This is a genomic window from Candidatus Kryptonium thompsonii (assembly GCF_001535985.1).
GTDB classification, from domain to species: Bacteria; Bacteroidota; Ignavibacteria; order Kryptoniales; family Kryptoniaceae; genus Kryptonium; species Kryptonium thompsonii.
The window spans coordinates 240-42,508 of sequence record NZ_CZVS01000007.1 but is presented as its reverse complement, the minus strand read 5'-3'; the positions used below and the strand labels follow the sequence as shown (position 1 = coordinate 42,508).

39 protein-coding genes (1 of these 39 only partly in view) are annotated in these 42,269 nt (G+C 37.8%); 32 read left to right on the top strand and 7 right to left on the bottom strand.

Annotated features, from left to right (window positions below; all coding sequences use genetic code 11):
• Positions 1–118: 118 nt before the first annotated feature.
• Entirely contained in the window at positions 119–937 is an 819-nt protein-coding gene (locus AWW78_RS01385; RefSeq protein ID WP_075426011.1) for an RsmB/NOP family class I SAM-dependent RNA methyltransferase, read from the bottom strand.
• Between the two features lie 8 nt (positions 938–945).
• On the opposite strand from AWW78_RS01385, the gene AWW78_RS01380 reads away from it, so the two are divergent.
• Genes AWW78_RS01380 through AWW78_RS01370 form a run of 3 tightly spaced genes read left to right on the top strand, consistent with a single transcriptional unit; the run spans position 946 to position 4,780 of the window.
• Positions 946–2,160, top strand: coding sequence for an HAL/PAL/TAL family ammonia-lyase (locus AWW78_RS01380; protein WP_082359532.1), 1,215 nt, complete (start codon positions 946–948; stop codon positions 2,158–2,160).
• Between the two features lie 3 nt (positions 2,161–2,163).
• A complete protein-coding gene (gene recG / locus AWW78_RS01375) occupies positions 2,164–4,356 on the top strand; it encodes an ATP-dependent DNA helicase RecG (RefSeq protein WP_047133907.1) in 2,193 nt (730 codons plus the stop codon).
• Positions 4,357–4,363: 7 nt separating this feature from the next.
• Entirely contained in the window at positions 4,364–4,780 is a 417-nt protein-coding gene (locus AWW78_RS01370) for a CoA-binding protein (protein WP_047133906.1), read from the top strand.
• Here the strand turns inward: AWW78_RS01370 and AWW78_RS01365 are convergent.
• The 4 genes from AWW78_RS01365 to AWW78_RS01350 all read right to left on the bottom strand — a co-directional run bounded on the left by AWW78_RS01365 (position 4,777) and on the right by AWW78_RS01350 (position 8,757).
• Positions 4,777–5,907, bottom strand: coding sequence for a lytic transglycosylase domain-containing protein (locus tag AWW78_RS01365; protein ID WP_075426009.1), 1,131 nt, complete (start codon positions 5,905–5,907; stop codon positions 4,777–4,779). The genes AWW78_RS01370 and AWW78_RS01365 overlap by 4 nt on opposite strands.
• On the bottom strand, positions 5,900–7,120 hold the full coding sequence (locus tag AWW78_RS01360) for a hemolysin family protein (RefSeq protein ID WP_047133905.1): 1,221 nt from the start codon (positions 7,118–7,120) through the stop codon (positions 5,900–5,902). Before AWW78_RS01360 ends, AWW78_RS01365 begins: the two co-directional genes overlap by 8 nt.
• Before the next feature lie 89 nt (positions 7,121–7,209).
• Positions 7,210–7,884, bottom strand: a complete 675-nt coding sequence (locus AWW78_RS01355) for an energy transducer TonB (protein ID WP_047133904.1) — start codon at positions 7,882–7,884, stop codon at positions 7,210–7,212.
• 198 nt (positions 7,885–8,082) lie between these two features.
• Entirely contained in the window at positions 8,083–8,757 is a 675-nt protein-coding gene (locus AWW78_RS01350; RefSeq protein WP_047133903.1) for an energy transducer TonB, read from the bottom strand.
• Positions 8,758–8,986: 229 nt separating this feature from the next.
• On the opposite strand from AWW78_RS01350, the gene AWW78_RS01345 reads away from it, so the two are divergent.
• Both AWW78_RS01345 and AWW78_RS01340 read left to right on the top strand, forming a co-directional pair.
• Positions 8,987–10,294, top strand: a complete 1,308-nt coding sequence (locus tag AWW78_RS01345; protein WP_047133902.1) for a c-type cytochrome — start codon at positions 8,987–8,989, stop codon at positions 10,292–10,294.
• A 12-nt stretch (positions 10,295–10,306) separates the two neighbouring features.
• The gene (locus AWW78_RS01340; RefSeq protein ID WP_047133913.1) at positions 10,307–11,422 is read left to right on the top strand and encodes a hypothetical protein; all 1,116 of its coding nucleotides are present in this window, start codon (positions 10,307–10,309) and stop codon (positions 11,420–11,422) included.
• A gap of 46 nt (positions 11,423–11,468) precedes the next feature.
• On the opposite strand, the gene AWW78_RS01335 is transcribed toward AWW78_RS01340, so the two are convergent.
• The gene (locus AWW78_RS01335) at positions 11,469–14,540 is read right to left on the bottom strand and encodes a M1 family aminopeptidase (RefSeq protein ID WP_141653873.1); all 3,072 of its coding nucleotides are present in this window, start codon (positions 14,538–14,540) and stop codon (positions 11,469–11,471) included.
• A 209-nt stretch (positions 14,541–14,749) separates the two neighbouring features.
• Between AWW78_RS01335 and AWW78_RS01330 the strand changes: the two genes are divergently transcribed.
• The 18 genes from AWW78_RS01330 (at position 14,750) to AWW78_RS01245 (ending at position 32,517) form a co-directional block, all read left to right on the top strand.
• Positions 14,750–15,217 carry a ribosome maturation factor RimP gene (locus AWW78_RS01330; protein WP_047133900.1) on the top strand — a complete coding sequence of 156 codons (468 nt, stop codon included), beginning with the start codon at positions 14,750–14,752 and terminating at the stop codon, positions 15,215–15,217.
• 23 nt (positions 15,218–15,240) lie between these two features.
• Positions 15,241–16,524, top strand: a complete 1,284-nt coding sequence (nusA, locus tag AWW78_RS01325) for a transcription termination factor NusA (RefSeq protein WP_047133899.1) — start codon at positions 15,241–15,243, stop codon at positions 16,522–16,524.
• A 22-nt stretch (positions 16,525–16,546) separates the two neighbouring features.
• Positions 16,547–19,390, top strand: a complete 2,844-nt coding sequence (infB, locus tag AWW78_RS01320; RefSeq protein WP_047133898.1) for a translation initiation factor IF-2 — start codon at positions 16,547–16,549, stop codon at positions 19,388–19,390.
• Positions 19,391–19,418: 28 nt separating this feature from the next.
• Positions 19,419–19,811, top strand: a complete 393-nt coding sequence (gene rbfA, locus AWW78_RS01315) for a 30S ribosome-binding factor RbfA (protein ID WP_047133897.1) — start codon at positions 19,419–19,421, stop codon at positions 19,809–19,811.
• Complete coding sequence (gene truB / locus AWW78_RS01310; protein WP_047133896.1) at positions 19,777–20,484, top strand: tRNA pseudouridine(55) synthase TruB; 708 nt, start codon at positions 19,777–19,779, stop codon at positions 20,482–20,484. Before rbfA ends, truB begins: the two co-directional genes overlap by 35 nt.
• Positions 20,459–21,406 (top strand): bifunctional riboflavin kinase/FAD synthetase, encoded by a 948-nt coding sequence (locus tag AWW78_RS01305; RefSeq protein WP_047133895.1) that lies wholly within the window; start codon positions 20,459–20,461, stop codon positions 21,404–21,406. The genes truB and AWW78_RS01305 overlap by 26 nt, the downstream gene beginning before the upstream one ends.
• Before the next feature lie 33 nt (positions 21,407–21,439).
• Complete coding sequence (gene rpsO, locus AWW78_RS01300; RefSeq protein ID WP_047133894.1) at positions 21,440–21,709, top strand: 30S ribosomal protein S15; 270 nt, start codon at positions 21,440–21,442, stop codon at positions 21,707–21,709.
• Between the two features lie 27 nt (positions 21,710–21,736).
• Complete coding sequence (locus tag AWW78_RS01295) at positions 21,737–23,932, top strand: polyribonucleotide nucleotidyltransferase (protein ID WP_047133893.1); 2,196 nt, start codon at positions 21,737–21,739, stop codon at positions 23,930–23,932.
• 154 nt (positions 23,933–24,086) lie between these two features.
• Positions 24,087–24,944, top strand: coding sequence for a transketolase (locus tag AWW78_RS01290; protein ID WP_102134769.1), 858 nt, complete (start codon positions 24,087–24,089; stop codon positions 24,942–24,944).
• A complete protein-coding gene (locus AWW78_RS01285; RefSeq protein ID WP_047133892.1) occupies positions 24,944–25,867 on the top strand; it encodes a transketolase family protein in 924 nt (307 codons plus the stop codon). The genes AWW78_RS01290 and AWW78_RS01285 overlap by 1 nt, the downstream gene beginning before the upstream one ends.
• A 26-nt stretch (positions 25,868–25,893) precedes the next feature.
• A complete protein-coding gene (locus AWW78_RS01280; RefSeq protein WP_234697334.1) occupies positions 25,894–28,032 on the top strand; it encodes an ATP-dependent helicase in 2,139 nt (712 codons plus the stop codon).
• A 22-nt stretch (positions 28,033–28,054) separates the two neighbouring features.
• Positions 28,055–28,783 (top strand): class I SAM-dependent methyltransferase, encoded by a 729-nt coding sequence (locus AWW78_RS01275; protein ID WP_047133890.1) that lies wholly within the window; start codon positions 28,055–28,057, stop codon positions 28,781–28,783.
• 46 nt (positions 28,784–28,829) lie between these two features.
• Positions 28,830–29,117 carry a 2Fe-2S iron-sulfur cluster-binding protein gene (locus AWW78_RS01270; RefSeq protein WP_047133889.1) on the top strand — a complete coding sequence of 96 codons (288 nt, stop codon included), beginning with the start codon at positions 28,830–28,832 and terminating at the stop codon, positions 29,115–29,117.
• A 1-nt stretch (position 29,118) separates the two neighbouring features.
• Entirely contained in the window at positions 29,119–29,373 is a 255-nt protein-coding gene (locus AWW78_RS01265) for a hypothetical protein (RefSeq protein WP_047133888.1), read from the top strand.
• Between the two features lie 19 nt (positions 29,374–29,392).
• Complete coding sequence (locus AWW78_RS01260) at positions 29,393–29,764, top strand: (2Fe-2S) ferredoxin domain-containing protein (RefSeq protein WP_047133887.1); 372 nt, start codon at positions 29,393–29,395, stop codon at positions 29,762–29,764.
• A 20-nt stretch (positions 29,765–29,784) separates the two neighbouring features.
• A complete protein-coding gene (nth, locus tag AWW78_RS01255; protein ID WP_047133886.1) occupies positions 29,785–30,450 on the top strand; it encodes an endonuclease III in 666 nt (221 codons plus the stop codon).
• Positions 30,451–30,478: 28 nt separating this feature from the next.
• Entirely contained in the window at positions 30,479–31,312 is an 834-nt protein-coding gene (locus tag AWW78_RS01250) for a menaquinone biosynthesis family protein (RefSeq protein ID WP_047133885.1), read from the top strand.
• A gap of 32 nt (positions 31,313–31,344) precedes the next feature.
• On the top strand, positions 31,345–32,517 hold the full coding sequence (locus tag AWW78_RS01245; protein ID WP_141653872.1) for an anhydro-N-acetylmuramic acid kinase: 1,173 nt from the start codon (positions 31,345–31,347) through the stop codon (positions 32,515–32,517).
• Here AWW78_RS01245 and AWW78_RS01240 read toward each other — a convergent pair.
• The gene (locus AWW78_RS01240) at positions 32,514–33,545 is read right to left on the bottom strand and encodes a glycosyltransferase family 2 protein (RefSeq protein ID WP_047133884.1); all 1,032 of its coding nucleotides are present in this window, start codon (positions 33,543–33,545) and stop codon (positions 32,514–32,516) included. The two genes, AWW78_RS01245 and AWW78_RS01240, sit on opposite strands and share 4 nt — an antisense overlap.
• 123 nt (positions 33,546–33,668) lie before the next feature.
• Between AWW78_RS01240 and AWW78_RS01235 the strand changes: the two genes are divergently transcribed.
• The 9 genes from AWW78_RS01235 to AWW78_RS01205 all read left to right on the top strand — a co-directional run.
• Positions 33,669–34,124 (top strand): HIT family protein, encoded by a 456-nt coding sequence (locus tag AWW78_RS01235; RefSeq protein ID WP_047133883.1) that lies wholly within the window; start codon positions 33,669–33,671, stop codon positions 34,122–34,124.
• A gap of 16 nt (positions 34,125–34,140) precedes the next feature.
• Positions 34,141–35,424 carry an isocitrate dehydrogenase (NADP(+)) gene (icd, locus tag AWW78_RS01230; RefSeq protein WP_047133882.1) on the top strand — a complete coding sequence of 428 codons (1,284 nt, stop codon included), beginning with the start codon at positions 34,141–34,143 and terminating at the stop codon, positions 35,422–35,424.
• A 28-nt stretch (positions 35,425–35,452) separates the two neighbouring features.
• Complete coding sequence (locus AWW78_RS01225; RefSeq protein ID WP_047133910.1) at positions 35,453–36,148, top strand: ABC transporter ATP-binding protein; 696 nt, start codon at positions 35,453–35,455, stop codon at positions 36,146–36,148.
• A gap of 21 nt (positions 36,149–36,169) precedes the next feature.
• Positions 36,170–36,346 carry a hypothetical protein gene (locus tag AWW78_RS10490; RefSeq protein ID WP_159420993.1) on the top strand — a complete coding sequence of 59 codons (177 nt, stop codon included), beginning with the start codon at positions 36,170–36,172 and terminating at the stop codon, positions 36,344–36,346.
• Between the two features lie 21 nt (positions 36,347–36,367).
• A complete protein-coding gene (tgt, locus tag AWW78_RS01220; protein ID WP_047133881.1) occupies positions 36,368–37,513 on the top strand; it encodes a tRNA guanosine(34) transglycosylase Tgt in 1,146 nt (381 codons plus the stop codon).
• A gap of 153 nt (positions 37,514–37,666) precedes the next feature.
• Positions 37,667–39,745, top strand: coding sequence for a multiheme c-type cytochrome (locus AWW78_RS01215; RefSeq protein WP_075458659.1), 2,079 nt, complete (start codon positions 37,667–37,669; stop codon positions 39,743–39,745).
• Positions 39,746–39,966: 221 nt separating this feature from the next.
• Positions 39,967–40,098, top strand: a complete 132-nt coding sequence (locus tag AWW78_RS10830; protein ID WP_255301270.1) for a hypothetical protein — start codon at positions 39,967–39,969, stop codon at positions 40,096–40,098.
• Between the two features lie 106 nt (positions 40,099–40,204).
• The gene (locus AWW78_RS01210; protein ID WP_047133880.1) at positions 40,205–41,053 is read left to right on the top strand and encodes a hypothetical protein; all 849 of its coding nucleotides are present in this window, start codon (positions 40,205–40,207) and stop codon (positions 41,051–41,053) included.
• 145 nt (positions 41,054–41,198) lie between these two features.
• Positions 41,199–42,269 carry the 5' portion of a TonB-dependent receptor gene (locus AWW78_RS01205; RefSeq protein ID WP_176696216.1) on the top strand. 42 nt of this gene lie beyond the right edge of the window, so only the first 1,071 of its 1,113 coding nucleotides appear in the window; its start codon is at positions 41,199–41,201; its stop codon lies off the right edge, out of view.

The window sequence follows — 42,269 nt, the reverse complement described above, 5'->3', positions numbered from 1 at the left end:
TTGCCTTTTGCGAAAGTTTAACGGGAGCAAAGTTAACTGCAACATCAAAAACTTTTTCAGGGGTTAATGTTTCACCATCAACTATGACAAGATGCGAGCCTTTCTCTCTTTCCATGGCTTATTTTGTTTTGATTAACCTTACCGCAAACCCACCATCCATATCATGCTTATGAGGAAATGTCTCCATATAACCACCATTGGTTACAACTTCAGATGGGAGATAATTTCTTGCATCCTCGATTTCAAACTCGGGATGTTTATCAAGGAACGATTTAACGACCTCAATATTTTCTTCCGGTTCAATGGTGCATGTGCTATAAACAATCACACCACCATTTCGGACAAGTTTACTTGCAGTTTCAAGCAACTCAAGTTGTGTTTTAGCAAGATTTTTTATATCTGAAAGTTCTCTTTGCCATTTTATGTCAGGCTTTTTCTGGATCACTCCAAAACCTGAACATGGTGCATCAACCAAAACTTTATCCGCCACCCCAAAGTTAGCTGCAGTGGCGTCCTCAGCGATAAAATCAACATTCGTAAGTCCAAGTCGTTCACAGCTTTGCTTTACAAGATTTAATCTATGCTCATACTTATCAACGGCGATTATCTTCCCTTCGTTTTTCATCAACTCCCCAATATATGTTGTTTTCCCACCGGGGGCTGAACAAAGATCTATCACTGTCTCCCCAGGCTTTGGATCAAGCAATTTAACCACAAGCCCAGCGCTTTCATCTTGAATTGAGAAATAACCCTGACTAAAAAGATCTATATTGTAAATCCCGGAAAGATGCCCAACCTTTAAAAAGTTTTCAAGATATTTTGAGCGAACATATTTTATGCCACGCTCATCAAAAAGTTTTGCAAGCTCATCAGCATTTGTCTTTAAAGAGTTAGCTCTTACGACGATGGTTGGACGTTCATTATTCGCAGCAAGCAATTGTTGAAATGTTGATCAATTTTTTGAATCATTATATAACTCCAATCATTCCATCTCAGGGTTCAGTTGGTTCAAGTGGTGACCTTGTTCAGCTTGCTCACCTTGCTCTTGCAATGATGGGTGAAGGAGATGTTTGGGTTGGAAAGGATGTTGACCCGTCAAATTTGAAAAGGATGAAATCCACAACCGCTCTTAAAAAATTCGGGTTAAAACCACTTAAACTTTCAGCAAAGGAAGGGCTTGCTCTCATCAATGGCACACAAATGATGACAGCTTATGCATGTCTTATCGTTAAGCAAGCTAAAGAATTATGCAAAATTGCTGATATAGCTGCCTCGCTTAGTATTGAAGCTCTGAAAGGAACGGATAGAGCGTTTGATGAAAGGATTCATAAATTAAGACCTTATCCAGGACAGCAAAAAGTTGCACGAAATATTTTGAGGATGATGAAGAACAGCGAAATACGGCTTTCGCATCTTTACGATGACCCAAGGGTTCAAGATGCTTACTCTTTGAGATGTGTTCCCCAGATTCACGGTGCATCGAGGGATGCAATAGATTATGTTTACAATGTTGTTTCAATTGAAATAAATTCTGCAACTGACAATCCCCTGATTTTTCCAGAAGATAAAATTCATCTTGAGGGTGGAAACTTTCATGGCCAGCCAATTGCTCTTGCAATGGATTTTATAGCTATTGCTTTATCTGAAATTGCTAATGTGTCTGAGAGAAGAATTGAAAGGCTTGTAAATGCACAGTTAAGTGGATTGCCAAAGTTTTTGACAACTCAAGGCGGATTAAATTCTGGTTTGATGATCGCTCAATACACCGCTGCATCGCTTGTCTCAGAGAATAAAGTTTTATCTCACCCAGCGAGTGTCGATTCTATTCCGACATCGGCAAATCAGGAAGATCATAATAGCATGGGATCAATCGCAGCACAAAAAGCTTATAGGGTTTTGAAAAATGTTCAAACAGTTCTTGCGATTGAAATAATGTGCGCTGCTCAAGGGATTGATTTTGCGAGGGTTGATTCGAAGACTGGAAAATTGATGAAGTGCGGGGTTGGAACACAAGCGGCTTATGAGTTTGTGAGGGAGAAGATTAAACATCTTGATGAGGATAGAATTTTATACAACGATATTTTGAAAGCACTTGAAATTGTTAAAAGCGGAGAAATTATAAAAGTTGTTGAGAAAGCAATCGGAGAGGAGCTTGAATAACTTATGATTGATGGTTCGGTGAAAAAGGCATCTATCACACTTGAAAGTGACATAAGATATCTCAAAGGAATTGGGGGGAAAAGATCCGCAGCGCTTCGTGATGTCGGCGTTGAGAAGCTCATCGATTTGCTTTATTACGCTCCTGCTAAATATATCGATAGAAGTATGGTTGTAAGTGTTGCGAAGTTGAGAAAAAACTGGTGGGAGTTCCAACGCATTAATGCTGTTACATTTATAGGTAGAGTTGTTGATAAAAAAATCTTAGTTAGTTCAGGAGGGCGACAAATTCTTGAAATTGTGATTGATGATGGGACGGGGAGATTAAGTTGTACTTGGTTCAACAAAATTGAGTATTTCAAAAGACAGTTCGAGATTGGGGATCTCGTCGCAGTATTTGGAAAGCCAAGTGTTTTCAGGGGTAGAATAAATATCGTTCATCCCGAATTTGATTTCTTAACTGAGGCGGACAGTGTAAATATACATACTGGTAGAATTGTTCCAGTTTATCCTTTAACTTCAAAATTAAAATCGCTTGGGCTTAACACACTTAAACTTCGTGAGCTTATAAACTTTGTCATAGATAACTATATTGACTATGTGGAGGAAACTTTACCCGAAAAAATTCTCGCTAAATATGGGCTTGTTCCGTTAAAATTTGCCATAAGATCAATTCATTTCCCCGAGACGCATGAGGGATTACAACTTGCGTTAAAGAGGTTGAAGTTTGAAGAGATGTTTTTGCTTCAACTTCTCCTTGCGAGGAAGCATTACGAGTTGAAACATTTTGAGAAAGGCATTTCTTTCAAAAAGATAGGTGAGCTTGTTCACGGTTTCAGCAGGATCTTACCATTTAAACTAACGGAAGCCCAGCGGAGGGTCGTCCGCGAGATATGGAACGATATGAAATCTGACAAACCGATGAATCGTTTACTTCAGGGAGATGTTGGAAGTGGTAAAACGATCGTTGCTTTAATTTCAATGTTGATAGCGGTTGATAACGGCTATCAGGCTGCGTTCATGGCTCCGACTGAAATTCTTGCGGAACAGCATTACGCCACTTTTTTGAATTTCCTTGATTCCCTCCCTGTAAAAGTTCGGCTCCTTATAGGGAGCCTAAAGTCAAAGGAAAAGAAGGAGATATTGAGCGAAATTGAAAATGGGGAAGCGCAGATAATTATTGGAACGCACGCTTTAATTCAAGAAAGGGTAAATTTCAAGAATCTCGGTTTGGTTGTGATTGACGAACAACATCGTTTCGGTGTGATGCAAAGGGCAATGCTTATAGGAAAGGGTTATAATCCAGATGTTTTGATAATGACCGCAACTCCAATTCCAAGAACTTTGGCTCTTACAGTTTATGGTGATCTTGATGTATCTATAATAGATGAAATGCCAAGAAAAAGAAAAGTTAAAACAGAGATCGTCCCTGATACTGAAAGGGAAAGGGTTTACGAATTTCTTCGTTCAAAGGTTAGGGAAGGCCATCAGGCATATATTGTTTATCCTTTGATTGAAGAATCTGAAAAGCTTGATCTTGAATCAGCGATTGAAAACTATGTTCGCCTAAAAAATGAAGTTTTCCCGGAGTTTAACCTTGGTTTGGTTCACGGTAGGATGCCCGGGACGGAAAGGCAGGAGGTAATGCTTGCCTTCAAAGAAGGGAAAATTCAAATACTTATTGCAACGACGGTAATCGAAGTTGGAATTGATATACCCAATGCTACTATAATGGTCATAGAGAGCGCCGAAAGATTTGGGTTATCTCAACTTCATCAGTTGCGCGGTAGAATTGGTCGAGGGGAGAAGCAGTCATACTGCTTTTTAATAGCGAAGTCAAGTTTATTTAGAAAATCCTCTGATGATGCTTTATTTGAATTTGAAGATGAGGCTACCGAAGAAAGCAAGGCGATGGAAAGGTTGAAAATCATTGCATCAACAATGGATGGTTTTAAAATTGCTGAGAAAGATCTTGAGCTTCGAGGTCCTGGGGAATTTTTCGGCACAAAGCAAAGTGGTTTTATAAAGTTTAAATTCGCTGACATCGCAGCTGATAAAGAAATCCTTGAAATAGCGCGTCAGGAAGCATTTGAACTTATAAAGCAAGATCCGAATCTCTCAAAGCCTGAGCATGCGGGTCTTAAAAAGGAATTTTTAAAACGGTATTCAGATGAAGTTAACCTTGCAAAAATAAGTTAAAAGTAAAATGGAGCCACAAATGAATGATGAAATAAAGGAAATTCTGACAAAATATAACACAATTGCTATCGTTGGTATCTCAAATAAACCCGACCGCGATAGTTATATTGTCGCTGAATATCTTTTGAACCATGGCTATAAAATTATTCCAGTCAATCCAAATATCGATTCGATTTTCGGGCTGAAGGCATATCCTGACCTTTTAAGCATACCGGACGAAATTGATATAGTTGACATATTCAGAAGACCTGAGTTTGTTGATGAAGTTGTTGAGCAAGCAATTCAAAAGAAGGCAAAGGTCGTATGGATGCAACTCGGTGTAGTAAATGAAAGAGCAGCAAAGAGAGCTCAGGATGCGGGATTAAAGGTTGTGATGAATAAGTGTATAAAAGTTGAGCATATGTATAGATTTGGAAATTTTTAATAAACCGGAATTTTGATTATCTGTCCCGGCTTTAACTTTTTACCTTCAAGTTTGTTCAGTTCTACAATATCTTCAACGGTTATATTATACTTTTTAGCTATCGATTCGATTGTTTCATTGGGTTTAACCCGGTGGTTTATTGTTTTTTCCGGTATTACTATTATCTCGCCATTTTGAAATATAATCTTTGAGCCTCGATATTTATATTCTGCTAAGTTTAGTTCTTGTGGTTGAGCCTCAGCTGGTAAGGCGATTTGAAATTCTCCATCTGGAAGTGATGATTTTAAAATCCATGGGTTAAGATATTTTAAGGTTTTATAATTTGTTCCCTGTAATTTTGCCCACAAAGCAAGGTTTTGTATGGGACCTTTGACAGTGACATATTTAACTTTGGGTGGTTTAAAAAGTTTTGTTGTGTCAAGAACGAAACCATATCTATGGGCATTTGAGATTAGTTCTTTTATTGCTGCAACCCTAAAAACAAATCTCGATGTTTCTCTGTTAAGATGTAAATCAAAATAATTATCAACCCATTGAAAATCCAACGCATCTTTTATGCGAGCATCGCCAGCGTTGTATGCAGCAAGGGCAAGGGTCCAACTGTTAAATTTTTTATATAAATCTTGTAAATACGAAAGAGCAGCCTCAGTTGCTTTTTGTATATGAAGGCGTTCATCGATATACTCGTCGACTCTTAACCCATATTTTTTAGCTGTTTCAGGCATAAGTTGCCATAATCCTGCAGCTCCCTTACTTGAATATGCGTTTTCCAACAAACGGCTCTCAGCAATGGCTAAGTATTTTAAATCTGGATGTAAGCCTTTTTCTTTTATCTTGCTTTCAATGTATGGCATATACTTGCCACATCTCTTTAAATCAAGGACAAGTTGATTTTCATTAAACTCAATGTAGAATTCTCTCTCGAACCTTTCTCTTACATCTGGAATTTCGAGCGGTATTCTCTCCCCACATAGGAAGACTATATCCGGTGGATGAGTAATTGAAAGGTAATTTATAAAAGCCTCATTAGTTGACTTGGATTTATCTATTTCCTTTGAATCTTTCATTGAGATTAAAAGGACAAAAATGAAGGCGCCGACAGAAAAAATATGTAAAATTTTATTCATGATGTTTCAAAAGAGTTAGTTTTAGGGAGTTTATCCTCGTTCGCGTTGCATTTAAAATCGTTATCTTAAAGTCGTTAATTATAAACTCTTCACCTTTAGATGGAATTCTACCAATGTTATTTATTACGAAACCAGAAATTGTTTCGTAATCTCCTTTTGGAATGTTGAGATTATATTCCTCATTTAATCGATCGATCTCAACTAATCCATTCAGAATAAACGTATTTGAATCAACTTTTTGAATAAGATTTTTCCCTGTGTCAAATTCATCTTCTATCTCTCCTACAAGTTCTTCAATCACATCTTCAAGTGTTATCAAGCCCGATACCCCGCCAAATTCATCAACGACGATTGCCATACTTATGTTTTTCTCTTTGAAGTCCCTTAAAAGCTCAATACAGCGTTTTTTCTCAGGAACAAAGTATGGTTCCTTTAGGATTTCGTTGATATTTTTAGGATTTTTAAATAGGTCTTTAACATCTATGATCCCAATTATATTATCAATCGTTCCATCGTAGACCGGCAAACGCGAATGGCCGGAGCTTGAAAATGTTTCAACTATTTCCCTCATACTCATATTTTTTTCAACACCGATTATTTCCATTCTTGGCTTCATCGCAAGTTCAACTGGCATAGTTTCAAGTTTAAAAACTTTTGAGAATGGTATTTCAATTTTTATGTTCTCATTCATCTCACTTTCTTTAAGCAAAATTTCAAAATCTTTCTTGCTGAAAAATTGCTCGATCGTTTCAGTTTTCAGTTTAAGAATCTTCAAAATCCTTTCAGATGTGCTTTTTAGAATCTTCACCACTGGTAAAAATATAAAATAAATTAGTTTAAGAGGAAGTGATGCAAATAACACAAATCCATCGGCAGACTCTCGCCCAATAGTTTTGGGGATTGTTTCACCAAATATGAGAATTAAAAGTGTGATCAAGATTAAGATTGTAAAATCGTTTGAATTAGCGCTTGTTTTTAAAACGAAAGTTAGAATTGAGCTTAGAGCGATGTTAACGAAATTGTTTCCAATTAAAATAGTTATAAGGAATGTTTCGGGCTTCTTTGCAAACTCGTTTGCGATTTTAGCGGTTAAAGATTTTTGCGATTTTATTTCAAGTTTTATCTTGTTTGCGCTGATAAATGCAATTTCACTCGCTGAAAAAAAAGCAGACAGTGAAAGTAATATAAATGCTAAAACTATCTCAACTTGCATATGAGGTGGGTTTTATTTTGAAAAATAAAAAGGCACAGAGTAAAACTCCGTGCCTTTTGAAAAGAGTTAAAGAAACCTTAAGGCAAGGATTATTTTTTCAATTTAAATCTTATCGGTATCATCACGCGCACTTTCACAGGCTTTCCACGCTGTTTTCCGGGTTTAAACTTTGCTTTCATCACGGCAGCTTGAGCTGCTTCGTCGCAGCCTGCGCCAATCCCTTTGACTACATCAGCCCTTACGACATTGCCGTTTTCATCAACGAAAGCCATAACGTAAACAGTTCCTTCAACTCCAGCTCTTATTGCTATCTCTGGATATACTACATTTCTCTGGATTGATTCAAGACCACCAATTATCTCAGGCATTTCCTCCACCACCATGAAGAATTGCTCCTCAAACGGTATCTCTTCTTCTTTCTTGCTCAATTCCTCCTTTGGTGGAGGTGGCGCAACCTCTTTTGTGATATCAAGCTCTGAACTTATATCGATGTCGATATCACTTAAAGCCTCATCACTTGGGGCTTCAATTGGGATTGGTGGTCTTGGTGGTGGCGGTGGTCTATTTTCCTGTCTGGTTTGTGGAATTTCCTCCGGTTTGATTATTTCCTGCTCAACCGTTAAAATCTTCTTGCCACGCCCAATATCTTTCGGGAAAAACCTAAACGCAACAATTACCAACAAAAGCGCAATCACCAACCCAAGCTCAATCCACTTCCGCCACCTCAACCTTAAATCCGCTTCGGGCTTTTTGATAACTGGCATTTTTAACTAACCTCCTAAAAATGATTTTTTGTTTATGCTGCTTCTAAATTAAAAAAAATTAAACAATTTGTCAAATTTAATCCAAAACTTTCACTCATACAATAATAAATGCTAATTATTTCATTTTGAGAAATAAAAAGGCACAGAGTAAAACTCCGTGCCTTTTGAAAAGAAATAAAGAAACCTTAAGAGCGAGGATTATTTTTTCAATTTAAATCTTACCGGTATCGACACACGCACTTTCACAGGCTTCCCACGCTGTTTGCCGGGTTTGAATTTTGCTTTCATTACGGCAGCCACAGCAGCTTCGTCACAACCTGCACCAATCCCTTTAATTACCTCGGCTTTTACAACATTACCATTCTCGTCAACGAAAGCCATGACAATGACTGTTCCCTCAACTCCAGCTCTTATCGCTATCTCTGGATATACTACATTTCTTTGAATTGATTCAAGGCCACCAATTATCTCGGGAAGTTCCTCTACCACCATAAAGAACTGTTCCTCGAACGGTATCTCATCTTCCTTCTTGCTCAATTCTTCCTTCGGTGGAGGCGGTGCAACCTCTTTCGTGATATCAAGCTCTGAACTTATATCGATGTCAATATCACTTAAAGCCTCATCACTTGGGGCTTCAATTGGGATTGGCGGTCTTGGTGGTGGCGGTGGTCTATTTTCCTGTCTGGTTTGTGGAATTTCCTCCGGTTTGATTATTTCCTGCTCAACCGTTAAAATCTTCTTGCCACGCCCAATATCTTTCGGGAAAAACCTAAACGCAACAATTACCAACAAAAGCGCAATCACCAACCCAAGCTCAATCCACTTCCGCCACCTCAACCTTAAATCCGCTTCGGGCTTTTTGATAACTGGCATTTTTAACTAACCGCCTAAAAATGATTTTTTGTTTATGCTACTTCTAAATTAAAAAAATCAAAACAATTTTGTCAAGATTAATCCGAAACCTTCACCCATACAATATAACATGGATAATACAAAAACTGTTTCATCAAAACACATCTGTAACTTAAAAAATTCTAACTTGATTTTATTTTTGTACAGTTCTAAATTAAAACTGATTTAAAAACAAACCCGGAACATACCTATGAATTACCCATTTTGGGATGTTCCCTTAATTGGAGGGGGAATTCTAATTGGAATTGTTGCAATTTTACATGTCTTTGTAGCTCATTTTGCCATCGGAGGAGGGCTTTACCTTGCTCTAACAGAAAGAAAAGCGATCAAAGAAAATGATCAGAAATTGATTAATTACCTGAAAAAACATTCAAAATTTTTCCTACTTGTTACAGTTGTATTTGGCGCTTTATCAGGTGTTGGAATTTGGTTCACAATTGGACTTGTTCATCCATCTGCAACATCAACTTTAATTCACAGCTTTGTCTTCGGGTGGGCAATTGAATGGGTATTTTTTATCGTTGAAATATCCGCAATTTTAATTTACTATGCGACATGGGATAAGCTTGATCCAAAGACGCACAACACGATTGGTTGGATTTATTTCGCAGGGGCTTATCTTAGCCTTGTAATCATCAATGGTATTCTAAGTTTTATGCTCACATCTGGGAAATGGGTTGATATTCCATTTACTGAACCTTCGAAAAAATTCTGGGTTGGTTTTTTCAATCCATCGTATTTCCCATCTCTTTTCATAAGAACTGGAGTTGCCCTTGCACTTGCAGGTTTATATTCTTTAATAACAGCGACTCGGGTGGAAGACGAAGAGTTGAGAACTAAACTTGTTCAGTACTCAGGAAAATGGTTGGTTCCAGCCTTTATTCTCATCCCTGTGGCAGGGATATGGTATATTTCGATTATTCCACCGCTCGCCCGTGAAATTTCAATGGGTGGTGCACCAGCTGTGACTGTTTTTGCGGTGTTAAGCATTGTTTTTTCGCTTATCATTGCTTTATTTGCGTGGCTTGGACCCATTAAGACACCAAAGCAAACATCATTTGCATTTGCTTTGGGACTACTTGTTATTGGGTTTATGGTTACCGCTGTAACTGAATGGGTAAGGGAAGCAGTTAGAAAACCATATATAATTTACAACTATATGTATTCAAACGCTATCTTGAAAACGCAAGGTGATAAAATAAATGAAATTGGAGCATTAAACTTCGCCAAATGGGTTTCGGTTAAAGAAATAAATGAAGAAAATGTGCTTAAAGCTGGTGAGGAAATTTTTAGAGTTCAATGTCAAAGCTGTCATACCATTGATGGGTATAATGGAATAAAGAAACTTATAAGTGGTTGGAGCGAAAACTATATTGATTTTCAACTTCAGCATCTTGATATGTTGAAAGGATTCATGCCTCCGTTCTATGGGACGGAACAAGAAAGAAAAGCACTCGCTAAGTGGCTTTACAGTTTAAATGAGGAAAAAACAAAATAAATGGGTTTAAAAATGACACAACAAATTATCATCCCAGAACCTGATCCAATTCCGTTGCCAGCGCCGTACTGGCTCTTGAAGTTCTTGCTTGTTCTCACATTTATACTGCATATCATTGCTATGAATTTTGCACTTGGTGGCGGTATAATCACTGGCATAACTGATTTAATCGGGCGGAAAAAGAACAGTCAATTTCATCTCAATCTTGCTCGTTCTTTTTCAAAAATGCTTCCCATTGCCACAGCGTTTACTATAACGCTTGGGGTTGCACCACTATTATTCATTCAAGTTCTTTATGGACAGTACTTCTATACTGCATCTATTATTCTCGCATGGCCATGGTTGAGCGTGATTTTGCTTTTGCTTATCGGATATTATGGGTATTACATTTATCAATTTAATTTCGAAAAACTTCAAGGAGTGAGGGCATGGATTGTGCTTGGAAGCGCTGTTTTATTTGCGTTGATCGGACTTATCTACACAAATACTCTTGTTTTAATGTTAACTCCAGAGAAATGGGCACAAAAGTATTTCGCTAATCCACATGGGACTAATTTTAATTTTGACGATCCAACGGTAATCCCAAGATATTTACATTTTCTTGTGGCTTCGGTTTCAGTGGCAGGTTTGCTTGTGTTAATTTATGGTCTTGTCAAATTAAAAAGCGATGAAAGTTTCGGAAGATGGGCTGTTAGGTATGGTGGGCTCTGGTTTGTAATTGGTACTGTTGTTCAATATGCAACTGGAATATGGTTTTTGCTTGCTCTTAAAAAAGATCTAATGATGATTTTTATGGGTGGAAATGGAGTGGCGACCGCTGTTTTTGGTATCTCTGTATTGCTTTCGCTTGTTAGTTTAATTCTTATTTTGCTTTCTTTCAACGCTCAAAATCCGAGACCGCTTTCGATATTTGGCATTGTTTTGCTTTTCTTGACAATTGTTGGGATGGCTGTAATGAGAGATATTTTAAGGGATGCTTATTTGAGTGATTATTTCAAGCCAGAGCAATTCGAGGTTCAACCCCAGATTTCAGTGCTTATTGTTTTTGGAATTGTCTTCATTGCGGGTTTGATTACTGTTGGTTATATGCTGAACAAGGTTATAAAAGCTAAGCCAGTGACAACTTAATTAAACTGCCCGCCCTTATTTTTAAGGGCGGGCACTTAATCATTTTTTAAAATCCTATATCAAATCCGATAACCCATCTAAACTTTGCTCTTTTCTCTCCATTCAAAGGATGACTCACATAAATCGGGAAATCCACTCTTATTGTGTTTAAGCCAATCTCTGAAAAGATATTCGTTATAGATGACATTTGTTTAATCAAATCCGTTTTTATGCCGAAACCTAAGTCATACTTGATATTTTTGAAACTTGTTCTTTCATTTTGACTCCAAATTTTACCTGCATCGAAAAAGATTGTCGTTTTAAAAATATTTCCGATGATTGGCAAAGTTCTCATAAAAGGTAAGAGCGAGGAGAAGTTTATTTCAAGGTTTGCTGAATAAACTCTATCATCAGAGATGTTTTGATCCAGATACCCACGCAATCCAGCACCTCCAAATGGCTCGACATGCTTTCTAAAATCCGCTGGGAAAATTTTACTTCTATAAATTGGCACATATAACTGTTCTATCGGCGATGAAGTTGCAATGAAGAATTTCGTTTGATTTGGTATGCTTCCATTGCCATATCCACCAAATAATCTAAGTGAAATCGTGTATCCAGAACCAAGCTGAAGTTTTTGAACAATTTCTGAATAAACTTTTGAATAGTTAAAGTTGCTTAACATCGTCGATGATTCAAATGAAAGTGAAAATTTTGTTTGCAAGATTTCACTGTAATTAAAGTATGTATATCCCAAAATTAATCTCGTCAACCTACCATCATCCCATTTATAAATTGGATCTACATAGTTATTGTTGATTGATTTGAAGAGTTGAACTTTAAGTGTCAAGTTATGAAAGGGTGGAATTGTTAAGGTTTTTGAAAACCGCTTTCTGAGTCCAAAGCCACCACCATATCTTCCTTCAATTTTGAAAAGTTCGAACTCTGTAAATGTATTTTTACTTATTTCAAATGGAATTCTTCGATTATTGTTTAAATAAAAGTCAAGGTTATTCGTCCTCACACTGTAGAGAATCCAAAGTTTGTTAGAGATGACATCATCGAGATAAGATCCGTTAAGTTTTAAACCAATTTTAAAACCATCGGGAATATTATACCAAATAGAGGGTCTTAATCTCAACCAATATGCGTCAAGTGGAGCGATGATTTGAGATAAAGGGATAGTATTGTCGATTGAGATTTTAACCTTTGGAAATGGATATGTATTGTTCAAGCGATTTACATCAGCTATTCTCAAATCAGGATTAATTTCGGCTGAAACGGGCTTTGAAGGTAATTCGATTTTGATTTCATTTTCCCATTCATCATTTAGCCAAATATCAACGGGAAGATTTACAGTCGTAATTTCTCCATTTTTCATTTTTATTGCGATATCAATTGGCATAACTGCTCTGCCTTTTCTAATGACTTTTATCGTGGTCTCGTAAACTTCTTTTCCATCTTTTTGGATTTGTTTGGATTTCATTGACTTTATTCCGTAATCGCAAGTGTATGTCCTATGAAACCATTGGTCGAAGAACCATCTTAAATCTTTGTTTCCACTTACTTCCATTGCGAGATTGTAAAAATCTTCAGGATAAGGATGTTTAAATTTCCATCGGTTGTAATATTCTTTCATCAATTTTGAAAAGGTTGAATCGCCAAGCACATATTGAAGCATAAACATAACGGTTGCTGTCTTCGGGTAGAATGCGGTAGTAGCTGGATAGTTTTCAAGCCAGTGATCTGCATGTGTAGCTATGGGTTCTTCATAACCTGTTACAGCAAGTAGAAGGTATTGGCGTTGATTGTTCTCTCTTTCGTCAGTTGAAACTCCAGCGGAGCGAATGAACCATTTCGTTGTGTCGAGTAAATTATTTTTTCTCCCGTAATATGCTTCAAATGCAAGCGTAGTTATGAATGTATTAAATCCTTCGTCCATAAATGCAAATTCAGTTTCGTTGTTGCTTATCATCATTGGATACCATTGATGCCCAAGCTCATGAACTATGACCCCAAATAACCCTCTATAAGGTGAATTTGTTATGTTATAGCCAATGAAAACGATCCCAGGATATTCCATCCCACCACCAACGGCATAGCTTGACATGATGAATGCGTTTGGGTAAACATAGAGACCGAAGTTTTCGCTGAAGAATTTAATTGCGTGCAAACCAAATTTAACGGCTTCATCTTTCCAATGCGCTTGGTTACCTTTAAAGTATAAGGCGTGGATCATAACACCACCGTAGGGATGTTCCTCATTTTTCCAAAACACAGCATCCCAAATATATTTTTCGTATGCGCTAAAAGCAAAATCACGAACATTTTTGGCGATGAATTTCCAAGTTATATAAGTAGTTTTGTCCTCATCAGTTATTTTTCTCTCAGAGAAATCAGCAATGCGATAGATTTTTTCTGGATTATTTTTTGCCTCTTCAAGTTTTTGAATGACTGAATCTGGTAAGACCTCAGCAGGGTTTAAAAGTTCGCCACTGTATGCAACTATAAAACTTCTGGGGATTTCGAGTTCAACTTCAAAATCTCCAAAGTCATTGTGGAATTCTCCAGTGCCTATATATTGGTCTTTGTGCCAGCCATATTTATCATAAACCGAGATTTGTGGGTACCACTGTGCGATGTCAAAGCATCGGTTGCTGACGCCCGTTCTCATCCCTGGTCCTGGGGGCACTTCTGCTTCCCATTCAATTTTAAAGGTTATGCTTTCCCCTGATTTTAAAACCTGGGGTAGCTTTGCTTCAAGGATTGTATCGTCGATTTTGTAGTCAAGGGGTATCTCGTTTCCTTGTGAAATAATTGAAAACTTTTTCAATTGGACACCTTTATAGTCTTTTTTGAGTCTAGTGTACATCTTTCTTTTTTCTGCATATTTCCAGCCGTGACTATTTTGTTTAAAAAGGTTCCAGTATAGCCTAAAATAAACCTTATCGAGCTCGTCTGGTGAGTTATTTGTATAGATTAGGGTTTCTGAGCCTGTAATTATGTTATTATCTGGGTCGAGTTTGGCTTTAATCTTATAATGGACATGCTGTTGCCAATAGTTATCTTGCTGAGAAGGGAAAACCCAAGACGTGATAAATATTGATGTAAGAAGCGTTAAAATTGCTAACTTTTTCATTCTTACCTCAAATTTTATTTTTGTTTTTACAGACGAGATTTGAAATTTATATGTTTCAATTTTAAGTTTTCGGTTTAAATAAAGCAATTTTAAGTTCGGGTAATTTAGCGCAAATTAGGTATTAATTTGGAAATTGTGGCGGTTTTTTTTATATTTTAAAAAAACTTAACCTCCATAGTGGGCTTAAGACCCACTATTTTTTTTGATTTATGATGGATATTGAAGAAGTTAAAAGCAGGCTTAGAGAAATAATATTGCCAATTGTGGAAAATTCAGGTGCCTACTTGGTCGATATTAACTTAAAGGGAGTAGGGAAGAGGTTGATTGTTGAGGTTTTAGTTGACACGGATGATGGAATAACGGTGAAAAAGTGTGAGGAGATAAGCAAGCAAATTTCCGATGCTCTTGATTTTTATGACCCTATACCTGGGAGTTATAGACTCGAGGTTTCATCTCCCGGGGTTGGAAATCCATTTAAAGTTAAAAGGCAATATTTCACAAATGTTGGAAGATTTCTTCGTGTAAAGTATGTTGATGCTCCATCGAATCAAGTGCGAGAGGTTTTTGGCAAGCTTATTTCAGCCGGGGAGGAAGCAATTGAGTTAAAAGTTGATGATGATTTTCTTATTTTAAAATATGAACAAATTCTTGAAGCCAAAACTGAAATTGTCTGGTAAAATTAAATTAGAAGATTAAAATTATGAATCGTGAAATAGTTGAAGCATTTACACAGCTTGCAAAGGAGAAGAAAATTGAGAAGGACAAAATTGCATTTATCCTTGAGGATGTGTTCAAGACTCTTGTCAGAAAGAAATACGGTGAGGATTCCGAGTTTGATATAATTGTGAATTTGGAGCGAGGTGATATTGAGATTTACCTTTTGAAGGATATAGTTGAAGTGGTGAAGGACCCAACAAGGGAAATTGCGCTTGAGAAAGCACGTGAGGTTGACCCTACACTTGAACTTGGGGAAAAGTATGTTGAGAAGGTTGAATTGAAAGATTTTGGATTGCGCTTGGTATCGCAAGCGAAGCAGTTGTTTATACAAAGGTTGAGCGAATATGAAAGGGATTCGATTATGAAGGAGTATGAATCATATATAGGAGAAATTTTGATAGGTGAAGTTTATCAAGTTTACATGGGCAAGGATAATAAGCCGGAGTTGGTTCTCTTGATGCATAATAAAAATGAAATGATTTTACCACGTAGCGAAATGATACCAAATGAAAGATATAGAAAAAATGAAAGTTTGAGAGTTTTGGTAAAGGAAGTTAAACCACCGAGCCCGAAAGATGAGCGAAGGGGTGGAGGCCCGAGAATCATAGTTTCAAGAGCTGATCCGCAATTTCTTGTCAAGTTATTTGAACTTGAAATACCCGAAGTTTATGACGGTGTGGTTGTCATAAAGGGGGTTGCGCGAGAGGCAGGTAAAAAGTCAAAGATTGCGGTAGCATCGACCGATGAAAGGGTTGATCCAGTTGGTGCATGCGTTGGGATGAAAGGGGTGAGAATTCATTCAATAGTAAAGGAACTTAACAATGAGAATATAGATGTAATTGCTTACACTGATGACCCAGCACTTTTCGTTGCAAGGGCTTTACAGCCGGCAAAGCCAAAGTGGATTGAAATTGACAGTAAGGAAAGAAAAGCGATAGCTTATGTTCCCCCAGAGGAAGTTGCATCTGCTATAGGTGATGATGGTATAAATGTTCGGCTTGCTTCTGAACTAACAAAGTACGATATTGAAATACTTTCAACTGAAGGAGAGAAGAAGGATGTTCAGAAAATTATTCGTTTATTTGATTTGAAAGATCAAATTGGAGAGGAAATTTATCAGCGACTTAAGGACGCTGGAATCGAAACAAATAGAGATTACCTTGCGCTTTCGGATGAGAACATAAAATCAATTCTTTCCGGGGTGCCGGGTGTTGATGATAAAAAGATCAAAAGGTTAAGAAACATAATAAGAAAAGCTTCAAGATAACTTTTAAATAAACGTAAAAGACATGCCTAAGAGAATATATCAAATAGCGAAAGAGCTTAATATATCGTCTGATGAACTTGTTAGTTTCCTACAAAAGCAAGGTTTTGATGTGAAGGGCTATATGTCGCCCGTTGATGATAAAATGCTTGAGATAATAAATAAACACTACAAACACGAGCGAGAGCAAGCAGAGCGTCAAAAGAGAAAAAGAGAGAAAGAAGCAAGAGAAGTTAAACCTGCGAAAGTTGAACCGCGTACCGTTGTTGAGGAAATTGAGACAAAGTTACCCGCTGAACAGAAAGAGGTTGAACCAACACAAGTTGTTAAGATCGAAGCGGAGGAGCCAAAGCCCGAATTTGTCCAGCCTGCCGAGGAAGTGGCAGTACAAGGTTCGGAGCCTGTAACAGCGGAGGAAAAATCAGCGGAGATTGCTGTAAGTGAAATTAAAGAGGCAAAGGATGAAACGAAGGATAAGGTTGAGCAAGTTGAAGAACTTGCACAAAAGCAGGCTGAAACCGTTATAGAAGAACATGCTGAAGCCAAAGGTGAAACAGCTGAGTTAAAAGAAGCACCCGCTAAACCCGAAGAAAAACAGGCGGAACCAGTTGGTTCTGAAAAAGCCACAGGAATGGTTTATGTCAAGGTAGAGGAGAGGAAGGAATTTAGGAAGGATGATAGAAGGAAGAGGTTTGAAGCGGAAAGAGAAAGGGATAGAAGAAGGGAAAGAAGAAGGGGTAAAAGGCGCAAGGAATTCAGAGAGGAAAAGCCAGTCAAGGAAGAGACAACGGTTAGCGATGTTATCCATGCCCCTGAGGTAGAGGCGATAAAAGAAGAGACACGAAAGAGAAAACAAATAAAGGAAAAAGAAGAAAAGAAAAGGAAAATCGTTGAAATAGACGATTTTGAAATAAAGAAGCCGTTAAAGAGGAAAAAAAGTAGAATTGAAATTGATGAGGCTGAGATTTTACGTAATATTGATCAAACGCTTGCTGAGATGGAGGATTCTGGTCCAGATATAAGGGAGATAATTAAAAAGAGAAAGAAGAAGGAAAGACAGGAGAAGGAAGAGAAAAAGGTAGAGCAAATCGAAAGGGAAAAGAGGAAGATAAAAGTTGCCGAATTTATCACAGTTAATGAACTTGCAAATATCATCGGGGTTTCAGCAAGTGAGATAATTAAGAAGTGTCTTAATCTAGGTCTTGTTGTTTCAATAAATCAGCGACTTGATTTTGATACGATAACTCTAATTGCAAGTGATTACGGTTTTGAAGTTGAAAGGGCTGAGGAATATCTCGAAGATATAATTGAAGAGGAGCCAGATCACCCCGAAGATCTTGAGCCGAGACCGCCAGTTGTGACTATCATGGGACATGTCGATCATGGTAAAACAACTCTTCTTGATTACATAAGGCAAAGCAATATAGTAGCTGGTGAAGCTGGTGGTATAACACAGCATATAGGTGCGTATCAGGTAACACTTCCAAATGGTAAACAAATTACATTTATCGATACTCCAGGACATGAAGCATTTACTGCTATGCGGGCTCGAGGTGCGCAGGTTACAGATATCGTTGTTCTCGTTGTCGCAGCAGATGACGCTGTAATGCCCCAGACCGTTGAAGCGATAAACCACGCCCTTGCTGCGAATGTTCCTATAATTGTTGCGATAAATAAGATTGATAAACCAGGAGCAAACCCAGATAAAATAAAACAGCAACTTGCCGAAAGAGGAATTTTGGTTGAAGATTGGGGTGGTAAGTACCAGTGTGTTGAAATCTCCGCGAAATACGGGAAGAATGTAGATTTGCTTCTTGAGAAGATTTTGTTAGAGGCGGAATTAATGGAGCTTAAGGCGAATCCCAAAAAGAGAGCTCGTGGTGTGGTAATTGAATCAAAACTTGATAAAGGACGTGGTCCCGTTGGAACTGTTCTTGTTCAAACTGGAACTTTGAAAATCGGTGACCCCTTTGTTGCTGGAACTACATTTGGAAGGGTAAGAGCTATGTTTGACGAAAGAGGGAATAGAGTTGAGATAGCTAAACCATCAACACCTGTCCAAGTTATAGGGTTTGATCAATTGCCTGAAGCAGGTGATTCATTTATAGTGGTTGAAGATGAGAAGAGAGCAAGAGAAATTGCAAATAGAAGAGCTCAGTTGAAGCGGGAACAGACATTTAGACAGTTGAGAGCTGTATCATTAAATAAGTTATCTGAACAGATTAAAGAAGGGAAAGTTAAGGAGTTGCCAATTATAATTAAAGCAGATGTTAATGGATCTGTAGAAGCTTTGTCTGACTCATTGATGAAACTTTCAACTGAAGAGGTTAAAGTTAGAATTATTCATAGGGCTGTTGGAGCTATAAGCGAATCCGATGTCTTGCTTGCTCAGGCGTCTGGAGCGATTATAATTGGTTTCAATGTCAGACCAACATCTGGAGCTAAAAAGCTCGCAGAGAGCGAAAATGTTGAAATACGGCTTTACAATATAATCTATAATGTGATTGAGGATGTTAAGAAAGCTCTTGAGGGAATGCTTGAGCCAGAAAGGCGAGAAGAATTTCTTGGCACAGCAGAGGTTAGAGAGGTGTTCAAGATTTCAAAAGTTGGGACGGTTGCAGGTTGTTTTGTAACCGAAGGTAAAATTTTAAGAAGCGCCCGTGCCCGACTTATAAGAAATGGAATTGTGATTTATGATGGTAAAATTGCTTCGCTTAAAAGATTTAAAGATGATGTAAAGGAAGTTGAAGCAGGGCTTGAGTGCGGTGTTGCGCTTGAAAATTATAACGATATAAAAGTTGGCGATGTAATAGAAGCTTATAATATACTTGAGATCAAAAGAAAACTTGAAGAGGTGAAAGGGTCGTAGATTTCTGAACTTAAAATGAGGTTTGAGAATGAACAGCATAAGAGCAGAGAGGGTTGCTTCACTTATCAAGGAGGAGATATCTGATATAATTTCCAAGATTCTTGAACATGAAAGCGTTGGATTCTGGACGGTTACGAATGTGAGGATGAGTCCCGATTTAAGGTATGCAAAAATTTATATAAGCATTTACGGGGATAAGGTGATCCAACAAAACACGATAAGGAAGATTGAATCTTTTAAGAAAAACATAAGACAACGGCTTGGGTCGAGGTTAAGATTAAGATTTGTTCCTGAAATAGAATTTTATCTTGATGATACGCTTGAGCATGTGGATAGAATTAATGCTCTTTTAAAACAAATTGAAAATAGGGAAAAGAATAATAGAAGTGACGAGGTTGGCTCAGAAGATAAGGGAGGGTGAAATAATTCTTGTGAATAAACCGTCTGGATGGACATCTTATAGAGTTGTTGATAAAATCAAAAGATGGTTTAAGGTAAAAAAGGCAGGCCACGGGGGAACTCTTGACCCTTTTGCAACTGGTTTATTGATAGTTGCAACTGGAAAGAAAACAAAAGAGCTGTCTAAGATAGCAGAACTTGATAAAGAATATGAAGGTGTTATGGAGCTTGGCGCTGTTACGATTAGTTATGATCCTGAGACTGAAATAGTTGAAAGACGAAATCTTAATGGTATAACTGAGGAAGTGATTAGAGAAAATGTAAAGCGTTTCATCGGGGAGATTGAACAAGTTCCACCAATGTATTCTGCAGTGAAGTATAAAGGTAAACCGTTATATAGTCTTGCGAGAAAGGGAATCACTGTGGAGAGGAAGCCGAGGAAAGTTAAGATCTATGATTTTCAAATTTTGGAGGTTAATCTTCCCGAAGTTCGCTTTAGAGTGAGATGTTCAAAGGGAACTTATGTCAGAAGTCTTGTTTATGATTTTGGAGAAAGTTTAGGGTGTGGAGCTTATTTAAAATCTCTCGTCAGGACGAGGATCGGTGAGTATAAACTTGAAGATGCTTTAACGATCGAGGAACTTAAGAAAATTTCATCGCAAGGAACGGATGGAGGTGGTGAGAAACATAAATAAAATTGTCAAGGACCCCAATTCAATTGTTACAGTCGGTGTATTTGATGGGGTTCATATCGCCCATCAGGAAATTTTGAGAAGGATGAAAGAAGAAAAGCTTAAAACGGGAGCGAGGACGGTTCTTGTAACATTTGACCCGCATCCGCAAGAAGTTTTACATCCAAATGAAAAATTTTATATCTTAACGACGATTGACGAAAGGATTGAGCTTTTGAGTGATTATGATCTTGACATTATTTTTGTTGTAAATTTTACGCCTGAATTCTCAAATATAACTGCTGAAGAGTTCTGCAAAGAAATAATGCTTGGGAGGATAGGATTGAGGAAAGTCATTGTTGGATATAATCACGCTTTTGGTAAAAATAGGGAAGGTAATCCTGAAAAGCTTAAAGGGTTTGGGGAAAAGTATGGGTTTGAGGTTGAGTTAATTCCACAGCTTCTTGTTGAAAATAATCCAGTTAGCAGTTCGAAAATAAGGTCAATTTTGAACGAAGGGAACGTTAGACTTGCATCTAAGTTGCTTGGGCGGTATTATTTTATAAATGGAGTTGTCGTCAAAGGAAGTGGTCGTGGCAAAGAACTCGGCATCCCTACAGCGAACATTGAGCCGATATCGTTAAGAAAGCTTATGCCGAAAAATGGAGTTTATGTTGTAAGAGTTACGATAGATAGAAAACATTATTTTGGGCTTATGAATATAGGTTACAGACCGACTTTTGAGTTAGATAGCGAAAGAGTTGCAGAGGTAAATATATTTGACTTTGATGAGGAGATTTATTTCAAACATATAAAAGTTGAGTTTATAGACAGGCTGAGGGATGAAATGAAATTCCCGACTCCAAGGGAATTGGTTGAGCAAATTGAGAGAGACAAAAAGGACGCAGTTAAATTAATTGAAAAGGAGTTTTCAGTGATATTCTGATTTAACTTTGAAAAACAAAAATAAAAAGGAGATATGCCATTGACAAGCGAACAGAAAAGAGAACTTGTCAGGAAGTATGGTAAACATGAAAAGGACACTGGTTCCCCAGAAGTTCAAATTGCGATTCTTACAGCTAGGATCAATCAGCTTGCTGAACATTTTGAAAAGCATCCGAAGGATAAGCATTCGAGGATGGGCTTGATTAAAATGATAGGTAAGAGAAGACGCTTGTTAAGGTATCTTGAAAGAACAAACTATGAAAGGTATAAGCAAATTCTTGAGGAACTTAATTTAAGAAAATAAAAGAAATCAAAGGATGGTGGCGAGATTATGAGTTATTTAAAGAAAGAAATTGAAATTGGTGGACGCATTCTCTCATTTGAGATAGGAAAATATGCGAAGCAAGCTGATGGCGCCGTGATGGTAAGATACGCGGATACTATGGTTTTAGCTACTGCAGTTGCATCGGAGGAGCAAAAGAAAGATATTGATTTTATGCCCCTTTCGGTTGAGTATAGGGAAAAGACATCTGCAGCAGGAAAAATTCCCGGTGGATTTGAAAAGAGAGAGGGAAAACCGACGGAGAAAGAAATTTTATCGGCAAGATTGATTGACAGGGCTTTAAGACCCCTATTCCCAAAGGAATTCAGAAGTGAAACTCAAGTGACGGTGACGGTTTTTTCTTTTGACCTTGAAAATGATCCAGATATTATTGGAGGAATTGCAAGTTCAGCTGCTTTGATGATCTCTGATATTCCATGGAATGGACCAATTGCTGAGGTTAGAGTTGGACGAATTGACGGGCAGTTTGTTATAAATCCAACAATCCCACAGCTTGAGAAAAGCGATATTGATCTTGTTGTGGCTGGAACAATTGATTCAATTGTGATGGTTGAAGGTGAAGCGAAAGAGATATCAGAGAAAGATATGGTTGAGGCGATAAAATTTGCGCACGAATACATAAAGAAGATTTGCGAGGTTCAAATTGAGATTGCCAAGGAAGTTGGTAAGCCAAAGAGGGAAGTAGTAAAGGAGGAAATACCAGAGAGAATCATAAACGATGTTAAAGAGATAGCTGAGGCGAAGATAAAAGAACTTAACAGAACACCTTTAAAGAAGCTTGAACGGGCGGAAAGGATGGAAACAATTGTAAAGGAGACGATAGAATCTTTAAAGCAGAGATATTCATCCGAGATGGTTCAGGATGAGTCTGGGAATACTATACCATTGATAGCGCTTTATCCAAGTTTCGAGTTCTGGGTAAAGCAAGTTATTGAGGAAATTGAGCGAGTTGATATGAGGTATATGGTTTTGCGTGAAGGTAGGCGAATCGACGGGCGAGGTTTAAATGACATAAGGCCAATAACTGCAGAAGTTGGAGTTCTGCCGAGGACTCATGGTTCAGCATTATTCACAAGGGGTGAAACACAATCGCTTGCGACCGTTACGCTTGGGACAAAAATGGATGAACAGTTAATCGATACATTATTGCCTGAGTATACAAAAAGATTTATGCTTCATTATAACTTCCCACCGTTTTCAGTGGGTGAGGTAGCTCCGTTTCGCGGTCCAAGTAGAAGGGAAATTGGCCATGGGAATCTTGCTGAAAGGGCTTTAAAGAATTTGATACCGTCTGAGGAAGAATTCCCTTACACCATAAGGGTTGTTTCTGATATACTTGAGTCGAACGGTTCATCTTCAATGGCGACCGTTTGTTCTGGAACACTTGCCTTGATGGATGGTGGGATCCCGCTTAAAAAGCATGTTGCTGGAATTGCAATGGGTTTAGTTAAGGAGGGCGATGAGGTTGCAATTTTAACGGATATACTCGGCAATGAGGATAAGCTTGGGGATATGGATTTCAAAGTTGCTGGAACTCGTGATGGGATAACAGCATTTCAAATGGATATAAAGATAAGTGGTATAAGCTATGAAATTTTCGAACGAGCGCTTGAGCAGGCACGAGAGGCAAGGATGAAAATTCTTGATATACTTGAGAAGACAATCCCAAAACCGCGCCCTGAGATTTCTCCCTATGCGCCCAGGCTTATGACTACAAGGATTCCAGTTGAAATGATTGGTTGGGTTATCGGTCCAGCTGGGAAGAATGTTAAAATGATGAAACAAGAATTCGGCGCTGAAGTCTTTATTGAGAATGATGGTTTGGTTTGGATAAGTGGTCCGAGTAAAGAAGCATGTGAAAAAGCAAAGCAGATGGTTGAACAACTTGCTGAGGTTCCCGAAGTTGGAAAAATTTATAAGGGAATTGTGCGCAAAATTGTTGATTTCGGTGCTTTCGTTGAAATTTTGCCTGGTAAAATTGGACTGCTCCATATCTCAGAGATCGATCACAAGAGGATTGAGAAGGTTTCTGATGTTTTAAAAGTTGGAGATGAAATTGAAGTTCAGATATTGACAATCGATGATATGGGGAGATTTACTTTAAGTAGAAAATCTTTGATTCCAAAACCAGATTCACACCAAAGACAAACTCAGCCCACCTCAACTTATAAATCAAGAAGATAAAAAAATCTGTGGGTGTCCCAGCCCGCAGATTTTTTATTTTTTATTGTTGCATTTGGGGGTTAAAGTGTTAATAAAATTGCAATTGTTTTTTATAACCAAAATTTTTATATTTTTCGGTGCTGAATTTTGAATTCAAAATAATAGGGAATGATGAATGCAGAATTCACTCATTGATCTAAAGGTTATAGCGACGAAAATACGAATAGACATAATAAAAATGTTAAACAAAGCTGGTTCAGGTCATCCTGGTGGTTCTCTTTCGTGCGTTGAAATCCTTGTTGCTTTATTTTGGGAGAAAATAAAGAGGACACCTGAAAATGCACTTTCACCAGACAGGGATCGATTCATATTATCCAAAGGTCATGGCGTTCCTGCTCTTTATGCGGTTTTAGCACATAGAGGGGTTATACCTTATGAAGAACTTTTTACTTTAAGAAAAATAAATTCGCGATTACAGGGGCATCCATCGCGACTTGATTTACCTTATGTTGAAGCGTCAACTGGTTCTTTGGGGCAGGGTTTATCAATTGCTCAAGGGATAGCTCTTGCAGGAAAAATTGATGGCAAAAAATATCGCGTTTATTGTTTGCTCGGCGATGGGGAGATGCAAGAAGGTCAAGTGTGGGAGGCGATAATGTCTGCACCGAAATTTAAGCTTGATAATCTTTGTGCGATTGTCGATTACAACAAAGGTCAAATTGATGGTTATGTTAAGGATGTTATGAACATTGAACCACTTGCGGATAAATTGAGGGCTTTTAATTGGAATGTGATTGAAATCGACGGACATGATTTTGAACAAATTTTATCTGCCCTTGATGAAGCTGAACTCGTAAAGGGAAAACCAACTTTCATAATTGCGCACACAGTTAAAGGTAAGGGTGTTTCATTTATGGAAGATAATCATGAGTGGCATGGTAAAGCGCCAAATGACGAGGAGACAAAACTCGCTTTGAAGGAACTCGAGGAAGAGCTTAACGAACTTTTATCACAAAAGGCGGAGGTAAAATAATGCCAGCTAAAGCAACGCGTGTTTCATTCGGAGAAGCACTTGAGGAACTTGGAGAAAAAATTCGTGATATAGTTGTCCTTGATGCTGACCTTTCAAAATCAACAATGTCAATAAAGTTTGCGAAGAAGTTTCCAGATAGATTCTTCGAAATGGGAATTGCGGAACAAAATATGATAGGGACGGCTGCTGGGCTTGCCTTAGCTGGTAAAATTCCATTCGCATGTAGTTTCGCATGTTTTTTGATAGGCAGATATGAAACGATAAGAATGTCGGTTGCTTATACGAATGCAAATGTCAAACTTGTTGGTACTCACGCTGGGATTGGAATTGGGGAAGATGGTTACAGTCAAATGGGACTTGAGGATATCGCACTTATGAGAGCGTTACCGAATTTTTCGGTCATTCAGCCGTGTGATGATATTGAAACAAAGCAAGCTGTTGAATATATCGCTCTGCATCAAGGACCTGTGTTTTTACGATTAACAAGGCAACCACTTGAAGATGTCAATCCACCTGATTACAAATTTCAATTTGGGAAGGGAGTAATTTTAAAAGATGGGAAAGATGTGACCATTTTTGCAACTGGTGGAGTTGTGTTTAACTCTTTGCTTGCTGGGGAAAAACTTGAAAAGGATGGGATAAGCGCACGCGTTGTGAATATACACACAATTAAACCAATAGATGAAGAGCTTATAATAAAGTGTGCAGTTGAAACTGGGAAAATAGTCACCGTTGAAGATCACAATATTGTTGGTGGGCTTGGTTCAGCTGTGATGGAGGTTTTGGCGGAGAATTATCCAGTTAAAGTCAAAAGGATTGGAATAAAGAAATTTGGCGAATCGGGCAGTCCGAAAGAGCTTTATGAGAAATATGGGCTTGATCCTGAAGGTATTGCAAAAGAAGTGAGAGAATTTTTGAAGTAATGAAAATTTTTAAAATGAGGGATTTTTTGAAAGATCTTAACAAGGCGCAAAGGGAAGCTGTAAAATGTATAGATGGACCTATCTTGATACTTGCTGGACCTGGAAGCGGGAAAACGAGAGTTTTAACCTATAAAATTGCATATCTTTTATCGCTTGGCGTTAGACCATGGGAGATACTTGCTCTCACCTTTACGAATAAGGCAGCTAACGAAATGAAGGAACGCGCCGTTCAACTTGTTGGGGATATCGCTAAGAATGTTGTGATGGGAACTTTTCATTCTGTATTTGCGAAGATTTTAAGACAGGAAGCTGAAAGGCTTGGCTATACGAGGAGTTTTACGATTTATGATCAAGATGATAGTTTAAGTTTGATAAAAAGTATAATTAAAGAACTCAACTTTCCTGAGGATACGATAAATCCATCTCTTGCTCAGGCGAAAATAAGCAATATAAAAAATGCTTTTGTCAGCCCGGAGGTATTCTCCGCACTTGCTGAAAATTCGTTTGATGTTAAAATTGCACAGATTTATAAGGCTTATCAATCCGCCCTTTTCCAGAGGAACGCAATGGATTTTGATGACCTTCTTATCAAATCAGTTGAGCTTTTCGAGAGGTATCCAGATGTACTTGAGAAATATCAAACGAAGTTTAAGTATATACTCGTTGATGAATATCAAGATACGAATCGTGTTCAATATATTTTGTTGCGAATGCTTTCGGCAAAGCATAGAAACCTTTGTGTGATTGGGGATGATGCGCAAAGCATATATTCATGGCGTGGGGCTGAGATAAGAAATATGCTTGATTTTAAAAATGATTTCCCCGATTGTAAGATTTTTAAACTTGAACAAAATTATCGCTCAACAAAAAAAATTCTTCGTGCCGCTGATTCGGTTATAAAAAACAACACCGAACAGATATTTAAAAACCTATGGACTGAGAATAGCGAAGGCGAACCAATCGTTGTGCTTGAATGTAGAAATGACAGAGATGAAGCAGAAAAAGTCGTTCATTTCATCAAAGAGGAAATTCGCAGGAACAAATATAACCTTCGCGATTTTGTAATTCTTTACAGAACAAATGCGCAATCAAGATTATTTGAAGACGAACTCCGTCGCCAAGGATTTCCTTATACAATCGTTGGTAGCGTTGCTTTCTACAAGCGAAAAGAGATTAAAGATTTGCTCGCCTATTTTAGGCTTATAGTTAATCCAAGAGATGATGAAAGCTTGCTTAGGATAGTTAATTTCCCAAATCGTGGCATAGGTGATGTTACGATAGAGCGTGTGAAAGCATTTGCAAATGTTAAGGGTTTGTCGCTGTTTGAAGCTATGTGCAGGTCACATACGATTCCAGGATTGACTGAAAAGGCGCGGAAAAACATTTTTAATTTTTGTACTTTGATTCAAAAATATATTGATCTGAAGGATAAGATAAGCGCTGGGGAGCTTGCTCGTGCGCTCGTTGATGACCTTGGGCTCATAAGGTTTTATAAGCAGGAGGGCACGCCAGAAGCACAGCAAAGGATTGAAAATATAGAAGAACTTTTATCAGCTATAACTGAATTTTCCAATGAGAACCCCGAGGATGGCGGACTTGAAAAATTTCTTGAGCAAGTTTCTTTAATAGCTGAGATTGATACATGGGAGAATAAAAGAGATGCGATAACTTTAATGACATTGCACAGTGCAAAGGGGCTTGAATTTCCAGTCGTATTTATTACGGGGCTTGAAGAGGGACTTTTCCCAATTGCAAGTTCTATTTATAATTTAAAAGAGCTTGAAGAAGAGCGACGCCTTTTCTATGTTGGAATGACGCGTGCGATGAGGAAACTTTACCTTTCCTATGCCAAGGAGAGAATGAGGGCTGGAAATGTTTTTGTTCAAAAAAGGTCAAGGTTTCTTGATGAAATTCCACCTGAGCTTGTTTCTTATTATAGTTCAAGGGAGGATAAAAAGGAAAGAGTTCGCGAAGTTAAAATTTCAAGCCCTATGTTTCAACCAAAAAATATTGGTGTAGGTTCACTTGTCAAGCATGAAGTTTTTGGACTTGGGGTTGTGGTAGATATATCAGGGAGTGGTGATGGTATTCGTGTGATGGTTGATTTTAAAGAGTATGGTCGAAAATTACTCCTTCTGAAATATGCAAATCTGAAAGTTATATGAAAACCTGAAGCTCACCTTCAAAATGAAATCTGAAAAACAAATCAAGATACCGACGCTTGGGGGGACAAGCTCAACAAAATTCATTTGTTCAAAGCTTGAAATCAAAGAGGGAATGAATGTTCTGGTTGCAAGTGTAAATTTGCGAGACAGTCTCACTTACATTGCGAAAAATTTTAAATGCAGTGTTTACGGGGTGCATGAGCTTCCGCACATAGTTATTTCTGCGAAAAGCGAGGTTGCAATGGCGGGGCTTGAAGAAAAGGTAAAAGTTAAAGTTATGAGTCCAATTACTCTTGATTTTGAAGATAAAACATTTGATTTGATAATATCAGAGGGGATTTTGTCGCAGTATAAGAAAACTCAGATATTGAAGGAATTTTACAGAGTTTTGAAAGATGGTTCGTTTATTGGTGTGGCTGACTTTTATTGGAAGAAATCCCCTGTGCCAACTTATGTGCGTGAGGCATGGCATGTGGAAGGTGGAGCAATTGAGACACTTGAGGAAAAGTTAAAAATTTTCAAAAGTTGTGGATTAGAACCAACTTTCGTTCAGGATATAAGCAATGAGCTCGTGCGTTATTATTCAGAGTTTAAAAAGATCATCGAGAGTTCATTGAAAGAGAGACGCTTCTCGAAGAATGAGTTTAAAGAGGTTAAGAGGTTCAAGCATGAGGTGAGTGTTTTTCTTGAACAAGGTGGGGATAAGTGGATGGGTTATGTTGCGATCACCGCAGTGAAGAAAAGTCTTTGATTATTTTTTCTTTTTGAGTAAATTGGTTAAAAAATCAGCAAAGTTTATGCCCTTAATAAATTTTTATGGGCTTGGAATTGAAGTAGAGTGTGAAGAAGGTAAAACAATTTTTGATGTGGCAAGAGAAAATTCAATCCCAATTGCCGAATCTTGTAATGGTGATAGAACTTGTGGACATTGTCGTGTTTTAGTGCTCAATGGAATGGAGAATTTGTCAAGCCCAGATTTTGAGGAAATGAGACTAGCGGAGAGGAAAGGCTTATCCGAAAACGAAAGGCTTGCATGTGCAGTCAAAGTTTATGGAGATGTTAAAATCACAACATCTTATTGGTGAAATGGCAAGGATAACTCTTGCAGTTGGAAAAGGCTTCTCAGGCGAAATTTACAGGTATGAGGTTGATGATGAAGTTATGATCAAAGAGATCGTCAAAAAGTTTGTTGATGAGATTTATCACGGTGAAAGGAATGTAGATGACTTTGTGCTTTTTAATTTAACTCGTGGATTTGAATATAGTAACGATGAAACACTGGCAAGTAAAGGCACTGCATCGGGTGATGTGGTTTTGTTAATTGATTTGAAGAAGGATTAAAAATAAAACTTAAATCAAAGTGAGATTTAAAAAACATATTTTCATCTGCACAAATACTCGACCACCTGAGCATCCAAAAGGTTCTTGCGGTCAGAAAGGCTCGGAAGAGTTGAGAGATAAATTTAAAAAGAGAATTGCCGAACTTGGATTAAATAAAATCGTTCGAGTTAATTCAGCAGGTTGCCTTGATGCGTGCGAATATGGTATAAGCATTGTGATCTATCCAGAGGCAATATGGTATGGTAATGTGAGCGAAAAAGATATAGAGAAAATTATAGATGAGCATTTGGTTAAAGGCAAGGTTGTCGAATCGTTGCTGATTAATGATGAAAGGTTCAATCCTAAGTTGATGAAAAATGCAAAGATTGAGGCATTAAAGGATGAACATTAAAAACAATTAGAGGCTGAGATATGTCAAAAAAATCTCCATTCGCCAAAGAAACACTGCAGGAAAAGAAGAAAAGGGTTAGCAAAATTATAAATGTGTTAAAGAAGCTTTATCCTAATGCGAAAACCCATCTAAACTTCTCAAATCCGCTTGAGCTTCTTGTTGCGACAATACTTGCAGCGCAGTGCACCGATGAGAGGGTTAATAAGGTAACAGAGTATCTCTTTAAAAAATATCAAACTGCCCAAGATTATGCGAACGCTGATTTGAAAGTGCTTGAGCAGGAGATAAGACCAACTGGATTTTACAAAAACAAAGCAAAAGCCATTAAAAACTGTTGTCAAGTTTTAGTTGAAAAATATAATGGGCAAGTTCCAGATACACTTGAGGAACTTGTCGAGCTCCCAGGCGTGGGCAGGAAAACAGCAAACGCAGTCCTTGCAAATGCGTTTGGGAAAGATGGAATTATCGTTGATACGCATCTTAAAAGGGTAACTGCTAGGCTTGGGCTTGTTAAAAGTAGTAATCCAGATAAGATTGAGTTTGAGTTGATGGAGATCGTTCCAAAGGGTAAATGGACGCTTTTTTCACATCTAATTGGGGAGCATGGTAGATATGTTTGCGAGGCAAGGAAGCCTAAATGTTCAATATGTAAAATTAACAAGCTCTGCCCATCTGCAAAAGTATGAGTTAATTTAAAAGTAAAGATTTTACCGAATGAAGGAAATAACCGTTGCGCACAGCCCTGATTCAGACGATGCTTTTATGTTTTACGCTCTTGTAAATAATAAAATAGACACAGGCGATCTAAAATTTGTCAACATTTTAAGCGATATAGAAACCTTAAATAGAAAAGCCTTTGAGGGTGTTTATGATGTCACTGCAATTTCTTTTCATGCATATGCTTATGTGTCGGACAAATATATGCTGATGCCATGTGGTGCAAGTATGGGAATTGGATATGGTCCAATTCTGGTGGCTAAGAAAAAATTTTCTCCGTCCGACTTGAAAGATCTTACGATTGGGGTTCCAGGGACTTTGACGAGCGCTTTTTTGATTCTGAAAATTTTTGAGCCTAATGTAAAGTATAAAGTAATTCAGTTTGATAAAATTATCGATGCAGTTTTAAATGATGAGATCGACGCTGGACTTTTAATTCATGAGGGACAATTGACTTATTCGAACTCTGGACTTGTTAAGCTAATTGACTTTGGGGAATGGTGGTATGATCAAACAGGATTGCCACTTCCTTTAGGCGGGAACGCAATAAAGAAAGAGCTTGGAATTCAATTGATGAAAAAAGTTTCGAGATATTTGTATGAGAGTGTAAAGTATGCACTTGAAAATAGATATGAAGCCCTTAAATATGCTTTACAATTTGCCAGAGGAATGGACGATAATCTCGCTGATAAATTCGTCGGCATGTATGTAAATGAGTTGACCCTTGATTATGGTGAGGATGGCAGGAAGGCTGTGCAACTGTTTCTCGATTTGGGTTTTGAGAGAGGCTTGATACCTAATAAAGTTAAAGTTGAGTTCGTTGAATATTAAACAAATTTAATCATATAAGTGTGATCGAAAAGTTGATAAAGTTAAGAGAAAAAAATCCTAAAATAGTTGTCGGTTTAATGTCGGGGACATCTGCAGATGGGGTTGATGTTGCAGTTGTTGAAGTTTTAAACGCTGGTAGACAGACAAAAGTTAAAACTATTGGGTGGAAAACATTTCCATTTGATGAGGGACTAAAAAAATTAATTTTAAAGAATTCACAACCTGAAACGAGCAAGGTTGATGAAATTTGTAGATTAAACTTTCTGCTTGCCCAAATTTATGCCGACTCAATTTTTAAAACGCTTGATGAGCTTGGCATTAGTGTTTCGGATGTTGATTTAATCGGTTCGCATGGTCAAACAATTCAGCATTTGCCTGGTGAGGTTGAAATATCTGGCTATAAAGTTAAAGGGACGCTTCAAATCGGTGATCCTGGGGTTATCGCAAAATTGACGGGTATTCCAACGGTTGGCAATTTCAGGGTTGGTGATATGGCTTTGTGTGGGGAAGGAGCCCCGCTTGTTCCTTACTTTGATTATATTATTTTCACATCGGATAGTTTAAATAGGTTGGTGCTTAACATTGGTGGAATTGCAAACTTTACAGTTTTGAAAAAAGGTTGTGATGTTGAGGATGTGATTGCTTTTGATACAGGACCGGGAAATATGGTTATCGATGCGCTTGTTAAGATATTTTTTAATCAAGATTATGACGAGGATGGAAAGATCGCGCAAAGCGGGAAAGTTTCGGAAGATTTGCTTGGAAAGATGATGGAGCATCCTTTTATTACGAAAAAACCGCCGAAATCAACGGGTAGAGAAGAATTTGGCTCCGCATTTGTAAATCAAATCCTAAAATGGGGTAAAGAATTATCACTCCCCGCAGAGGACATAGTAGCAACAGCGACTGAATTTACAGTTTATGCGATATTTGAAAATTATAAAACATTCATCAAACCATATACGCAAATAGATGAAATAATTGTGAGCGGTGGTGGGGCAAAGAACAAATTTATGATTAAATCACTTGAGAAATATTTCCAAGTTCCAGTCAGATTGACCGACGAGTTTGGGATTTCTTCTGAGGCGAAGGAGGCGATTTGCTTTGCCGTTTTTGCAAATGAGGCAGTGGCTGGGAATCCAGTGAACATAACTTCGGTAACAGGTGCAAATAAGAGAACGATTCTTGGGGGAATCTATTTTTAAAATTTCAATTCAGAGAATTTCTTTTTGCCAAGAATGAAATATTCAATTACTATGCTTTTTTTAAAAATCAGATTGTTGTTTATTTTTTTCTTCTTAATCTTTTTTCGGTTTCTAATTCTCTTTATTATCCACTTCGGTTGAGCGATCAAGAAAATAAAATGAGCTTTAAGCACTGCGAAAAAATCCCCAACGCTTCCTTTGAGAAGATAAACAATTGCTGAGATGATGTCAAGGAACAATCTTATCGGAATTATTAAAAGCGCATCTGGAAATGTTAAGTTTTTTTCAAGCATTATCAGGCTGTTTCTGTGGTTTAAAAATGTTTTTCTTGGATTTGCTTTTGGGAGAGTTCCACCGCCGACATGATAAACCTTGCTTTGCGGGATACAAAATATTTTATATCCATGAAGGTTTGCTCTCCAGCATAGGTCTATTTCTTCCATATGTGCGAAAAAATCTTCATCGAGGAAGCCAATTTCATGGAGTAAATTTCTTCGAATTACCATACATGCTCCCGTTGCCCAAAAGACTTGTTTTATTTCATCATATTGCCCCATATCTTCCTCTGTGTAGAAAAAAATTCTGCCACGGCAAAATGGGTATCCAAATTTATCAATGAAGCCACCGCATGCACCGGCATATTCAAATTTGTTCCTCTCAAAATAAGATAAAATCTTTGGCTGACAAGCAAAGACATCTTTGTTTTCTTCCATAAAATTTATAATTGGATTAAGCCATTCAGGGGTAACTTCAACATCTGAATTAAGTAAAACGATATAATCACCGCTGGCGAATTCGATCGCTCTATTGTAACCTCCGCAGAAGCCATAGTTTTTATCGAAGGTGATAAGTTTTACAGATTTAAAATTTTCTCTTACGAAATCAGCACTTCCATCGGTTGAGCCGTTGTCCGCAACGATGATCTCTAAATTTTGATAATTTGTTTGAACGACGGAAGGTAGGAATTTTTCAAGGAAGTGTTTTGTGTTCCAGTTGAGTATGATTACGCTAACCCTTGGCTGCTTCATCAAGCGAAGTTTTTGTAAAATTTAACTTAAGTAGGTCCCAAAAACAAAATTGTTATTTATTCGCTGTTTGATTAAATTTAAATCGTGATAAAAAATTTTATCATATTACTTTCGCAAAGACTCATGGGAACGAAGCTTCAAGAAAATTGTGTATTTTGTAAAATTATTGAAGGTTCGGAGAAAGCAGAGATTCTTTATGAGAACGAGCATATCATTTCAATTCTTGATATTAATCCTGTCAACTTTGGGCATGCGCTTGTGATCCCGAAGAAACATTACGATGACTTTTTGTCTTTGCCGGAGGAACTTTATTCATATCTTTTGAGCGCGGTAAAAATTGTTGCTGGGGCAATTATGAGTTCGATCGAGCCGAAGCCGGGAGGTTTTAACATTCTTTCAAACAATGGATTTGTCGCGGGTCAAAGGATTTTTCATGTGCATTTTCATGTGATCCCTCGATATTCAAACGATGGGTTGAAGTTTAAACCTGTCGTTAAGAAATACACGGATGAGGAACTTAAAAAATATGCAAATTTAATAAGGCAAAAAATAAACGAACCTAAAACACAAATAATTTAGCGGGAGGTAATGAAATATGGCGTATGAAAAATTAGTTCCACCTTCAGAAGGTGAAAAAATAACGGTCAAAGACGGCAAACTAAATGTTCCTGACAATCCAATAATTCCATTCATTGAGGGTGATGGAACGGGACCTGACATATGGAGGGCAGCAAGAATGGTATTCGATGCCGCTGTTGAAAAGGCGTATGATGGAAAGAGAAAAGTTGTATGGTTTGAAATTTACGCCGGTGAAAAAGCCAACAAGGTTTATGGTCGTGAAGTATGGCTTCCAGACGATACGCTTGAAGCAATTAAAGAACATATAATTGCCATAAAAGGACCACTTACAACCCCGGTTGGCGGTGGGATAAGGAGCTTAAATGTCACATTGAGACAAGTTCTCGATCTTTACGCATGCGTTAGGCCCGTTAAGTATTACGAAGGTGTTCCAAGCCCGATGAAAAGACCGCAAGATGTTGATGTTGTTATTTTCAGAGAAAATACTGAAGATGTTTATGCGGGAATTGAATGGAAGATGGGTTCACCGGAGGCGTTGAAGATGATCGATATACTTGAGAAAGAATATGGGATTAAGGTTAGAAGAGATTCTGGAATTGGTGTTAAGCCGATGTCGGAATTTGGCTCGAAGCGACTTGTTCGCAAGGCGATTAAATATGCAATTGAAAATGGTCGCAAAAGCGTCACGCTTGTTCATAAGGGGAATATAATGAAGTTTACAGAAGGAGCTTTTCGCGAATGGGGATATCAGGTTGCGCTTGAAGAGTTTAGAGAATATGTCATAACCGAGGAGGAGCTCAACAAAGATTATGGTGGTAAGCAACCGGATAGCAAAATTGTCATCAAAGATAGAATAGCCGATAATATGTTCCAGCAGTTAATCACAAGACCCGCTGAATATGATGTTATAGCGACGCCAAATCTTAATGGCGATTATCTATCCGATGCTGCAGCTGCACTTGTTGGAGGGCTTGGGATTGCACCGGGTGGAAATATCAGTGATTTCTATGCTGTTTTTGAAGCAACCCATGGTACTGCTCCGAAATATGCTGGGCTTGATAAGGTTAACCCAGGTTCGGTTATTCTTTCGGGTGTTATGATGTTTGAATATATCGGTTGGAAGGAGGCAGCTAAATTGATTGAGTATGGGATGCAAGAGACGATAAAGCAAAAGTATGTGACATATGACTTTGCGCGACAGATGGAAGGAGCCACTGAAGTAAAAACAAGTGAATTTGCTCAAAGGATTGTTGAAAACATAATGAAGTGCGATTTAAGCGAAATTTTTGCTGCGAAATAATAATTTAGAAGGACGGGATTTGAGCGAGATAATTTTAAGGGCAGAGAATATACACAAAATTTTTTGGCTTGGGAAAAGTGTTAAACTACATGTTTTAAAAGGAATAAGCTTTGAAGTTAGAAGAGGTGAGATGATAGCGATAGTTGGGGCGTCCGGCGCTGGTAAGAGTACACTTCTTCACATTATCGGCGCCCTTGATAGACCGAGCGAGGGAAAAGTTTATATTGATGGGATTGATGTGTTTAAAATGTCGGATGTCGAACTTGCCAAGTTCAGAAATAAAAAAATTGGCTTTGTGTTTCAATTTCATCATCTTTTACCTGAATTCACGGCTATTGAAAATGTTGCGATGCCCGCGATGATAGCGGGAAAAAGCTTTGATGAAGTTAAGGATAAGGCGTACGAACTTCTTAAGGAGGTTGGACTTGCGGATAGGGCACATCACAAACCGTCGGAGCTTTCGGGTGGAGAACAACAAAGAGTGGCGGTTGCGAGAGCTTTGATGAATTCACCTGAATTAATTCTTGCTGATGAGCCGTCGGGAAATCTTGATAGTGAAAATGCGGAAATACTCCATAATTTAATGTTTGAGTTAAATAGAAAATACAAGCAAACTTTTATAATTGCGACGCATAATGAAAAACTTGCCGAGATGGCAAATAGGATTATAAAAATAGTTGATGGGAAAATTTGCGAAATTATAACAACTGAAAGAAATTTTTAAAACAAAATTACGGAGAGTGAAATGAAAAAGGAAGTTAAAATCGTTCTTGCTGGATTAACCGCACTTGGAATTGGCCTCGCGGTTGGATATATGATAGCAAATTGGTTGATAAATGATCTGATGAAAGATGTGGTTGTCGACCTTGACGAGGAAGAGGTAGCAAGTGAACTACATCAAACTGCTGAAGAGGAAGTGTAAAAATTAGATTTAAAATGTCCTGTGTTTAAATTTGAACTTGTGGCGCTTGATTCTAAAACTTCAGCTCGCGCTGGACTTATTTATACTGACCATGGTGTTATTGAAACCCCAGTTTTTATGCCAGTTGGAACACAGGGGACCGTCAAGGCAGTTGAGCAGAGGGAACTTGTTGAAATAGGAGCGCAAATAATTCTTGGAAACACATATCATCTTTATTTAAGACCTGGGACGGATGTGATTTTTAAAGCAGGTGGATTGCACAAGTTTATAGGTTGGGAAAGAGGTATTCTAACAGACAGTGGGGGGTTTCAGATTTTTAGTTTGGCTCAGTTTAGAAAAATCTCAAAAGAGGGTGTAAAGTTTCAATCACACATCGATGGTTCATATCATTTTTTCACACCTGAAAGTATTATTGACATTCAGCGAATACTTGGTTCAGATATTATGATGTGCCTTGATGAATGCACACCTTATCCTTGTGATTATGATTATGCCTTTAAATCAAATCAATTAACTATTGAGTGGGCTAAAAGATCTCGCGAAAGATTTGACAATACGAAGCCTTTGTATGGTCATACGCAGGCAATTTTTGGAATCGTTCAAGGAAGTATTTATCCAGAGATAAGGGCTAAAAGCGTTGAGGAACTTGTAAAGCTTGATTTAGATGGCTATGCGATTGGAGGATTAGCAGTTGGTGAGCCAATTGAAACGATGTATCAAATAGCTGAATTTACCGCTTCACTTCTCCCAGTTGATAAACCAAGATATCTTATGGGGGTGGGCACTCCTGAAAATATTTTGGAGGCGATCTCCCGTGGAATTGACATGTTTGATTGCGTTATACCGACGAGAAATGGCAGAAATGCAACATTATATACCAGGGAGGGTAAATTTAGCATAAAAAATGCAATTTATAAGGAAGACTTTACACCTGTTGACAAGGATTGCGATTGCTATACTTGTAGAAGTTTTACACGGGCATATCTCCGTCATCTTTTCAATGCAGATGAAATTCTCGCCCTTCAACTTGCTTCTATTCATAATCTCGCCTTCTATTTATGGCTTGTCAGGGAGGCAAGAAGCCATATAATTCAGGGGGACTTTTTAGAATGGAAAGATAAAATGCTCCAGAAAATAGGGGAAAAAGCGAAAATAGCTAACCACTAAATTTGTCGAATAAAGCGACGCCCAACTTTTTACAAGCTGTAGCATTTTAGCACATATGATCATAAAAATTAAAAAAATTTTAAGTTTTTGGGAATTGGCATGGAAATTGCTTTTTTATTTTTTGTGTACAAAAAATAAAATATGGATGGCAAAATGAAGTTAAGAGTGACAACTTTAATGATTTTTTTGCTTATCTTAGCTCTACCCCTTTCAGCTCAAAAGGCTTACATCAAAATTAAAGGGATGTCCCCACATGAATTAGAGGGAATGGGGATTGCGAACCTTGATAGTATATCTTCCAGTTTATCAGTTGTTGGAACTGGTACAGTTGTGTGGCTTGTGGGTTATGATGTTTCGGGTGATACTACTTTTAAGCCTGCCACAAGCTATGAATGGTCAATTGTGAGTAAACCAACGAACTCAAATGCGGCTTTGAGCAGCACAAGTGCTCAGTTGGTTTCATTTACTCCCGATGTCGCTGGAACATACCAAGTTAAATTGGTTGTAAATGGCGCTGACGACACCACGATTACAATTATTGCTGCAAATTACACCGGCGTTGATTGGAAGGACATAGGTAGTCAAACTCTTAACTGTGCAACTTGTCATAAGAACGCAACCCCGGATGTTTATTCAAAGTGGAGTTCTTCTCGACATGCAACGATGTTTGAGCGTGGTATGAATGGGCAAGTTGCCTCGTATTGGGGACCGAATTGTTGGAGATGCCACACAACAGGTTATAACACTATGGCGAACAATGGTGGGTTTGACGATGTCGCAGCGCAACTTGGGTTTGACTGGAACCAATGGAAGCCGCCAAGAGCTGGGCTTTTTGACTCGCTTTTGACGACTGACAAGAAAGGATTAAGTTTGCTTGCAACTATTGGTTGTGAGAACTGCCATGGTCCGAAGAACCCATCTCACTTCGGAGCCGGAACACAACCGAAGACGATGAATCCTGAAGTTTGTGCTCAATGCCATAATGAGCCATGGAGACATAACCGCTATGTACAGTGGGAATACTCAGGTCATGCTGAGTCGGTTTGGTCAAATAGTTTCAGAAACACCGCTGCTGGAGCGCAGCCAATTCAGAATTATGATCTTAACACTTGCGTTCGTTGTCATGATGGAGCTGGTTTTGTGAGTTTTGTTAAAAATGAACCATTTGATAATAGGGCTTCCTCGGGTTACAGCCGTATCACTCACACGAAGATAGTCTGTCAAACCTGCCATGATCCGCACTCAATGGAGTTAAGAGAAGCGCCTACATCAGCCGATACGCTTGCAAACGGATTTGATTATTCGCAAATTAACCTTGGCAAAGGTAAACTCTGTGTTAATTGCCATAAGTTTCGCAGGAACGCTTTAACATATGTCACGACAAATCTTAGCTCAATTTGGGGTCCACATTATGCTGGAGCGGGTGATGTTTATCTTGGTCAAAATGGTTACAGCTGGGGTGAAACTTTGCCAAGCAGTGTTGGACATCGACTTGTTGAAAATGCATGTGTAGGTTGCCATATGTCTGCTACTCCAGACACAGGCCATGTTGCAAGAGATAAGCTCGGAATGCATACTTGGAAAATGAAATATATCGCCCCCGATGGTCAGGAGTATGACAATATCACTGGTTGCGTGAAATGTCATACTGGTATAACCAAGTTCGATGATATAATTGCTTCTTACGACTACGATATGGATGGCACCGTTGAGCCGTTTATGAAGGAAGTTGATGGTTTGATTGAAAAACTTGCAATGGCTTTGCCACCGAAGGGACAACCCACGGTTGATTGGCAACAGATTAGAATCGACCCCGACTCTGTGAGATTAAAGCAAGCTTATTGGAACTACCGCTATGTTGTTGGAGATGGAAGTCGTGGTGTACACAATCCAAAATATGTCGTGCGATTGTTGCAGCTTTCAATTGGCAAGATTACTGGCGTTGAATTCCCAACATATGATGTGCCGATTAAGTTTGAACTGTATCAGAACTATCCGAACCCATTCAATCCTACCACAAAGATAGCCTTTGCTTTGCCTAAAGATGCGAAAGTTAAACTTGAGGTATTTAATGCTTTAGGTGAGAGGGTAAGTGTCTTGGTAGATGGATATTTGCGTGCAGGTGTGCATACGGTTGATTTCAATGCTTCTGGGTTTGCAAGCGGTGTTTACTTCTATAGATTAACTGCTGATGACTTTGTTGCGACGAAGAAGATGGTGTTGCTCAAATAATGTATTTGAGAAATTAAAGAAAGGGGCAGGCTTTAAGCCTGCCCCAATTAAAAATATTCACCCATGTCTATAAAGCATTACCTGTTAACACTTTAAACCATCCTTGAAGATACAATTTTGATACTCCCCTGAACCCCATCTTGACTTTTTATTTTTCATTGATTATTATTGTGAATAGTTAAGGAAGTAAAGGAAGAAAAAGGTAAAAACATTTGGTAGGGATGGAAAGAGTCTCTATTTCTTTAATTGATAGTGGTAGCGGTAGAAGTATAACATCTTCAAGGATAGATGGCTGTTGGGAAATAATTGGTGTGGTAAAAGTACTTAATGATGCAGAAGTTCGATGGTTATGATGATGACACAAGGTGGAGAGAAGATGATAGGGGTTTACTACATTGGTATCTTGTTAGCTCATAGAGATAAGGACTTTTTAAAAAATACATATCAAAGAAAAAGTCTATGAAAAAAATTATTTTATTTATCGTTCTATTACGTATCGCAACTCTTAATGCCCAAGATAAGAATCTCTTGTCAATTATAAATGTCCAATTTTTTATCAAAGTTCAACCAAATTATGAAATTGTAAATGCATATTTTCCATTTTTAAGCAATGTAAAAGTTTATAAATTTGAATTGGAAAGGCAAGTTTTAAATGTAATTCCTAACATTAGATCTTCTGGACCTATATTCTATGATTTCGATTTGGGTTTGGTTTGGAAAAACATAACATTGTCACTTAGGCTTTCAACTACATATTTAGCGCCGATAAAGCCAACTGGGAATTATATTACAAAAAATAATGTATTTTTAAATAAACTCGATCGCTCTATCCCGGGGTTTACAAATTTGAATTTGCAATATAAATTTTTAAAGTATTTAGAGTTATTTATCCAATATGAAAATAAAACGATAGGGTATAGTACTTCAAAGGATCCTTTGAATACCGTGGTGTATTTTACGGGAAGATATAAGCTTTCAAATGTTATTATACTTGGTGGTTGTATTGATTTCGAGATTGCAAAGTTAAAAATGTTACAAAGTGTTGGGATGTCGCTATTTGGTAAATATAGCCATGATTTTTTGGTTTTTAATACCCATCAAGACTCGGGTAAATTTTTAATCTATTTACAGCCATTTAGAGAGCAAGGAACCTTAAACATATTTTCTTACACTGCTAATTTTGGTTACAAAATTAGAGACGATATGCAATTCGATTTATTCTTTGAGTATCGCTATTCAAGAAGTAAAGAAATTTTCAAAGAAAGTCTGTATAGATTTGGAGTTAGATTTATATTGATTTTTTTGTGAGGAAGTTAATAACTATAAAATTAGCATTTTAGGAAATAAAGGTAAACAATCTTATATTCGAGGCAGGTGAACTTGTAACTAATGGAATCAAGTTCAAATTAAATCCGATACCCCCTAGAAAATGCAAATATAAGTATCGTTGCCGGTGACAAAGGAGCTGTTGCAAATTTGGATACTTGCTTTATTTACAATACTTATTACTCAGCTTCTTTCTGCTCAAGTTGGAACTGTAAGTGGTTTTATTTATGATCAAACCAGTGGCATTCCCCTTTCATTTGTGAATGTGTGGGTTAAATCGACAAGTAGAGGAACGGCGAGCAATCAAGATGGATATTATATATTATTCCTTTCGCCGGGGAAATACCTGATAGTATACTCAATTGTAGGTTATCAAAGATTAGAAAAAGAAGTTGTTATCAGGGAGAATGAAAATATTAATTTAAATGTTTATCTTGTTCCAGATAGTGTTGAGATTGATACAGTAGAAGTTGAATCTTTGCCAAACACAAACATGGAGCCGAGGACAATTATAGTTAGAAGAAATGAGATAGAAAAAATACCGCCATTTTTGGGGGAATTTGATTTGTTAAAAACATTACCTTCCTTTCCCGGAGTAGTTGAAAGGGATTTTAGTTCAAGGCTTTATATTCAAGGTGGATATCCAGAAAATAATCTAATTCTAGTGGATGGGGTTGAGGTTTATAATATAGAACATTCATGGGGTATTATTAGTGTTTTTAATTCCAAAATGGTGAAAAGTGTTGAATTGATAAAAGGAGGTTTCGATGCAACTTATGGTGATAGAACCTCTTCCGTGATAAATATTACTACGAGGGAAGGGAATAAGAACAAAATATGTGCAAGTGGCAATGTGAGCCTTGTAAGTTTCAGTGGCGTAGCGGAAGGTCCAACAATTAATAATGGTTCTTGGATTATCGGCATTCGTAGAACATACTTTGATCTTCTTTTCCCTCGCCGTGTATTACCAGATTACCATTATTTTGATTTTAATTTTAAAATTGCTCAACCCGTATCTAAAAATTCTACAATAAATATTTCAAGCTTTATTGCCCGTGATAGATTAGTTGAGGAAGGAGACTTAAGGTGGGGCACTAAAGTTATCGGCCTCAATTATGTTTATCTGCTTAATCCAAACTGGATTTTCAATATAGCATCAGATTTAAGCTCTTTTGGACTTACTAGAGATTTTACTGGC

Coding starts and splice junctions, on each gene's coding strand:
- AWW78_RS01380 (WP_082359532.1), top strand. CDS start 946: ATGTTGATCAATTTTTTGAATCATTATATAACTCCAATCATTCCATCT.
- recG (WP_047133907.1), top strand. CDS start 2,164: ATGATTGATGGTTCGGTGAAAAAGGCATCTATCACACTTGAAAGTGAC.
- AWW78_RS01370 (WP_047133906.1), top strand. CDS start 4,364: ATGGAGCCACAAATGAATGATGAAATAAAGGAAATTCTGACAAAATAT.
- AWW78_RS01365 (WP_075426009.1), bottom strand. CDS start 5,907: ATGAATAAAATTTTACATATTTTTTCTGTCGGCGCCTTCATTTTTGTC.
- AWW78_RS01360 (WP_047133905.1), bottom strand. CDS start 7,120: ATGCAAGTTGAGATAGTTTTAGCATTTATATTACTTTCACTGTCTGCT.
- AWW78_RS01355 (WP_047133904.1), bottom strand. CDS start 7,884: ATGCCAGTTATCAAAAAGCCCGAAGCGGATTTAAGGTTGAGGTGGCGG.
- AWW78_RS01350 (WP_047133903.1), bottom strand. CDS start 8,757: ATGCCAGTTATCAAAAAGCCCGAAGCGGATTTAAGGTTGAGGTGGCGG.
- AWW78_RS01345 (WP_047133902.1), top strand. CDS start 8,987: ATGAATTACCCATTTTGGGATGTTCCCTTAATTGGAGGGGGAATTCTA.
- AWW78_RS01340 (WP_047133913.1), top strand. CDS start 10,307: ATGACACAACAAATTATCATCCCAGAACCTGATCCAATTCCGTTGCCA.
- AWW78_RS01335 (WP_141653873.1), bottom strand. CDS start 14,540: ATGAAAAAGTTAGCAATTTTAACGCTTCTTACATCAATATTTATCACG.
- AWW78_RS01330 (WP_047133900.1), top strand. CDS start 14,750: ATGATGGATATTGAAGAAGTTAAAAGCAGGCTTAGAGAAATAATATTG.
- nusA (WP_047133899.1), top strand. CDS start 15,241: ATGAATCGTGAAATAGTTGAAGCATTTACACAGCTTGCAAAGGAGAAG.
- infB (WP_047133898.1), top strand. CDS start 16,547: ATGCCTAAGAGAATATATCAAATAGCGAAAGAGCTTAATATATCGTCT.
- rbfA (WP_047133897.1), top strand. CDS start 19,419: ATGAACAGCATAAGAGCAGAGAGGGTTGCTTCACTTATCAAGGAGGAG.
- AWW78_RS01305 (WP_047133895.1), top strand. CDS start 20,459: ATGGAGGTGGTGAGAAACATAAATAAAATTGTCAAGGACCCCAATTCA.
- rpsO (WP_047133894.1), top strand. CDS start 21,440: ATGCCATTGACAAGCGAACAGAAAAGAGAACTTGTCAGGAAGTATGGT.
- AWW78_RS01295 (WP_047133893.1), top strand. CDS start 21,737: ATGAGTTATTTAAAGAAAGAAATTGAAATTGGTGGACGCATTCTCTCA.
- AWW78_RS01290 (WP_102134769.1), top strand. CDS start 24,087: ATGCAGAATTCACTCATTGATCTAAAGGTTATAGCGACGAAAATACGA.
- AWW78_RS01285 (WP_047133892.1), top strand. CDS start 24,944: ATGCCAGCTAAAGCAACGCGTGTTTCATTCGGAGAAGCACTTGAGGAA.
- AWW78_RS01275 (WP_047133890.1), top strand. CDS start 28,055: ATGAAATCTGAAAAACAAATCAAGATACCGACGCTTGGGGGGACAAGC.
- AWW78_RS01270 (WP_047133889.1), top strand. CDS start 28,830: ATGCCCTTAATAAATTTTTATGGGCTTGGAATTGAAGTAGAGTGTGAA.
- AWW78_RS01265 (WP_047133888.1), top strand. CDS start 29,119: ATGGCAAGGATAACTCTTGCAGTTGGAAAAGGCTTCTCAGGCGAAATT.
- nth (WP_047133886.1), top strand. CDS start 29,785: ATGTCAAAAAAATCTCCATTCGCCAAAGAAACACTGCAGGAAAAGAAG.
- AWW78_RS01250 (WP_047133885.1), top strand. CDS start 30,479: ATGAAGGAAATAACCGTTGCGCACAGCCCTGATTCAGACGATGCTTTT.
- AWW78_RS01240 (WP_047133884.1), bottom strand. CDS start 33,545: ATGAAGCAGCCAAGGGTTAGCGTAATCATACTCAACTGGAACACAAAA.
- AWW78_RS01235 (WP_047133883.1), top strand. CDS start 33,669: ATGGGAACGAAGCTTCAAGAAAATTGTGTATTTTGTAAAATTATTGAA.
- icd (WP_047133882.1), top strand. CDS start 34,141: ATGGCGTATGAAAAATTAGTTCCACCTTCAGAAGGTGAAAAAATAACG.
- AWW78_RS10490 (WP_159420993.1), top strand. CDS start 36,170: ATGAAAAAGGAAGTTAAAATCGTTCTTGCTGGATTAACCGCACTTGGA.
- AWW78_RS01215 (WP_075458659.1), top strand. CDS start 37,667: ATGAAGTTAAGAGTGACAACTTTAATGATTTTTTTGCTTATCTTAGCT.
- AWW78_RS10830 (WP_255301270.1), top strand. CDS start 39,967: ATGGAAAGAGTCTCTATTTCTTTAATTGATAGTGGTAGCGGTAGAAGT.
- AWW78_RS01210 (WP_047133880.1), top strand. CDS start 40,205: ATGAAAAAAATTATTTTATTTATCGTTCTATTACGTATCGCAACTCTT.